This window comes from Aeromonas molluscorum (assembly GCF_051376105.1).
In the GTDB taxonomy this organism is placed as follows: domain Bacteria; phylum Pseudomonadota; class Gammaproteobacteria; order Enterobacterales; family Aeromonadaceae; genus Aeromonas; species Aeromonas molluscorum.
Genome location: NZ_JBPQCY010000001.1, coordinates 1,813,853 through 1,869,501, shown reverse-complemented (window position 1 = coordinate 1,869,501; position 55,649 = coordinate 1,813,853). Strand labels below are relative to the sequence as shown.

Below are 55,649 nucleotides of genomic sequence, written 5' to 3'. Positions count from 1 at the left end.
CGCACACATCGAGGATGGTGCAATTGACGTTGGCGTAGAAGTTCTCCCCCAGATGGATGTTGACGCCATAGTCGCAGAAAAACGGCGGGTTGATGGCACACGCCTGCCCCCGGCTGCCGAGCAGTTCCCGCAGCAGCGCATCCTGTGCCGGTTTCTCCTGCCAGCTGGTGTTGAAGCTGTGATAGAGGAAACGGCAGCGCTCGCGCGCCGCCTTGAGCTCGGGATCCCCCGCATCATAGGGCTGACCCGCCACCATCTTTTGCCACTCGGGCCCATGCGCGGGTTGCCGAGCCTCTGTGGTCGCCACTGTCGTTGTCTCTGTCATCATCTATTCCACCAGCCAGATCAGGGACTCATAGGGGCGCAGCAGGCAGGATTGCGGCTGAGTCGGGCTATCAGGGTAGTTGCCAAGCAGCAGGCGACCTTCATCGGCTTGCATTCCAGTGGGCAGGGCAAAGTCGACGGCCTCGCCGTAGAAGTTGCTCACTATCAACAAGGTCTGTCCCTGCCATTGGCGGCGATAGGCCCAGATCCGTTGATGGCCTGGTAACTGCTCCTGGTAGTCCCCCTGGGTGAAGATGGGATGTGCCTTGCGAAGTCGTACCAGATCCCGGTAGTGCCAGAAGACGGAGTCAGCATCGGCCAGCGCGGCTTCGGCGTTGATCGCGGTGTAGTTGGCGGCGGGCTTGAGCCAGGGCGTGCCTTTGGTAAAACCGGCGTTGGGGGCGGTACTCCACTGCATGGGGGTACGGGAGTTGTCTCGCGACTTGGCACCCAGAATGGCGAGAATTTCAGCTTCAGGTACGCCTTCGGCACGCTTGATGGCGAAGATATTGTGGCTCTCCACATCCTGGTAGTCATGGATGCTGTCATAACCGGGGTTGGTCATGCCGATCTCCTCCCCCTGATAGATGTAGGGGGTACCCTGCAGCCCGTGCAATGTGCTGGCCAGCATCTTGGCTGCCACCACCCGGTACTCGCCCTCATCCCCGAAGCGGGAGACGATGCGCGGCTGATCGTGGTTGCACCAGAACAGCGCCGACCAGCCCTTGCCGTGCATGCCGCTCTGCCAGTGGTTGAAGATGCGCTTCAGTTCGAGGAAGTCGAACGGCGCTTTCGTCCACTTGTCGCCATTGGGGTAATCCACCTTCAGATGGTGGAAGTTGAATACCATGGAGAGTTCGGATCCATCCAGCGCGCCGTAGCGCTGGCAGTGCTCCAGGGAGGTCGAAGACATCTCGCCCACCGTCATGGCGCCGACCGGGGCGAATACGTCGCGGCTCACGTCCTGCAGGAATTCGTGGATGCGCGGCCCGTCGGTGTAGAAGCGGCGGCCATCGCCAATCTCGTCGTTCGGGAAGCGCTGATCCTTGGAGATGAGATTGATGACGTCGAGGCGAAAACCATCGACCCCCTTCTGCGCCCAGAAGTGGATGACCTTCTTCACCTCGGCGCGCACGGCCGGGTTCTCCCAATTGAGATCCGCCTGCTCGCGGGCAAACAGGTGCAGATAGTACTGGTTTGTGGCCGCATCCAGCTCCCAGGCGCTGCCGCCAAACTTGGACTGCCAGTTGTTGGGCACGCCGCCATCCACCGGATCCTGCCAGATGTAGTAGTCGCGGTAGGGGCTGTTTTTATCCCCCAGCGCCGATTTGAACCAGACATGTTCGGTGGAGGTGTGGTTCACCACTATGTCCATCACGATGCGAATGTCGCGCGCGTGGGCGGCGGCCAGCAGCGCCTCGAAATCACTCATGGTGCCGTAGGCCGGGTCAATATTCAGGTAGTCGGCGATGTCATAGCCGTTGTCCACCTGGGGGGAAACATAGACAGGGGTCAGCCAGAGGGCGTCGACGTCGAGGATTTTGAGATAGTCGAGGCGGGCCATGATCCCCTTGAGATCGCCGGTGCCACGGGCACCCGAGTCCTGAAAGCTTTTGGGGTAGATCTGGTAAATCACGGCACTCTGCCACCAGGGAGTCTGTTTCATGGTCGTATCGCTCATCTTGTTGAAACGGGGTTATGGGTAGAACTGGGCCAATAAAAAGGGCGGAGCCTGGGCTCCGCCGTGGTACTTGTCGGTCAGGCAGCGCTCAGTTCCAGCTTGCCAGCCGCCTGCTGGCGTTTGTAGACCAGCATGGTCAGCGCCAGGGGAACCACGATGGCTACCAGCATGGCGATGGAGTAGATGCCCCAGAACTCTGGTTTGATGGTGAGGATACCTGGCAGGCCACCCACCCCGATGCCGTTTGACATGACATGGGCGAAGCCACAGATGAGGGCCGCACAGCTTGAGCCCACCATGGCGCACAGCATGGGGAACTTGTACTTGAGGTTGATGCCGTACATGGCTGGCTCGGTCACTCCCAGATAAGCCGAGATGGCGGCGGGCACCGAGATTTCCCGCTCGTTCTCCTTGCGGCTGATCAGGATGATGCCCACCACTGCGGATGCCTGGGCGATATTGGACAGCGCGATCAGCGGCCAGATGGGGGTACCACCAATGTCCTTCATCAACTGCAGGTCCACGGCATTGGTGGTGTGATGGATGCCGGTGATGACCAGAGGCGCGTAGAAGAAACCGAAGATGGCAGAGCCAATGGGGGCGAAATCGCCGGTCATGGCGGCTCTGGCGGCATAACCCACGCCTTCACCTATCCAGCGGCCAAAGGGGCCTATCAGGGTGTGAGCCAGGATGACGGTCACTATGAGAGCAACAAACGGCACTATGACCATGTAGAGATAGGCCGGGATGATGCGTCTGAGATTGGTCTCGAGCCAGGCCAGTACCACACCAGCGAGGATGGAGGGAATAACCTGGGCCTGGTAGCCCACCTTCTGGATGGTAAAGATCCCGAAGTCCCATACATCGGGTGTCGCGCCGCCGATGCCATAGGCATTCATCAACTGCGGCGATACCAGGGTGATCCCCAATACTATCCCGAGGATCTCTGAGCCCCCCATCTTTTTCACGGTAGACCAGCAGACGCCGACCGGCAGGAAGTGGAAGATGGCCTCGCCAATTAACCAAAGGAAGGAGTGAACCCCTGCCCAGAATTGGCTGATTTCGACGAGGGTATGGGTACCATCATCGAACATCTTGATGTCGCCGATGACGTTACGGAAACCCAGGATCAGACCGCCGGTGATGATGGCGGGCAGCAGGGGCACGAAGATCTCCGCCATATGGGAGATGGCGCGTTCCAGCGGATTCATGTTGTGGCGGGCGGCCTGCTTGGCGGCATCCTTGCTGCCGCCGCTGACCCCGATCTCCTCGGTGAGCGCCTTGTACCACTGGTCCACCTCGTTGCCGATGACCACCTGGAACTGGCCAGCGTTGGTGAAGCACCCCTTGACGGCGGGGATGGTTTCGATGGCCTTGATATCCGCCTTGGCCGGATCGGCCAGCACGAATCTCAATCGGGTCAGACAATGACTGACAGTGGTGATGTTCTCTTTGCCGCCAATCCGTTCGATCAGCTGCGCCAGATGCTGTGTGTTGACTTTTGACATGAGCCTTCCCTCTGTGACTCGATGAATAATGGTCGTTTTTTTGCTGGCTAGCCAATGACCGCCTGCTTATTGGTATCGTTCCCAACCAGCATGAAGCCAGTCGTGCTCTTCGGCAATGGGAACGTTCCCAATTCGTGGCAATGGTCACAAAAAGCGCAAAACGCCGAGGTTCAGGAGGAAAGATAGACTACAGGGGCTGACAGGGGGCTATGGTGGCCTTCGGCGCCTTGGCCTCTTCTATCTGGCCGAGCAACTGCCTGGCGGCCAGGATACCGGCATCTTTGTAGCCAAAATCCAGACTGAGGGCGTTGGCAAACAGGAAGGTGAGCATGGGATTGCTGCCCAGGCCGCTGACCAGAACATCGGTGCGTCCCTGTTCTTGCAGGTACTTGGCTGCGCCTATGGCCAGGGTGTCACTGGCGCAGACCAGGGCCTGGGTCGCCGGGGTGAGCAAGTTGGCGGCGAGTCGGTAGCCGCTTTGCAAGCTGAGATCGCCAAGGGCGGCATTAGGGCTGCGCCCTTGCTCCTTGCAGTAATCGAGATAAGCCTGATGGCGGCGCAGACCCGTGGTGAGATCCGTGCGATCGACTCCCAGATAGGCCACTTCATCAATGCCGCGCTCCTTGAGGTGCGCCAGCACGGCCCGCACCGCCCCCTCGTCATCGTAACAAACGGAGGAGAACCCGGGGCGTTCCCGCGCCATCAGCACCAGCTTGTCGGTCAGCGGCGCCATGGTGTCATAGTCGAGATCGTTGAAGGCAAACAGGATAATGCCGTCTACCCCGCGCCGGGACAGCACCGCCAGATGTTCGCTCACCTTGGCCGGGGAGAACTTGCTCTCCATCAGCACCGCGTCGTAGCCGCAGGCATAGAAGGTTTCAAGCATGCCGCGCACTGCTTGGTTCTCCGAGCTGGAATCGAGTCGGGATACCACTATGCCTATCACTCGTTGGCTCTGACTGCGCATGGCGCGCGCCGATTTGCTCGGCACGAAGCTGTGCTGGGCTATCACCGCCTCGACCCTGGCCCGGGTCTCGGGGTTGACCTTGGGATCCTGATTGAGCACCCGGGAGACGGTCGATTTACCGACCCCACTGAGGCTGGCTATATCTAGGATGGTCAGTTTCTTTTCCATGTGAGATCCGTGGCAGGGGAGCAGGGCAGACGACAAAGTGCAGACATTGTTGTGATTAAGGCCTGTGAATACAAGTCCATGGCGCTAGAATGGCTGCTCCGCCCATGAGGGCGCCCTCTGTTGCGCAGGACGAGCACCATGGATTTGATCACCAGTCTCAACTTCTCACTCTCCATCACTGGCCCCATTTGCGTGGTGCTGATCCTTGGGATAGTGCTCAAGCGCTTCGGCCTCTTGCCGGACAGCTTCGTTGAGTCCGCCTCCCGTCTGGTGTTCCAAGTCACCCTGCCTGCCCTGCTGTTCCTCAGTATGGTGCGCACCGACTTTTCAACCATGCCAAGCCCCTGGCTCATCCTCTACGGTTTGCTCGGTACCTTGGCCGGTTTCCTGGTGCTGGAAGTATTGGCCTCCCGCTTCATTCCCGAGCAACGTCAGCGCGGCATCTTCGTACAGGGCAGCTTTCGCGGCAACATGGGTATCATGGGGCTGGCCTATGTGCAGAACGCCTACGGCCCACAGGGGATAGGCGCCGCTGCCCTGCTGGTGGGCTCGGTGACAGTGCTCTACAACATCCTGGCGGTGATCACCCTCACCCGCAGTCTGGGGGGAGGGAAAGGGATCAAGCCCATCTTGAGGGGGATAGTCAGAAACCCCCTCATCATCGCCATACTGGCTGCCTTGCCGTTCGGCCTGCTTGGCATAGAGCTCCCGCAGCTGGTGATCACCACGGGCAGCTATTTTGCCAACATGACACTGCCGCTGGCCCTGCTTTGTACCGGCGCCAGCCTCAACCTCAATGCCCTGCGCGGCGGCGCCATGCTGACCGGCTGGGCCACCGTCAACCGTCTGTTCTGTATTCCCGTGCTGTTGGTGCTGGGGGCCTGGGCGCTAGGCTTCAGCACCCAGGCCCTCGGCATCCTCTTCCTGATCAGCTCCACCCCGACCGCAGCCGCCAGCTACGTGATGACCCGCGCCATGGGGGGCGACAGCGCCTTGGCGGCCAACATCATCGCGACCACCACCCTGGGTTCGCTGGTCACCACCAGCTTGGGGGCGGCCCTGATGAACTATCTGGGGTTGATGGGATAGCCAAACACTCGGCGTACTGTTGTCAGCATCGCCACCCCCCCGACTCGCTGCTGAGCACTAGCCTGAGTGTCGATGACCGGCGCCGGGTCTGTGGGTAAGCCGGGCAATGGAGGCTAATGCAGTGCTTGACCTTGCCCTGGCTGACAACGTTAGGCTGAAGAAACACCCACAAGAGGAGGCTCAACATGACTATCGAACTGACCCTATCCGGCATGTCCTGCGGTGGCTGCGCCGCCAGCTTGCAAAAAGCCCTGCTGGCCCAGCCGGCGGTGGCCTCAGCGAAGGTAGATTTCGCCAGCAAGCAAGCCGTCATCGAGAGCGAACTGAGCAAAGCGGAGCTGATCGCCCTGATTGAGGCACAAGGATTTGGTGCGAGTTAAATTATCTAAATAGAGGTATTAAACAGGTTAAAATTCTGTATCCAGCTGTTTTTTGGTGAGAGCCATCACAAACGACGGCAACAGAAAGCGCAAACTTGCTGCACTTTTTTCATCCAGAAGGATTTGCAGCATGACCCTCCCTCTTCGCAAGACCCTGCTCGCCGCCGTCGTTGGCCTGACGCTATCCCCCCTGGCTATGGCCTTGCCCCATATAGAAATCCTGGCGACCGGTGGCACCATAGCCGGTGCCGGGCAGTCCGCCACTCAATCCAACTATGAAGCGGGCAAGGTGGCCATCGAGACCCTGATCGCTGCAGTTCCCGAGATGCAGAAGGTGGCCGAGGTGCAGGGGGAGCAGGTGGTCAAGATAGGCTCCCAGGACATGAACGACGAGGTATGGCTCACGCTCGCCAAGCGGGTCAACGAGCTGCTGGCCAAGGATGAGGTGGATGGGATCGTCATCACCCACGGCACCGACACCATGGAAGAGACCGCCTATTTCCTCAATCTGACCGTCAAGAGCGACAAGCCGGTGGTGCTGGTAGGCGCCATGCGCCCCTCCACCGCCATGAGTGCCGACGGCCCGCTCAACCTCTACAACGCCGTGGTCACCGCCTCCGATCCCAGCTCCAAGGGGCGTGGCGTCATGGTCGCCATGAACGATACCGTGCTGGACGCCCGCGACGTCACCAAGACCAACACCACCGGGGTGCAAACCTTCGCCGCCCCCAACTTCGGCCCGCTAGGCTACATCCACAACGGCAAGATCGATTACCAGCGCAGCCCGGCCCGTCTGCATACCAGCAAGACCCCGTTCGACGTGAGCAAGCTCGACAAGTTGCCGCAGGTAGGCATCGTCTACGGCTATGCCAACGCCACCGACCTGCCCGCCAAGGCCATGGTGGATGCCAGGTTCGACGGCATCGTCAGCGCCGGGGTGGGCAACGGCAACCTCTATCACAGCCTGTTCGACACCCTGGCCAAGGCGAGCAAGGACGGCATCCGGGTGGTGCGCTCCGCCCGCGTGCCGACCGGCGCCACCACCCTGGATGCCGAGATCGATGACGCCAAGTACGGCTTTGTGGCCGCCGGCACCCTGAACCCGCAGAAGGCGCGCATCCTCTTGATGCTCTCCCTGACCCAGAGCAAGGATCCGGCCCAGATCCAGCGCTGGTTCCAGCAGTTCTGATCCCGGGGCTCAACCCGCTAACATACACCCATGAAAAAAGGGCAGGATCGGATCCTGCCCTTTCTTATGGCGTCATCTCCACATAGAGCACGCCTTCAGCTCACCATCAGCCATCCGCAGAACCCCAGGTACACCAACCCCACCCAGGCCAGTCTGCCCGCCGCCATCCGCTCCCGGCTGAAGCCCCACCACAGCAGTACCACCGCCAGCAGGGTCACCAGGGAGGAGACCATCATGGTGCTGTCCAGCAACCAGGGGGTAAATATCAGGCAGAATGCCTTGGGGATGGTGCCCTGGATCATCATGGCACCGGAGATGTTGGCCAGCGCCAGCCGATGCTTGCCCTGCTTCACCCAGATCAGCACGTTCATCAGCTCGGGCATCTCGGTCGCCACCGGGCTCAGCAGCAGGGCCGCCAGCACGGGGGAGAGGCCGAACAGCTCGCCCATGCTCTCCAGCTGATGGACGAACAGCTGCGCCGCCAGCGCCACCACCACCAGGGCTCCCAGGGTCTGCAGCAACACCTTGCCAAGCGCTGGGATCCCGGCCTCTGGATCCAGCTTGAGGGGCTCTGGCAAGTCGGCTGCCTGGCTGTCGGTCTGTCTCAGTTCGCGGCGCACATAGAGCAGATACATCAGCACGAACAGCGGGGCCAGCCAGGCCTTGCCGGTGAAGGCCACCATGCCGAGGGCCACCGCCACCAGGAAGATAGCGACAAACCAGGCCTGATCCCGGCCTATCTTGCGCTGCACCTCGCCAGCGATGACCCTTTGTTCAGGGCTCCTGTAGAGCCACAGGGTCATGCCGACGGCGGCGTAGCCTATGGTGGAGAGCACCAGCGGACCGCCGAGGGCGGCACCAATCCCTATCTGCTGCTGAACGGGGGCATCCTCCATCAGCAGGGCGGTCAGGGTGACTATGCATTCGGGCAAGGCAGTGCCGAGGGCCGCCAGCAGCGAGCCGGTGGCGCTCTGGGAGAACCTGAAGTGATGGCCGGTCCACTCGATACCGTTGACGAAATATTCGCAGGCAAGGTAGATGGTGATGGCAGAGAGCAAAAATAACAGCAGGGTGATCAACATGATAGGCAACCGCCAGGCGAGCAGGACAACCGATGGACCCGATACGGCTCGCCCGGCTGGCTTGCGTATCGAGGCCAAAGGTCTTGCAGAGCGATAGATGCTATCGCCGCCCATGCCATGGATCTGAAGATCCAAGAATGTTGACATGAGCCCTGCCCGGATCACGGGCGGGTTGCTACTCCCCAATGACAGTGCGGTCTTTTTACCAAGTTGGCCGCCGCCTCACAAGGCAACGTGATGATCATCCGCTGGATCAGTTGTAAGGGAATGTGACGCCACTTCGGCCAGCCATCCATGGTTTTCCGTCCGGATCCTTGATCTTTCCCCGTCATCTACGCCTTGGCACAGCCCTTGCTATGACCTGACTACTGTCCACAACGATTTGGCAAGGGTGAACGATGAAACGGTGGATCCAACATTTTTACCAACTGAACCGCCTCAACTGGCTCATGGTCTGGTTGCTACTCTGCTGCAGCATTATCTTGCTGTTTCCGACTTGGCTGATGAAAGGGGCCGTGAGTACCTGGGCCGAGCTGCACGCCGCCTGGCTCGGGGTCGGTATGCTGATCGCCATCTCCTACTTCTGCAGCCAGGGCATGCTGATCCTGTGGGAGTGGGCCTGCGGTGAATGGTTGTCCCGCAAGCAGAAAGATCAGCTTTCCCAGATGATCGCCTTCCTCGACTTCAACGAGAAGGCGGTACTGCGCGAGTTCGTGCTGCAGCGTAAAAGCGTCATAAACCTGCCGATCACCGAGCCCGCCGTCAAAAATCTGATAGACGCAGGCGTGCTCACCTACGCCTACGGCAAGCCGGTGCGGGAGAAGGATGACGAGAACCAGATCCGGGCGCTGATGATAGCCCTGCCTGCCCGCCCCCTGCTCACCTACAAGGTGCTGGGTCTCTCCCGTGGCAAGATGAGCGACGAACAGGTGGAGCAGATCATGAACGCCAGACCCAAGTTCGCCCAAAAAAGCCTGCAGCGCTGAGTCCTGCATGTTCACCCATAAAAAAGGCGCCATATCGGCGCCTTTTGCTATTTCCCCAGCGACGGCTGTCTATTGGGTTCGTGCCTTGAGGTAGCCTGCATAGTCCGGGATCTGCACACTGAACGCCTGGTGCATGTGGGGGCTGTCCATGATGAAGTCGGCGGTTGCCTCATTGGTCGCCATCGGAATGTTCCAGACGGCGGCCAGGCGCAGCAGCGCCTTGACGTCCGGATCATGGGGCACTGCGTTGAGAGGATCCCAGAAGAAGATGAGCACATCTATCTTGCCTTCGGCAATCAGGGCACCGAGTTGCTGATCGCCGCCCATGGGGCCGGAAAAGAGGCAAGTAATAGGCAACTGGGCCGACTTGCTGAGCAGGCTGCCCGTGGTGCCAGTCGCATAGAGGTGATGCAGCTTGAGCTCTTCCTTGCGACGGCCAACCCAGTTGAGCAGTGCCGTCTTCATATTGTCATGTGCCACCAGGGCGACCCGTTTATGGGGGGCCATTTCCCGTGCAATCTGTTCCATCTTGGTATCCGAGGGTGAGAAGTTGAGACGCTTATCCTAATCGAAAGCGTCGCCCCCTGCCTATCGGGGCGCCATAACTGTGATCCGGGTGAAGCATGGCCGGTGCGGACCATGAAAAACCCGCCTAAGCGGGTCTGGATATCGTCGATTGGCATGAAGCGCTCGGCTAGTCAGGATCCTTGATGAAGCTGAGATTGTTGGTAATTTTCGAGACCAATGCGGCCGATGAGGTCTATTTGAGTTTCCAGCCAGTCCACATGCTCCTCTTCATCTTCGAGGATATCCTGGAACAGATCCCGACTGACATAGTCGTGCGTGGATTCGGCATAGCCGATAGCAGCCTTCAAGTCCGGGATGGCATCCATCTCCAGAGAGAGATCGCAGCGCAGCATCTCTTCGACTGTCTCGCCGATACGCAGCTTGCCCAGCTCCTGCAAGTTGGGCAGGCCCTCCAGAAACAAGACGCGCTTGATCAGTTCGTCCGCATGCTTCATCTCGTCGATGGATTCGTGATACTCCTTGTGCCCCAAGGCCTTGAGGCCCCAGTCATCATAGATACGGGCATGCAGGAAATATTGGTTGATGGCAACCAGCTCGTTGGCTAGCACCTTGTTCAAATGCGCGATAATTTTGGCATCACCTTTCATCGTCAATTCTCCTTGCTGGATCCATCAAGCTTAGACTAGGAAGATGACAACAACAGGACAAGCGGGCAGATACCCGCTGAGGAAGGGGGCGGCGAGGCCAGGGAAACTCAGGCTACCTGGTAGTAGCTGGGGACCTTGTCGAGTTCGGCCTTGATGATCGCTTTCGCCATGGGCAAGCACTTGCCGCACTGGCTGGCCAGACCCAGCTCTTTCCTGAGTTGACGAAGATCTTTACCTGCCTGTACCGCCTGACGTATCTGGGTATCGGTAATGCCACGGCACAAACAAACGTACATATTTACACCTCACCTTGGAATAAACTGAAATCTAAATGAGAGTGGTTTGCAGTGCAAATAACAATTGGGAATAAGCCGGGCCACTTGCCACTCCTCAGCCCCTTGAGGACAATGTCCCATCACTTTGGAGGTTCCATGTTCAAGACCCTGTTCAAGTCACTGTTTGGTGGCGCAGCGCCCGCCGCACCTGAGGTTACCCCGACTGAATATGCCGGCTATCTCATCTATCCAGAACCCATGGCCGAAGGGGGGCAATATCGACTGGCGGGGCGTATTACCAAGGAAGTGGCTGGCGAGCTGTGCACTCACCGATTTATTCGCTCCGATCTGTTCGCCAGCCCGGCCGATGCCGAACGCTTCATGGTGCAAAAGGCCCAGACCTTCATCAATCAGACCGGGGAGCAGATGTTCGGCCCCAGACCGGGTCAGGACGCATGATCGCATTGCGCCAGGCCCTGCGCAGGGCTGGGGAGCGGCGTCTGGTCTGGTTGGAGGGCGCTGAAACCGAGACGCTGGCTGCCGCCCAGACATGGTTGTCCGGCGATATCTTCTGGCTCGGCGAGGGGCCGCCGCAATATGCCCCCCTGCCTGCGGCCAAGGCGCTGCAACGGCTCGGTCAGGAGTGCGATACCCTGGTGTTCAATAGTTTCAGCGGCTTTCACCCCGATGCGTTCGGCGCCCTGGCAGGTACCCTTCGCGCAGGGGGCTTGCTGATCCTGCTCACCCCGCCACGGGCTGAGTGGCCCGGTTTCGCGGATCCAGACAGGCTACGCCTGGTCGCCACACCGGACGACCTGCCACGTGCGGGTCAGGGCTTTATTGCCCGGCTGGCGCGCCTGCTGCATCAAGATCCCGCCCTGGATCTCGCGCTGCCGACACTCTCTTCCCCTTGGCATCCCATCCAGACTGATCGCCCCATGACGGCGGGTCAGACTCACGCCATCACGGCCATTCGTCAGGTGCTGCATGGCCACCGGCGACGGCCGTTGGTGATCAGTGCCGATCGTGGGCGAGGCAAGAGTTCGGCTTTAGGATTGGCTGCTGCGGTCTTGTTACGCGAGCAGCCAGGACTGCGCATTGCCGTTACGGCGCCTGCCAAGGCGACTGTCTCCAGCCTGTTCGAACATGGGAGGCTCGCCCTGGGCGAGGCGTCAGACAGGATAGCGTTCTATTCCCCCCAGCAGCTGGTGCAAGAAGAGATAGCCTGCGATCTGCTGTTGGTCGACGAGGCCGCCGCCATTCCAACGCCGCTGCTCGAGATCATGCTGGCGCGCCATAGTCGCATCGCTTTTGCCACCACAGAGCATGGCTATGAGGGGACGGGGCGTGGTTTTCACCTGCGCTTCAAGGCCCATCTTGACCAGCGGGCTCCCGGCTGGCAGGAGCTGCATCTGGACGAACCTGTGCGCTGGCGCGCCGGTTGCCCGCTGGAGGCCCTGGTGTTTCGCCTGCTGGGGCTGGATGCCGAGGTCAGGACGCCACCCCCTGTGCTTGCCCCGGTGCGGCGCCAGATAACCCAGCAGGCATTGGCCAGCGACGAGGCTCTGCTCAATCAGGTATTCGGGCTGCTGGTGCTGGCTCACTACCAGACTACGCCCAGCGATCTGCGCATCTTGCTGGAGAGCCCGGACCTCGACATTCATCTGTTGGAGCAAGATAGCAGTCTGCTCGCAGTGGCACTGGTGGCGCGGGAGGGCCATATCCCGGCCGAGCTTGCCGAGGATATCTGGGCAGGGCGGCGGCGGCCCCGCGGCCATCTGTTGCCGCAGTCCCTGCTGGCCCATGGCGGCTTGCGGGAGGCAGGGGAGCGCAGCTATGGCCGGGTGCTGCGCATCGCCGTGCATCCCGAGCTGCACAGACGCGGGCTCGGCAGTTTGCTGCTTGACCAGTTAGTGACCCATTACCGGGACTCCGGGGTCGATTACCTCGGCGCCGCCTTCTCTGCCACGGCGGATCTGCTGCCTTTTTGGCGCCGGGCGGGCCTGCAGGCATTGCGCATCGGCCTGCAGAGAGATGCGGCCAGTGGCAGCCATGCCGCCCTGTTGCTGCGTGCCCTGCGCCCCGAGCGGGAGGCCGAACTTGCCCGTTGGCACGAGCGCTTTTGCCGCCAACTGCCGACGCTGCTGGCCGGTGAGCTGCGGGAGCTGGATCCCGAGCTGGTTTGGCAGTGCGTGGCCCCCGTTGAGGGGAAGGAGGGTGAGAAAGAGGAACCGACGGACAGATGGTCAGGGTGGGAGGCGTTTGATGAGGATGAGCTGACTTGTTTTGCCCATCACCACAAACCGTTCGAGCTGTGCCAACCCAGCCTGCAGCGCTGGCTGGCGGCCAACATGAACCGCCTGGATGGATTGAAACCTGCGGAGCGAGCCTTGCTCATCGCCAGCATTTGGCAATACGCACCTTGGGAGCTGCTGGCTCGTCGCCAGAGCCTCAGTGGCAAGCCTGAACTCATCAAAGCACTGCGTGGCTTGCTGGCGCGGCTGTTGTAGTACCCAGCCCGCCGGGATACAAATCCTGCCTCCAGAGACAAACAAGGCGCCCTGAGGCGCCTTGTTTGTATCAACGGTGACTCAGCGCGAGCTGGCCGCCGGGATGACCGGAACCCGACTGACAAACTTGCCCATGTAGGCGAAGGAGATGGTCGCAAGGATGCATATGAAGCTCAGCCACATGTATGGCAGGTAATCCAGCGTCGCTACCCCGAGCACCCCGGCCATGAAGATGCCGTTGTCACTCCAGGGCACCATGCCGCAGGTAAGGGTACCGCCGAACTCTGCATTGCGGGAGAGGTTCTTGCGCGCCAGTCCCAGCCGGTCATAGTTCTTGGCCATGATCTTGGGGGTCAGGATCAGTGATACATACATGGCAGAGCCAAAGACGTTGGCCAGAAAGGCGGTACCCAGGGTGTGAGTCGTCAGGCTGCCGACACTGTTGATGCGCTTCTCGAAGGCTCCTGCGATCACTTCGAGCAGACCGACCTTCTCCAACAGACCGCCAAACCCTAAGCCGAAGATGATGACGGCCACCGAGCCGAGCATGGATTCCATACCGCCGCGGCCCAGAATGTTGTCGATGAAACCGACCCCCGAGGTGATGGCGAACGGGCTGTAGGCCGAGTGCATCGCCTTGACCGGATCCATATCCTGAAAGACGATGGCCCAGATAAGACCCAGCAGGGCGCCAAAGCTGATCACCGGGAAGGCGGGCTTGCGGTTCGCCAGCAGGCCCAGCACCAGGATCACCGGCACCACGGCCAGGGGCGTGATATTGAACTGCTTGTCGAGGGCTTCCATCACCAGGTTGACCTGCTCCAGGCTGACATTGCCCGAGTACTGCATGCCGACCACAGTAAACAAGGCCGCCGTGATGACATAGGAGAGCAGGCTGATGGGCAACATGCCCTTGATGTGTTCTACCACGTCGACGTTGGACATGGTCGAGGCCAGTACCACAGAGTCGGAGAGGGGAGAGAGCTTGTCGCCGAAATAGACGCCGGAGAGTACGGCACCGGCCACCAGTGGGGCAGGCACCCCCAGACTGTGGCCAATGCCCATCATTGCAATACCGGCGGTGGCGGCCGATCCCCAGGAGGTACCGGTTGCCAGCGAGGTGAGTGAACAAATTATCAGGGTCGCCAGCAGGAAGATGGAGGGGTGTATTACCTTGAGGCCGAAGTAGATGATGCTGGGCACTATACCTCCCGCGATCCAGGTTCCGACCAGGGCGCCGACGGAAACCAGTATCAAGATGGCCCCCATCCCCTTGGCTACGCCATCGACGGCGGCCTGTTCCAGGGATTTGTAGTCATGGCCGAGCTTGATGCCGAGCCCCATGATGACGAACCAGGCGATAAACAGGGCCAGCTGGATCGGCAGATCGAGCAGGCTGGTAAACGAGAAGGCCAATGCCAGAAAGATGGCCAGGCAGGCCAGCACCTGAAACATGCTTGGCAGACGGGGATGTTGTTGGTTTTGCATAGATACTTCCTAAACTCTTGCTCGCCAAGGTGGGTGCCTCTCATCCTGTGAACTTGTCATGTCCCGAGGCGCCCACCCAAAATGAGGCGGCAATCTACCACAGAGTCCCCTCTTAAAATTCAAACTTACCGGGCATTTTTGAATTTTTGGTTGATGAATTTACACAAAATTTGATTTTGTACCGGTTTTTGTAGGTTGGTAAGCCCAGTGGACTGCTGCGATCCGAGGGAAGGAAAAGATAGTCATTGCACTGGGGTGTATATCAAATGATAATTATTACTATTCATTGTGCATGGAGATGGCGATGAGCTGGATATACAGGGGCGCCCTTTTTCTGGCACTGGTATTAGTGGGGATATGGGGTCATGACAAGCAATACGGGCTCTGGAGCCTGGGGTTTGTACTGGCCGCCTGGATCTTGCTTGAGCCCAGACTCAGGCCTGTGCTCATTCTGCTGCCAGTGGCGGGTATGACGGGAGTGGCTGCCTTGTTGTGGCAGCACCCCTGGTACTAGCTGCAGGTCAGTCGCGGCTGGCTGAGCTCTGCACTCGTACCAGAGCGTGGGCCAAGGAGAGTCGGACCTCCTGTTCCATGGCGTCACGTTTCTCCTGGCTGAGAAAATAGATCATATCCACGTCATGGCGTATGTAGTGGGCGGGGAGTTGATTGAGGGCGAGGCAGCACAGGTCGGCAAGCTCGTCTTCACTCAGGCGCCTGGCCAGATCTTGCTGGACGATGGCCTTGTTGACCAACTGCTCGTAGAAATTGTGGATCTCGGTGCTGAGTTTCATGGGCCCGTCTCCTTGGTGGTGTCAGGGCAAGGATAGCTAGTCGAAACCAAATACAAAAGGCCCGTGATTTTCATCACGGGCCTTTTGTCGAATAGATGGTGCGAAGAGAGGGACTCGAACCCTCACATCCGTGGGACACTAACACCTGAAGCTAGCGCGTCTACCAATTCCGCCACCTTCGCACACTGTTTTTCCCAACCTGTTTTACATGGAGTTGGCCATGCACTGTCTGTTTTTACATGTCAGAATCATGGTGCGAAGAGAGGGACTCGAACCCTCACACCCGAAGGGCACTAACACCTGAAGCTAGCGCGTCTACCAATTCCGCCACCTTCGCACATTGTGTTACCAGTTTTGATTTACATGCTGTCTGGAGAAGCATGGTGCGAAGAGAGGGACTCGAACCCTCACATCCGTGGGACACTAACACCTGAAGCTAGCGCGTCTACCAATTCCGCCACCTTCGCACATTGGGTCATCAATCTTGTTTTACATGCCATTGATGAAGCATGCTGCAGTATGGTGCGAAGAGAGGGACTCGAACCCTCACATCCGTGGGACACTAACACCTGAAGCTAGCGCGTCTACCAATTCCGCCACCTTCGCATCACTGCGGACGGGGATTCTATAGAGTTTTGGGGGAGCGTCAACAGCCGCAATGGACTTTTTTCGCCCTTGGCAGAGAAAACCCAGCCAAGGGGACAAAACTTCAGCAATTGTCGGATGACACCGGCTTAGCGAGCGAGGGCATCCCGATACATTTGCACATACTGCTCGACCGAATCTGGCCAGTCGAAGCGGGTTTGCATGGCACGGCGCTGTATCAGTGCGAAACGGTCGGGATCTTGCAGAAAATAGAGCAGGCTGCGACGCATGGCATCGAGCAGACCATGAGCGGTGGGATCCATAAAGCAGAAACCGGTAGCCTCATCATCGCCCTGGTCCCAGTCCACAACTGTGTCCTTGAGGCCGCCGACTGCCCGCACCAGAGGCAGTGTGCCATAGGCCAGGCTGTACATCTGGTTAAGGCCGCAGGGTTCAAACAGGGACGGCATCAGGAAGATATCGGCGCCCGCCTCTACCAGGTGGGCCAGCCTGTCGTCGTAGGTATTGATAAAGGCAAATCTGTCTGGATGTCGCTGGGCGATGGCCTGAAGCTGCGCAGCCAGAGAGGGATCCCCTGAACCGACGATCACGACTTGCACCCGGTGGCGCAGGAAGTCCTCAAGGGCGGGGATAAGCAGGTGAACGCCTTTTTGCTCCGTCAGTCGGCACACCATGCCGTAGATGGGGTCGCTCACCACCGGCAGACCGGCATCTTGTTGCAACTGGGCACGACAGCGAGCCTTGCCGCTCAGATCCTGAGCATCATAGTTGGCCGGCAGGTGGGGGTCTGTGGCCGGATCCCAATCCTGATAATCGCAGCCGTTGAGGATGCCGCACAGATCCGCTGCACGCTGCTGGAAGGCCGATGCCATGCCATGAGCGCCCAGATGGGTCAGCAGTTCGTTGGCATAGTTGGGACTGACCGCATTGATCTTGTCGGCGTAGAGCACACCACACTTGAGCAGGTTGATGTGGCCATAGTCATAGGCCCCCCGCTGTTCGTAATGACTTATCTCGGGCACGGCTGCAAATTGCACCCGATCGAATACCCCCTGGAAGGCGGCGTTGTGGATGCTGATGACGCTGCGGGTCTGGGCGAAGAAGGGGTTGCTGGCGTGTCTGGTCTTTAGCAACAGCGGCAGCAGGCCTGTGTGCCAGTCGTTGCAGTGGACTATGTCCGGGGCGAAGCCGAGCTGCTCTGTGGCATGGAGGGCGGCGGCGGCCAGAAAGGCGAACCGTTCACCATTGTCACCATAGGCCTGGTTATGTTCGGCGTAGAGTTCAGCCCGCTCGAAGTAGCGGGGACAATCGATGAGATAGACGGGGAAGCCGTCCAGCTCGAGTTGATGCAGACGATAACCAATGTCTTCCTGTCCGGCCGGGGTAGGCAGCCAGCGCGAGGCCAGCAACCTGGCTTCGTCACGGCGCTTGAGCCCCTTGTAGAAGGGCAATATGATGCGCACATCATGGCCCTGCTGGGCCAGATAGCGCGGTAGCGCACGTGCCACATCGGCCAGGCCGCCGGTCTTGACCAGCCCCTCGACCTCTGAGGCCACGAACAGAATTTTTAATGGGTTAATAGCCAACTCTCGCTCCCCTGGGTATCACGACAATACCCCCTTCAGATACGGTGAACCTTTCCCTGTCATGGGTCAGATTCTCACCGATCACGGTGCCGGGCGCAATTTCAACATTCTTGTCTATGATGGCGCGTCGAATTGAGCACCCCTCGCCTATCTTCACATCCCCAAGTAGCACGGACTCGCTGATGTGGCTGCAGGGGCCAATGTTGCAGCGAAAACCCAGGATGGAGCGCTGGATCTGGCTGCCCTGAATGAAGCACCCCCCGGAAATCAAGGAGTTGGCAATCTTGACCTTGCACTGCTCGGTATCGACGAAGGTGGCGGGCGGCAACGGTGGATAGTGGGTATGCAATGGCCACTTGCGATTGTAGAGGGAGAAGGGGGGATTGTCGGCAACCAGATCCATGTGGGTTTGCCAGTAGCCATCCAGAGTCCCGACATCGCGCCAATAGACATTCGGGCCCTCCCCCGGGATCACGTTGGTGCTGTAGTCATAGACATAGACGGGAGCACGGGGAAAAAGGTGAGGGATGATGTCTTTGCCAAAATCATGGCTGGAATGTTCATCGTCCCCATCCCGCTTGAGCTCACGATAGAGCGCTTCGGTCTCGAAGATGTAGTTACCCATGGAGACCAGAGCCTGGCTGGGATCTCCTGGTATGTGCTTGGGATGCTTGGGCTTTTCCTCAAAGCCTATCATGCGCCCCTCGTCGTCCACCTCGATCACCCCGAAGGCACTCGCCTCTTCAATCGGCATGCGCAGCGCAGCCACCGTCAGGGCCGCCGCTTTCTGCTTGTGGAAACTGACCATCTGGCTCACGTCCATCTTGTAGATATGATCCGAGCCAAAGATGCAGACATGTTCAGGGTCGGAGATCTCGATGAAGCGCAGGTTCTGGTAGATGGCATCGGCGGTACCGTCATACCAGCGCTTGCCCATCCGCATCTGGGCCGGGATGGGATCGATGAAGCGATCCGTGATGCCGACAATGTTCCAGCCCTTCTTCATGTGCAGATAGAGGGACTGGGACTTGAACTGGGTCAACACATAGATCCGCAGGAAGTCGGCGTTGACGAAGTTGTTGAGCACAAAGTCGATGAGCCGATAGCTGCCACCAAAGGGAACTGATGGTTTGCTGCGAGTGGTGGTCAGCGGTTGCAGACGGGTGCCTTCACCGCCCGCCAGTATCATAGTGAGTATGCCTGCCATGGTCTTTTTCTCTCCAGTGCTGCTGTGAAAAGGCTTTCAGGGTATCGCAAAAAAATACCCCCAAAGGGGGTTGTTAAACGTTTGCGGATACCATAACAGATTCCAAGCGAGACTCTAAACAAGATTTATGACAGTCGTTACAGGCTGCTGCGATAGACCCTGAACTTGGTATCGGCTGCGCGGATCTCGGTCCGCGTGAAGCTGGCTTCCAGTATAGGTTGATAACGGAGGAAGAGATTGGCCACTATGGTCAGAGTGCCATGATGGGCCAGATGGCGAGGCGCCTCTGCCAGGAAGGTCTCGGTGGCGGCGTAATGAGTCTTGAGTCCGGCGTGAAACGGCGGATTGGACACTATCCGATCGAAGCGGCCGGGCAGCGCCGAGTAGACGTCCGAGGCCAATACCTGTGCCGTGAGACCGTTGGCAGCCAACGTGCGGCGGCTCGATTCCAGAGCAAGGGCATTGATATCGACCATGGTGATGTCGAGATTGGGATTACGTTTGGCCAGTACTGAGCCGATGACGCCTGCGCCACAGCCAAAGTCGAGCAGCGTGCCGTTCATGGCCGGCAGATTGGCGAGCAGCATCTTGCTGCCGAGATCCAGCTCGCTGGCGCTGAACACACCGGGCAGTGCCTGTATGGTCAGCTGGGTGTCGCCTATCTGGCACTGGTACTGGCTGAACCACTCTTCGAGGGAGAAGGGGGCAACCGGTTCGCAGAGTTCGCCATGATAGAGGGAGCAGCGCCGTGCAGAGTCACGTTTGACCGGCTTGCCTGCATAGGGGGCGATCAGCTTGTCGGCACCATTGATGCCGCCATTGTTGTCACCGGCGAGGAAGATATCCGCCCCGGCGTGCAACAGAGGAGTCACCATGGCGAGCAGGAAACGAGCCTCGGCCTTGGCCTTGGGCAGCAGCAGCAGCAGGGCATCGAAGCGGGCCTCGCCCCCCAGCTCATGACCGAAATGGATACGCTCGCCGAGCGCCTCCTGCTGAGTCAGGAAATAGCTGTAATCCGTGGTAAAGACCATCAGTTCACGGGCGATCCCGGCCAGCTCACGGGGATAATCATCTTCCAGTGCACCGCACACCAGCAGGCTCTTGCCCTCGAACAGGGCTTGATTACGTTCCAGCATCTGGCTGACGGCACTCAGGGGATGACTCATGACACTCTCCGGGGGTTTTTGGCCCGCTAGTATACATGGCTGCTTTCGCCTTGACATTTATGCCGTGTTCCAGAAAGATGCCCGAACACTAATTTTTCCTCGGGGATGGCGTGATGCGGTTCAACGCGTTGAAACGAAAGCATAAAAAGAACCCAAAACTTGGGTTTGCTGGCGTGCGCGCGTAACCCTCTCACCGCCCTGAGATGTTTCAAACCCCGCTGCGCACTCCGTAGCGGGGTTTTTTGTTGATGTCGAGAGTCGACGGAGAAGGAGATTCCATGTTTCAAGGTTCGATCGTTGCGCTGATCACCCCCTTTCGTGATGGCCAACTGGATGAGGCGGCACTGCTGCGCCTGGTAGACTGGCACCTGGAGCAGGGTACTCACGGCATAGTGCCGGTGGGCACCACGGGGGAGAGTCCGACCCTGAGCCACGATGAGCACTGTCGGGTGGTCGAGCTGGTGGTCAAGCAGGTCGCTGGCCGGGTGCCGGTGATCGCCGGTGCCGGTTCCAACAACCCGGTGGAGGCCATCGAGTACACCCGTTTCGCCGAGCAGGCGGGAGCGGATGGCACCTTGCATGTGGCCGGTTACTACAACCGTCCGAATCAGGAAGGGCTCTACCATCACTTCAAGGCGGTCCACGATGCAACGACCAAGCCCATCATCGTCTATAACATTCCGCCCCGTGCCATCGTCGATGTGCAGCCAGCCACCCTGGCCCGGCTTGCCGAGTTGCCACGTATCGTCGGGGTCAAGGATGCCACTGGCGATCTGTCCCGCCCCCTGACTGAACGTCAGCTCATCAAGAAGCCGTTCGCCTGGCTCTCGGGTGAAGACGCTACCGCCGTGGCCTACAACATAGGCGGTGGTCAGGGTTGTATCTCGGTGACTGCCAATGTGGCCCCCAAGCTCTTGGCGCAGGTGCAGAACCTGACCTTGGCAGGTGACTGGCAGGCAGCTCGCGCGCTGCAGGACAGGTTGATCCCGCTGCACCAGGCCATGTTTGCCGAGCCTAGCCCGGCGGGGGCCAAGTATGCGGCCTCCCTGCTCGGCCTGTGCACCGAAGAGTGTCGCTTGCCCGTGATGCCGCTCGCCGAGGCAACCAAGCAGCGGATCCGCGATGCCATGCTGGCACTGGACCTGCTCTAACGGCGAAAAAATGGGCTCTGGATCGACCTTTTAATCGTTAATCGAGTCACTATGAATCCCGCTCTATATACTGCACGGGTTCAGTTGAGGATGATTGACATGCTGGAATGGGATCCGGAGCACTTCACCAGTTTTGAGCACCTTTGTGAGGTGACGCTGGCGACTATCAGGGAGAAGACGGAAGCCGATCAGATCTATCTGTGGTTGAATCGACCGCAACCGGAGCTGTTTGCCTTCCACCCCGAACGGGGACTGGTGACCCTGGATCCCCATCAGGCCAGCATGCTGGGGCTACCCCTGCCTTTCATCGAGCAGGCCCTTGCCAAGGGCCAACTGCTCATCGAACTCAAGAGTGATCCCGCTGGCTGGTGTGAGGCGGTAGAAGCTCCGCCTGCCCAGCTCAGAGCCTGTTTTCCACTCAAGCGCCAACAGGGGCTTGAGGGCTGCGTCTATCTCGAAACCCATCGTCGCCTGGACAGGCTCACCCCCCGCCAGAAGCAGATCATACAGCTGCTGATGCACTATTTAGCCGCCGAGCTGGAGAGCCGCATGCTGAGCAATCTGGTCAGCCGGGAGCGGGATGAGCGGCTGACGACTGAGGCATCCCTGGTTCAGAGCGAGGCACTCCAGCAATCTTTCCTGGATCTGTTGCAATCCCTGCATCAGGTCGGGGTGCAACTTTCAAGTTGTCGCACTGAATCGAATCTGCTGCACGATGCCGTGCTGCTGGCCCGGAGCCTGCTGCAATTCGACAGGGTTGCCGTCTTCCTGATCGATCCGGACTTCACCATCATGCAGGGCAGTTGGGGCACCAACGAAGCGGGAGAGATCACCGACGAGCGCCATTTCGTCAGCCCGATCCCGGAACACCCTGTGGTGCAGGAGGCATTGCGCCGCAAGGATTATGTGCTGGTGCTGGAAGATGCGCCCCTCTATTACGAGCAGCAGGAGGTGGGTCGCGGCTGGAACGCCATGGTCTCCTTGTGGGATGGGGATACCCCCATCGGCTGGATTGCCGCCGACAACCTGCTGCAACGCAAGCCCATCAAGACCTACCATGGGGAAATCTTCAAGCAGTTCGCCGCCATGCTCTCCCAGATGCTGATCCGCCAGCGCAATCATGCCGCCCTCGAGCAATTCAACCGGGATCTGGAGGTGCGGGTCGCGGCACGGACTCGCCAGCTGGCCGAGACCAATGAAGCGCTGGAGTCGGTGAACCGGGCGCTGGCTCAGGCCAACGAGCAGTTGGCGCTGCTCTCCATGGAAGACCCGCTCACCGGCATCGCCAACCGCCGGCAATGGGATCTGACTCTGGCCCGGGAGTGGGAGATGGCGCGTCGCCAGCATCGGCGGCTGGCCGTGCTCATGATAGATGTCGACGAGTTCAAGGCGTATAACGACCACTTTGGCCACGGCAAGGGGGACCTCTGCCTGCGCCAGGTGGCCCAGTTGCTGCAAGAGTGTGAGCGACGCCGTACCAATCTGGTCGCGCGCTACGGTGGTGAGGAGTTTGTGATCTTGCTCTGTAATCCCCAGCCCGGGGAGGCGGAGTTCCTCTGTCAGCGCATTCATCAGCAGTTGGCCAAACTCGCCATTCACCATCCCGCGTCCAGGGTGAAATCACAGCTTACGGTGAGCATCGGATTTAGCTACTGGGCCCCGGATCAGGGCGTGCAGTGGGAGCAGCTTATCGAGAGAGCGGATCAGGCGCTCTATCGTGCCAAGTCAGCTGGCCGTGCCTGCAGTCGGATCTTTGAACCGCAGTCGTTGCCCACGGAGCAAATTTCAACCGTCTAGGCCATGGCCTCCCGTCCGCGTGCTGTTAGAATGGCTCTCTTTTTCCGATGCAGAGCTGCCCATGATCCTCTCCCGTTTTCAAGGCCTGGTCTTCGACCTGGACGGTACCCTGGTTGACTCCATGCCGCTGCACCTTGCGGCCTGGGAGCATGCTTCCCGCGAGTTTGGTTTCAAGTTCGATGGAGACTGGTTTTATGAACTGGGCGGCATGCCGAGTCGCAAAATCGCCCTGCTGGTGGCCGAGCAGCAACAGATAGTCCTGGATCCTCTGGAGGTGACTCGCTGCAAGACGGCCCACTATGTGGCCAATCTGCACAAGGCGACCGTCTTCCCCGCCATGCTCGAGCTGGTGCAGGCCCATTATGGTCATCTGCCCATGGGGGTGGGGACGGGCTCGCCCCGCATCAATGCCGACGCCGTGTTGCGCAATACCGGCCTGGAGCGCTACTTTCCCGTGGTCGTGACCGCAGACGACGTCACCCAGCACAAGCCGCACCCTGATACTTTTCTGCTGGTTGCCGAGCGACTGGGTGTCGAACCTCGTGGCTGCCTGGTGTTCGAGGATACCGGTATCGGCCTGGCTGCCGGGCAGGCTGCCGGCATGCGGACGTGTCTGGTCAAGGGCGGTGTGCCGACTTTGCTGGCGGACTGATCCTCATCCGGCAGTTGATGGATTGTTTGCGACCATGAAGCTGCATGGGCGCTGAAGATCGCCACCCAGGGCATCAGGCGGGCAATCAATAGGTGTGGGCTCTGGCGGCATTCCGGCCAGCGGCTCGGGTAGTTTGGTGCCCAAAACATAACGAATTGGCTCCGCTTCGTTGATGGCGATGGGGGAGCTTTGAAGGGGGGAATTAGTTGTCCACTCCCCGGCGGGACAGGTAAAGAGGGGAGTGGACATCTGTCACGGGTTGACGCAAGTCGCGGTGTGACCGCCGCGTGGGCCCCGGTGACAGGGAAAGCCTGGCTTACTGTTCGCTGCTGCCACCCTGGTCGTTATTGTCATAACGGCCCGGGGCGCCATGGGGACGCGGTGCCATGGATACACGGGGTTTACGGGCACGCTGAATGTTGACCTGGGGACGACCCGAGTGCATGGCGATGGTGGAGATCTTGGCCTTGTAAACCAGCTGCTGGTTGCCATGAGCGTCGGTCAACAGCACGCTGTACTGGTCAAAGCCACTGATGGTGCCTTCCAGCTTGATGCCGCTCACCAGGAAGATGGCAACCTGACTGCGGTTTTTACGAAGCCAGTTAAGAGCTGAATCCTGCCCATTCCCGAGGGAGAAGGCTTGCTCAATGGTGGCGTAGCTGGGGGATTCGGTTGTCATAAATTATTGTCCCGCGGAAAAAAAGTGGCGTTTGATTGTGCTAAATGGCCACTGGCTTGTCAAAGTCATTCTGTTGCCGCCCCAACTATGGGGTGAGATAGGGGCTGGTAGCCCGGACGCCCTACTGCGATAATCGCGCTTTCATGGTCCGTGATGGACCCAGACAGAGATATTCATTTGCCATCAAGTTCCAAACTGAGCCCATATCGCACCGATCCAACGGCATGCGAAGAGTGCGATCTGCTCGCCCCCGCCACCGAGCTGGCGCTCGGCGAGGCTCAGCATTGTGTGCGATGCGGCCATATCTTGACCAGCCACCTGCCGGATCAGGGTCGGCGACCGCTCGCCTACGGTCTGGCTGCCATCATCATGTTCGTGCTCGCCAACAGCTTCACCTTCATGTCGTTCTCCGCCAAGGGGCTGGGCCAGGAGATGACCTTCCTGCAGTGCATCACTACCTTGGTCAATGAGGGGTATCTGTTCCTCGCCGCCGTGCTAAGCCTGACCCTGATAGGGTTGCCCCTCGTCTACATGGGCTCCATCATGCTGGTGCTGTGGCGCCTCGACAAACCGATGCACAGCAAGGCTCTCCGTTCGCTCGGCCGCTTGCTGTGCCGGATCAAGCCCTGGTTGATGGTGGATGTGTTCCTCATCGGCGTCCTCATCTCCCTGGTCAAGCTGATGGGCATGGCCGACATCAAGATGGGCCTCTCTTTCTGGGCCTTCGTGGGCTATACCCTGCTGCTGATCAAGACGATCTCCTCCCTGGATCGCATGTGGTTCTGGCAGCGGCTGTTTGGCCAGACAGAGGGGCGGGAGCTGGATCTGACCGCAGGAGCACGGGAGGCTGGTCTGGTCGTTTGCCATATTTGCGGCGCACTCGGCGAGCTGGGGCAGCATAGCTGTCGGCGCTGTGGCGCACATCTGCACAGCCGTAAACCCGGTGGACTGGGGCGCACCTGGGCCCTGCTGATCACCTCGGCCATCCTCTATGTCCCGGCCAACCTCTATCCCATCATGGATACCGTCTTTCTCGGCGATACCAGCCCCTCGACCATACTCGGCGGCGTCGTACTGCTGTGGGCGCTGGGCTCCTATCCCATCGCCGCCATCATCTTCATCGCCAGCGTGGTGATCCCCCTGGCCAAGATACTGGCCCTGTTCTGGCTCTGCTACCGGGTGCAGACCGGGGATGGCGCTTCGCCCCTTGGCAAGCTCAAGCTCTATCGCATGACGGAGTTTGTTGGTCGATGGTCCATGATTGACGTCTTCGTGGTGGCCATACTGGCTGGGCTCATCCGACTCGACAATCTGATGACCATCTACCCCGGCCCTGCTGCCGTTGCCTTTGCCGGCGTGGTGCTGATCACCATGGTGGCCGCCATGAGTTTCGATTCCCGTCTGATTTGGGATTTACAACAAGGAGAACGCGAACGTGAGTGAGCGTAAGACAGTGAAGAAAGCCAGCGCCGAGTTTTTCGGATCGGCGGCGGCGATCTGGATGGTGCCGCTGGTGGCCCTGTTGATCGGCGCCTGGATGCTGTTCCAGCACTGGTACTCCCAGGGCCCCAGCATAGAGCTGACCGTGCCCACGGCCGAAGGCATAGTGGCGGGCAAAACGGTGATCCGCTCGCGAGAGGTGGATGTTGGCCGGATAGAGGCGGTGGAGCTGAGTGAAGATTACAGCCACGCCGTGATCACGGCGCGTCTCTCCAACAATGCAGCCAACATGCTCAAGGGAGACACCCAGTTCTGGGTGGTCAAGCCGAGGATCGGTCGTGAAGGGGTCTCCGGCCTCGGCACTCTGCTCTCTGGAGCTTACATAGAACTTTCCCCGGGCAAGAAGGGCAAGGCGAAGGCGCGCTACGAGATCCTCGACATACCGCCGCTTGCCTCCCTCGATGCCAAAGGGCTCAGACTGACGCTCAACAGCGCTGAAACCCGCTCTCTCAGTGTGGGATCCCCCATTCAATACAAGGGCTACACCATAGGCCAGGTGGAGGAGGTGAAGTTCTTGCCCGAGAAGAGCGAGCTGGAATATCAGATTTTCATCAACGCCCCCTATGACGTGCTGATCACCAACAACTCTCGCTTCTGGATGACGCCAGGGTTCGAGGCGTCCCTGACCAGCGAAGGCATGAAGGTGAAGATGGACTCGCTCGAAGGTCTGATCGACGGCGGCATCACAGTCGGCCTGCCGGCGGGCTGGATGCCGGGTGACCAGGTCAAGAACAAGGATGCCTTCACCCTGTTCAAGGATCAGAACAGCGTGCTGGCCGGTAGTCTGGATCAGTTCATCGACTACGTCTTCCTGTTCGAAGACAGCCTGGCCGGGTTGCACCCGGGGGCGGCCGTGGAGTATCGCGGCGTACGAGTGGGGACTGTTGTGTCGTCGCCCTATCTCATCGATGACAAGGCGAGCCAGCTGTTCAAGAGCAAGGTGATCCCGGTGCTGGCGCGGATCGAGGTGCAGCGGATCTCCCATCGCTATGCCAGTGCCGAGCGTGAGCAATGGCGTAAGCTGTTCAGCAAGCAGTTCCAGGAAGGGCTCAGGGCCACGCTCAAGACTGCCAGCCTGCTTACGGGGGGCAAGGTGATCGATCTCAACTTCTATCCGGAGGCGCCTGCCTTCATGGCGCGCAAGATGTCCGGCTTCGAAGTGTTCCCGACCACCCAGGGCGGCCTGGATCAGATAGAGCGCAAGGTGAACCTCATCCTCGACAAGTTTGTCGACATGGACATAGCCACCACACTGGCGCAGGTCAACAGCAGTCTGGCCAACCTGGACAAGACGATGAAGAACGTCAGCTCCCTCAGCGCCAACCTCGACAAGCTGACCAGCCAGCGGGCGACCCAGCAGTTGCCGGCTTCTCTCAACGAGAGCCTGGTGCAGCTCAAGGAGACCCTGAGCAGCTATGATGGCGCCTCCCAGACCAACCAGGATCTGCGTCAATCGGTGCAGTCCCTCAATCAGTTGATGCGTGAGTTGCAGCCCCTGGTGCACTCTCTCAATGAGCAACCGAGCTCGCTGATCTTCGATCGCTCCAGACCCCAGGACCCTGAACCCAAGCGAGGTACCGAATGAAACGACTCAGCATGGCACTGGCCCTGACAGCGCTGCTGGCCGGGTGCAGCAGCGCCCCCAGCCTGCATTACTACTCCCTGGACGCCGATGGCACGCCTCAGGCGGCGCCTGTCACTCACCCGCAGCATCAGCTGGTGCTGCGTCCGGTCCAGATCTCGGATCAGCTCGACAATGTGAGCCTGGTCTATCAGCTGGAGGGCAAGGAGCTGCTCTTCACCGAGTACCAGCGCTGGGCCGGTTCCCTGGATGGCCAGCTCAACCAGCTGACCCTCAATGGCCTCTCGGCCCGTCTGCCGGGCTGGGTGGTACGTCAGGATGGTGCCCGTCAGGGCCCCGTGCTCACTATCAGCGTGCAGCGCTTCCAGGGCCGCTTCGATGGCCGGGCCGTACTGAGCGGGCGCTGGCGCCTGCTGGCCGAAGATGGTCGCGTCTTGCAAGACAACCCCTTCCACATGGAACGGGTTCTGCCTGCCGATGGCTATGGCACCTTGGTCGGGGAGCTGAGCATCGGGTGGCAACTGCTGCTTGATCAGATTGCGATCGAGCTGCGCAAGGGGTGAGCCGGATTGCAGAAATAAAAAACGGGAGGCAGTTGCCTCCCGTTTTTTATGCGGTGCCTGATGGTTATTGTGCGACCTCCGAGACTCCCTCTACCTTGACCTCTACCCGGCGATCCGGTGCCAGGCAGACAATCAGCTCACGTTTGGTGCCGCTGGCGCAGCTGCTGCCGGTGACTGGATTGCTCTCGCCCATGCCCTGCACTTGTACCTTGCTAGCGGGCAGGCCTTTGCCAATCAGGTAGTCGGCGACGGTGCGCGCCCTGTGCTCGGACAACTTCTGGTTGTAGCCATCGGCCCCGAGGCGGTCTGTGTAACCCATGACGGTAGCGGTGCCATCCTTGGGTCTGGCCGCTTCAATCTGGCTATAGAGCGTATCCAGCGCCTGGCTGGCCTGCGGCTTGAGGGTGGCCTTGTTGAAGTCAAACAGCACGTCCGAACTCAGGCTGAAGGATTGATCCACCATGGTGGGTTCCGGCATTGGCGGCGGTACCACGACGGGCTCGGGGGCCTCCTGCCCAAAGCGATAGAGCATACCGATTGAGAGCAGGCCGTTGTCGAGCTCGACCCCGGTGTGATCCAGGTCCATGTCGCCGAGGGGGGTGGTGTACTGGTATTCGAGGCGGGCTGCCCAGTTGCGATCGATGGCGTACTCGGCGCCCAGTGCGCCAACAAAGGCGGCGCCATCATCGTTGTCCAGCTCCCGGCTATCTGCCCAGGCGTAGGCGCCGCCGAGACGGCCATACAGGTCCAGGCTGTCGGCGACCGGGAAGCCAATTTTCATGGTCAACTGCACCATCTGGGCCGTCACCTTGTCATCGCCCTTCATGGTGGGATCAAGCTTGTCGGTGACATCGTATTTGTACTCGCCGAGCCAGTCGTAACCCAGCTCTACGCCGACATTCTGGTTGATCTGATAACCGGCGAAGGCGCCAGCTCCCAGGGCATCATTGCTCTCGTCGGTAATGTCGGCCGCATCCTTGATGGCGTCATTGTGATCGACTCCGTAGAAATTGGACCAACCCAGCTTGGCACCGGCATACCAGGTGTTGTCTTGTCCTGCAGCCTGGGCGTTAGCCACCAGCAATCCAGAAACAATCAATGTAATCAATGATTTATTCATATCGTGCCTCTGCAATTTCATATGAAGGAAGTTTGCCTCAGTGGCCTTCCCTTATGGGTCCGGCGGTCAGGGCCGTAGGACAGATTAAAGTTAGTCGCTTTTGAAAATGTCGCAACTGACTGAATTGACAATATTTGTTGAGGCACTGGTCTGGATGGCAAGGGTGCCATATGGCCAAAAAAATGGGGGCTTATTGACCCCCGTTTTGTACCAACAGTGATGGGCCAATGGCTTATCTTGGCAAGTACTCGTACTGGCTCTCGATGAAAGCGGCGGCCCGTTCACCCAGGGCGGCATGAACGACTCGGGTGGGATGGACCTGATCCCAGTACATCTTGCCCTCGCAGTCAGGGGCGGCCACCTTGCGGGCCATCGGGCTGGTGACCGCCTGCGCCAGCAGGGGGTTGCCCGCGATGGCGAGCCGCTCCTGCGGGCTGAATGCATTGAGGCGGGCATCCTCATTGGCGCTGCTGGCGGCAAAGGGCTTCCACACATAACCACCGCCATAGCAGGCGTGCTCGGTGTCGCTCAGCCCGAAGTTTTGCGGCTCACTGAGCATCTCGTCGAACTGTTTGTCGATCTCGAACAGGCGTACCAGACCGGTCGGGGCGAGCTGGCGAGCCAGATTCAACAGCAGGGCGTTGTGATACTGAGAGACATGGCTGGCGGCCTGGGTGACCTTTTGACTGCGGGCCGAGGGATTCTGGCCCAGATCCGGCAGGTTGAACAACAGCACCTGCTTGGCACCGTTGAGCACGATGCGGCTGGCGGCGTCACTGATGGCATCGCGAACCCGTTTGGCATCGGTCTCACTATTCCAGCCGTAGGCCAGGTAGTCGTTGGCGCCGACCCAGAGGATCACCAGATCGTCGGGCTGGAAGCTCTCCTTTTGCAGGAACTGGGTTATCTCGTAGTCCAGGTTGTTGATCACCTGATACTTGGGGTGCCAGGAGATCTTGTTATAGGCCACTGCGGTGGCGCCCCCTTCCGCTTCATTAGCGATTTTCAGGCCGGGAAATTGTGCGTTGAGGTGCTCCAGCCAAACCGGACCGTTGGAAAAGCGCCCCTCATAGTAGGGCGGGCTGGAGGGAAGATAACCACGCATCTTGCTATACATCTTGCCGGTGTCGGACAGGCTGTCACCAAAGACGACGATGCGGGAGAAGGCGGGACGTGGTTCGGCCGCCTGGGCTGTCCAGGCCAGCAGGCCCAGCAGGCAGATAAAACAGGTTCTCATCATGGGGTATCTCATCTCTTGGGAGCAGGTGTCCTGCGATAGCTGTAGGTGCTCGCCAATCCGCGAGTCATTTGAGAATGATAACCCTGCCGAATTTAATTCAACAATCATGGATTGGTCCGCAAGCGATTGCGCTCACACCCCGTTCCCCCAAATGGGGTGGCTTCACATCTGTTTCACGCCACTTTTGACATCATCTCCCCATCGCCGATATGGCAGCCTGTGAAAACTGAGGAAAGTGACATGAAAACATTGAACGCTCTTACCCTGTTGGCCCTGATCTCCGTCTCCACCGCCACCCTGGCCGCTTACACCGGGCCGGCAGAGCAGAATGCGGTCACTGTCATCCAGCTCAAGGATGTTGTCGATGACAGCTGGGCCACGGTCGAAGGCAAATTGATCAAGCACCTTGGCGGCGAGAACTACCTGTTCCGCGATGCCAGCGGCGAGGTGGAGGTCGAGATCGATGCGGACGTATGGCGTGGCCAGGAAGTCGGCCCGGATGATTTGGTGCGTCTGCGTGGCGAAGTGGATCACAGCTGGAACAAGACCGAGCTGGAAGTGGAGCAGTTGGAGAAAGTCGGTGCCACACCCCAGAGCAAGGGCGGCTTCATCGCCAAATAGCGCACGACGTTGGCGATAAGTTTGAGTCTGATATGAGAAGGGCGCTCCTGGAGCGCCCTCTTTTATGTCGTCATTCCGACGGGAGGTTGAAGATGCGAACGCCTTCAACCCGCCCGCTTGGGCACCGTTCGTTTGAACCCTTTCTCGGCCTGATCGACCTTGTAGAGGTAACGGCGCGCTTCCGCTTTGGGATGCTGCTCGGTCAGGACCTGATAGACAGCCTCGGGGGAGAGGCGGTTGATCATGCCGGGTGCGGCCTTGCGGTCGCGGGAGAAGGTATTGAGTACGCCACCGGCCCCCCCGTTATAGGCGGAGATCACGGCGTAGCGCCGCGAGCGGGGATCGGCGATGTCGACCAGATAGACGGTCTGCAGCAGGTGCAGGTAGGCGGTGCCCACATCTATGTTGTAGGCCGGATTAAACAAGTCATCCCGGGTCGGTTGACCGTTCTTGCCCTTGACCCTGACATAGACATCGCGCCCCGCTGTGGCCGGTATCACCTGCATCAGGCCATAGGCATTGGCATGGCTGACCGCATAGGGGTTGAAGCTGCTCTCCGTCTTGATCACCGCATAGATGAGGCTCTCGGCGACCCCGTATTTACGGGATGCATCGCGGATGATGCTGGCGTATTTGTAGCCGCGCTTGTCTTCGTGGTTCGCCACCATGGGGATGTCGACGTAGAAGATGTTGCGAATACCGAGGGTGCGCTTCTTCATGGCGGTGCTGAGCAGGTAATCGGCATAGCGCTCTGCTCGCCAGTCGAAGCGGATCGGCTGTCCCTGGTTATCCAGCACCTGGCCATAGAGGAAGGGCTCGCCACCGGGCAATATTTCCCTATCCGAATAGAGATCCACCTCGGCCGGATCGTCCGGGGTCAGCAGCGTCTCTATGATGGCGCGGCGCAGATGAGACTTGGGATCCAGCCCCGACACCGTCTCGATCATGATATGGCCACTGGAGAAGTCGATGTGGGCACGGCTCTTGTATTCATCCGTGTATTTGACGTAGTCAAACTTGCCCGCAAACAGCGCCTCTCGCCCCCATATCTCGTTCACGTTATGGGAGAGGGCGCTGATCATGTGCTCGAAGCCGCGCACATCCTTGCCGTTGACCAGGTTGTCATCCTGATCATCACTGGATTTAGGGGTAGAAGAGCAGGCACCGAGCAGCAGGATGGCGCACAACAACCAAAAAATTCGGCCCATAGGATCCTCGAAAAGGGCGGCCAGGCCGCCCGTCACTCACTGGCTGCGGGCTAGGAGAGGTGCCACCGTCGATGGGCACATGGCCTGGCTCCGCAGGTACATCTTACTGGCTGGGGGGCGTGTAACCTTCAATGTCGACTTCACCTGCTTCAAACAGGTAACTCACCATCTCTTTCTCCAGCAACTGGCGATGCTCGACGTTCATCATGTTGAGCTTCTTCTCGTTGATCAACATGATCTGTTTGCGCTGCCATTCGGTCCAGGCTTCCTGGCTGATGTTGTCGAAAATGCGTTTGCCAAGTTCACCAGGGTAGAGTTGGAAAGCCAGGCCGGGGGCCTCTTTCTTCAGGCGTTGGCAAAATACGGTACGGCTCATATTGACCTCTGTGGTTGCAAGTCGGGATAGCCCAGCAGGCGCGCGGTGGCGGCGGCCAGACCGACCTCGTCTGGATGGCACAAGTTATACCAGAGTCGGGTATCTGCTTCCATGAGCGAGGCGGGTGGCGCTTGCTCAAGTTCGATGAGCAGGGGCCGGATATCCAGATGAAAATGGCTGAAAGTATGGCGAAATCCGGCCAGCTCCCGATAGGGTTGCTCGGCCAATCCCAGGCGACTCAGGCAAGGGGCAACCGCCTCCAGGCTGTCGACTTGAGGGAAGCAGTAGAGACCACCCCATATGCCTTGGGGGGGGCGCTGCTCGAGCAACAGTCGATTGCCCTGACGGATCATCAGCAGGATGCCGTTGCGGGCCGGGATGCTTTTCTTCGGCTTGCTGTTGGGGTACGCGGTGGGGTTGCCTTGCGACAGCCCCTGGCAGTCAGCTTGTACCGGGCAGCGTTCACAGGCCGGTTTGCTGCGGGTGCAAATGGTGGCGCCCATGTCCATCATGGCCTGGTTGTAATGGGCGACCCCCAGTTTGGGGGTGAGCCGGGTCGCGAGCTCCCACAGATCATTCTCCACCGGTTTCAGGCCGGGCCAGCCGGGCAGGGCGAGCCAGCGGGTGAGCACCCGCTTGACGTTGCCATCCAGGATGGCGTGAGGCTGACCGAGGGAGAGGGAGAGCACGGCGCCCGCGGTGGAGCGACCAATACCAGGCAGGGCCACCACCTCGTCGAAGTGCTCGGGGAACAACCCCTGGTGCAGATCACGGATCTGCTGGGCCGCTTTGTGCAGGTTGCGTGCCCGGGCGTAGTAACCCAGCCCTGTCCAGTGATGCAGCACCTCGTCGATGGGGGCATCGGCCAGGGCTATCACGTCCGGGAAACGCGCCATAAAGCGCTCATAGTAAGGGATCACAGTGGCGACCTGGGTCTGCTGCAGCATGATCTCCGAGACCCAGACCCGATAGGGGGTCTTGTCCTGCTGCCAGGGCAGGGTCTTGCGTCCATGGATCTGGTACCAGTCCAGGATACGGCTGGCGAAGCTTGATTGACTCACATTGCTCTCATCTTGTTGATTAAAAAGGGGAGCTCTCGGGCTCCCTCTCTTGTTATTGCCGTGTTTATCTAACGTAACCGTGCAGGCTTTGTACCGGCTGACGGGATTAGCCCGGCCAATCCTGCAATGCTTTCAGGCTGACGGATTGACCGGCGAGGCCGAGCACTATGTAGTTCTGAGCGATGGCTTGCAGCATGACGCCAGGTGCCACCTCGTTGCCTTCCCGTATCTCGCGGCCATTGATCACCACACTACGCTTGGCCGGATTGGAAGAGTAGAGGTGAGCGCCATAAGCGAGACGGGGGATCTGCTGACGCAGCGCCGGGGGGAGGGCCGCGATGGGAACGACCTGGGATGCCGCAGGCTGGGTCTGCATCGGGGCTGGCTCAGGCTCCAGGGGCACATTGTTGAGGGCGCTTTGCAGCAGGGCGGCGAGATCCTGGTTGCCGCGTTCCTGGCGCACCGGATCCTGGGTCGGTTTGGGCAGGATCACGGGTTCGGGCAGCGGCGGCGGCAGCGGGCGGGTAATCATCGCCTCGGGTTCGACTCGCATGAAGGGCGCCGTGACTATCTCCTTGACCTCGACCTGCTCTTCGATGGGGCGGTTATGGAGCAGATGCCAGCCGTAATTGGCCGCAGCCCCCATGGCGATGGCCAGCGGGGCCAGCAACCACCAGATCCAGGCTCGGTTTGGTTCTTCTTCCCGGCTGACCGGCAATCCCATGGCGGGAATATAGGGGGCATGCTGGGGGGCATCGGCCCGTCGCAGGGCCTTGAGCAGGGTCGACATCAGGCGATCACTCCAGGGAGGGGGCGGAGGGGGATATGGCTGGCCGCCAGGGTGGCGGTTGAACCAGGGGGGGCGACTCGCATCAGGAGGCATCCTCCAGCTTGGGCATGGGTTCACCGGCCATCACGTTCAGGTGCAACAGGGTGTTGCTGCCGGCAATACCATCGGGATTGAGCCCCTGCTCGCGCTGGAACTGCTGCAGCTTGGCTTTGAGCGCGCCATCGAAGCGCTTCACCTTGCGCTCGGGCTGCTGCAGGGCCCGGCTTAGGGCATTGTCGAGCCACTGCACCTGTTCGGCGCCAGCATTGTTGCCAATCAGGGTCACACCGCCCTTGGGCAGGCGCCACAGCAGGGTGTAGCTGCCGCCCCAGTTGTCCTCAAGCCATAGACGCTCTACCTGCCAACGCTGCTTGCCAATCAGCAAGGATGCCTTATCGGGCCCGAGCTGGGTGAGGGTCGCATAATAGAGACCGCCGTTCTCATCATTGAGGCTGATGAGCGCCGGGTATTGCAGGGCTTGTAGCTCGGCGAGGGAGGCCTCTCCATCCTGGCAGCGCAGCCCGGCCCGGGGGGCATTGTCACAGACTGCCTCCTCCAGACTGGTCTGATAGCCCCACACCTTGAACAGATTCTGCATGGCGACATCGGGCTCAATGGCCTGATTGATGGCGCGGGTCAGCTGTTCCTGCTGCTCGGCGCTATTGTCGACCTTGACCGGCACTTCCACCTTGATCACTGGCCGCTCGGGGAAGATGCCGACAAACTGCCAGCCCCACCAACCGAGTGTGACCAGCAGGGCTCCGGTCAGGGCCACGGTCAGCCCGGATTGCCAGCTACCCTCGTCGCGAATGCCGCTCACCTCATAGGCTGCCACACTGATGTCCTTGTGGCTCACCTTGTGGCTGGCCCGGGCAAAGGCGCCGATCAGGGCGCGGTCGCAGATAAGGTTGATAAGGCGGGGAATGCCGCCGGAGAGCCGGTGCAGGGTCGCGAGGGCCTTGGGGGTGAAGATGGGTTGCACGCAGCCCGCGACCTGGAGACGAAAGCGCACATAGGCATCGACGTCCATGGCCGAGAGCGGCAGCAGGTGATAGCGGGCCGTGATGCGCTGGGCCAGCTGACGAAGCAGAGGCTGGCGCAGCATCTGCTGCAGCTCGGGTTGACCTATCAACACGACCTGCAGCAGTTTTTTCTCGTCGGTTTCCAGGTTGGTCAGCAGGCGCAGCTGCTCCAGCACCCCGGGCAGCAAATGCTGGGCCTCATCGACCAGTACCACGCTGCGCTTGCCCGCCGCCAGATTGGCGAGCAGATGGTCGCGGATCAGATCAAACAGCGTCTTGAGACCGGCATCGGCCCCATAGGGCAACTGATACTCGTCACAGATGGCGGCCAGCAGATCCCGCTCGGTGAGCGAAGGATTGAGTATGTAGGCGATCTCGGTGTCGGCGGGCAATTGTTGCAGCAGGCAGCGGGACACAGTGGTCTTGCCGGTGCCCACTTCTCCGGTGAGCAACACAAAGCCTCCGCCATCTTGCAGGCCGTAGTTGAGATGGGCGAGCGCCTCCCCGTGCCGTTCACTCATATAGAGATATTTGGGATTGGGCGAGATGGAGAAGGGCGCTTCCGACAGACCGAAGAACTGTGTGTACATAAGGATCCATTCCATTGTTATGGCGGCAGGTTAAAGCCTCACCGGGGTTATGTCAAAGACCCGAAAACCCCGGCAAGCAGGGGCCATCGTGCCCGAGCGGCAAAGCCGATATAATCGGGGCAGCATCCATGAGGGAGAGAGTCGATTTGCAGATCTATCTGGTAGGGGGGGCGATCCGGGATCGTCTATTGGGATTGCCGCAAGGGGACAGGGATCATCTGGTGGTCGGGGCCACGGTCGAGCAGATGCTGGCGCAAGGTTACAGCCAGGTCGGTCGTGACTTTCCTGTGTTCCTTCATCCCAAGACCCATGAGGAGTACGCCCTGGCGCGCACCGAGCGCAAGCAGGGCCAGGGCTACACCGGCTTCGTCTGCCATGCGGCGCCCGATGTCACCCTGGAGCAGGATCTGTTGCGCCGGGACCTCACCGTCAATGCCATCGCCGAAGATGAGTCTGGCCAGCTCCATGACCCTTATGGTGGCGTGCAAGATCTCGAGCTGCGGCTGTTGCGCCATGTCTCTCCTGCCTTTAGCGAAGATCCCCTGCGCATCTTGCGGGTGGCCCGCTTCGCCGCCCGCTTCCATGCCCAGGGTTTCGTGGTGGCGCCAGAGACCCTGGGGCTGATGCGGGAGATGACCGATGCCGGCGAGCTGGCCCACTTGACCCCGGAGCGGGTCTGGAAGGAGTTGGAACGGGTGCTGATGGGGCCGACCCCGGCGGTCTTCTTCGAAGTATTGCGTGCATGTGGCGCTCTCAAAGCGCTCTTCCCCGAACTCGATGCCCTGTTTGGTGTGCCCGCGCCTGCCAAGTGGCACCCGGAGATTGATACCGGCATCCACACCCTCATGGTGCTGGAGCAGGCCTGCCAACGCTCTCCCGCTCTGGCGGTGCGCTTTGCCGCCTTGTGTCATGACTTTGGCAAGGGGTTGACCCCCAAAGCGTTCTGGCCAAGCCACCACGGTCATGGCCAGAAGGGGCTGCCACTCATTCGTGATTTCTGCGAGCGCTTCAAGGTGCCTGGCGATTGCCGGGACCTGGCGCTCTTGGTGAGCGATCTGCACACCCATATCCACATCGCCTTCGAGCTCAAGCCCGCCACCCTGCTCAAGGTGTTCGACAAGGCCGACGCCTGGCGCAGACCGGAGCGCTTTGCCCAGCTGCTCGATGCCTGTCGCGCCGATTTCCATGGTCGTACCGGCTTTGAGGAGCGGGTCTATGCCGAGCCGGATTATGTTGCGCAGGCACTCGCTGCGGCCCAGGCCGTGCCGGTCAAGGAGATAGTGGCGGCAGGATTCAAGGGAGAAGAGATCCGCGAGCAGCTCGCCAAGCGGCGACTCGATGCCATCAGTCGGGTCAGGGATGAGTGGACCTTCCTGGACGAGGCATGATGCTGCGGGTGTTTTGACGCATAGCCTTTGGGCGGGAGAGTGGCGATAAAAAAAGCCCGGGTCAGTGACCCGGGCTTTTTGCTGGCTGAATGGATTGCATCAGGAGAAGCAGGCTTCCAGCACATAGAAGATGATGATGGCCAATATGGCACCTGCGGGCAGGGTGATGACCCAGGAAACCACGATATTGCGCAGCACACCCAGGTTCAGGGCCGCGATACCGCGAGCCAGACCCACCCCCATGACGGCACCCACCAGTGTCTGGGTGGTGGAAATGGGCAGACCCGTTCCTGACGCGATGACCACGGTGGCAGCGGTTGCCAGCTGGGCGGCAAAACCACGGCTCGGGGTCAGGTGGGTGATACCGGTACCGACAGTCGCCATCACCTTCTCGCCCATGGTCGCCAGACCAATGACGATGCCAATACCACCGAGCGGCAATATCCACCAGGCGATAGAGGAGCTGCCGGTGATCTGACCGGCACTCTCGACCGTGGAAACCACGGCGGAGAGCGGACCTATGGCGTTGGCGACATCGTTGGAGCCATGAGCAAACGCCATGGCACAGGCGGTGATCACCATCAGGATGCCAAATACCTTCTCCACGTTGGCGAAGTGCATCTTGTTGTCATCGACCGGGTTGTAGTTCTGACCGCGAATGTAGAACCAACCCGCAATGGCCAAGGCGATGGAGATACCCACGGAGAGCAGAATGCCCTCGCTGTTGCTCAGATGCAGACCGACGTGGGACAGCCCCTTCTTTATGGTCACCAGACAGATCACCAGAGAAGTGAGGAACATGTAGAAGGGGACGTAGCGCTTGGCGTTGCCCAGCGGATCATCGGTGTTGAAGATGAGCTTCTGCACACTGATGAACATGAAGTAGGCGATGACCCCGGAGAGGGCAGGGGTCACTATCCAAGAACCGACGATGCCGCCGAACTTGCTCCACTGCACCGCTTCCGGACCCACGCTCACCACGGCAAAACCAACGATGGCGCCAATGATGGAGTGAGTGGTCGACACTGGCCAGCCGAAGTAGGAGGCCAGGATCAGCCAAAGACCTGCCGCCAGCAAGGAGGAGATCATGCCTAGCACCAGTATATCCGGGCTATCGGTGAAGGCATTGGTGTCTATGATGCCATTGCGTATGGTGGCAGTGACTTCACCACCGGCCAGATAGGCCCCGGCGAATTCGAAGATCATGGCGATGATGATGGCCTGACGAATGGTCAGGGATTTGGTGCCGACCGACGTGCCCATGGCATTGGCAACGTCATTGGCGCCAATACCCCAGGCCATCAAAAAGCCGAACAAGGCCGCCACGATCACCAGGGTGGTGCCGTAATTCGCGATAATGTCCATTAGTATTTTTTACCCAGTCAGTCGATTAGGAACGAGCTAGCATCAGTTCCAGACGGGCGCCTACACGCTCAGCCTGGTCCGCCAGATCACCTACCCATTCGAGGATCTTGTACAGGAAGATAACGTCGATCGGATTGTAGTTGTGCTCCACGGTCTGGAGTTTCTGCCGCAAACCAATCTGCATGGTGTCAGTATCGTCCTCGATCAAATCCAGCTGGTGGATCATCTCGGCAACCATTTCTACTTCACGTCCCTTGAAGCCGGTTTCGAGCAGCTCATCGAGTTCTCCGATGGCTTTCTCGGCTTGGGCGGTCGCATCGATACAACGTTTGAGATAGGCCATGACGTCGGCACGCATCTCGGTGGGGAATTCCATATGACGGCCCAACATGCGGCCGGAAATGTCCTTGGCACGATTGGCTATCTTGTCCTGTTGGGTCAAAAGCTCCAGCAAGTCGGTACGCGCAACCGGCAGAAACAGGCCGCGAGGCAGTTTCAGACGAATTTCACGCTTGAGGATGTCGGCTTCTTTTTCCAGTTGGGAGATCTGCTGACGAATACGTTCGGCATCACTCCAACGACCATCGGCGATGGCGTCAAAGAAGGGGATAAGTTGCTGAGAACACTCGTGAACTTTCACAATGTGCTTTTGCAGCGGTTTGATGGGCGACTTGGCAAAAAGCCCTAAAATAGTATTTACTGGCATGGTAAAAACCTGTGTCGGTGAAAAAACACTCGATACGATTCTATGAGGCGCGCATGGTAACCGAACTGCGCGACCAATAAAACAGCGAACTTCATCTTAACGTCACGCAGGCAGTATATCCGCGCCGCCTGGTGGCCGCCTCCCTAAACTCCCTTTTTGCCCGGAAAACCTATGCAAACCGAGATTGAAATCAAATTTCTCATCGATAGCGCCCCCCATGATGACTTGGCGCATAAGCTGAATATCTTTTTGAATTCACTCACTATTATCTCTCACTCCCAAGCCTTGCTCGGCAACACCTACTTTGATACCGCAGACTTGGCGCTGCGTCGTCTCGACATGGGGTTGCGCATCCGCCGAAGCGATGATTTCGCTGAACAAACCATCAAGTGTCGGGGCCAGGGAGTGGGTGGTTTGCATGCCAGACCTGAATATAATGCCCCTGTTACGGGGGACTCGCCGAATTTGGGCGATTTTCCTGCCACTATCTGGCCCCAGGGGGAGGATCTGGCCGCCTTGCAGGCTGCACTTTTCCCCCAGTTTCGAACCGATTTCCTGCGCCGCCACTGGCTGATCGCCTATGAGGGAGCAGAGATAGAGCTGGCCTGGGATCAGGGGGAGATAGCGGGCAAGGGGGGATGTGAGGCTATCGATGAGTTGGAGCTGGAGCTCAAGACGGGGTCGACGGCGGCCCTGCTCGCCTTGGCTGCGCTCCTGGGGGCCATTCCCGGCTTGAGACTGGGAGTGCAGTCCAAGGCCCAGCGCGGTTATCGATTGGCGGGGCTCGGCAAGGCCTTGGTGCCGCGCATCGTCCCTGCATTGGCGCAATGGGATGCCCTGTCGCTGCGCCAGCGAGTACAGGCTGGCCTCGAACATTGGCAGCATCATGAGCAGATCTGCGTGCTGCAGCAAGATATGAGCGGCTGGCCCGGTCTGATGGCGGGTCTGGCGCTGATAGCGCAGGGGCTGGATGCCGGACACGCACATCCCGAGTGGGCCCAGCGTCTGACCGATACCCGCACAGAGCTTTCGAAGCTGGATGAGGCAGGGCAAGCGACCTGGCTGTCTCGAGCAGATTATGTGCCGCTGCAGCTTGCCATCATTGCCTGGCTGCAATCCTGAACAGTCGCCCAGGTTCAGGGCATCTCAAACTTCTCTACTAGAGATGACAAAAAAGGAGTGGGGCCTTGGGCCCCGCTCCTTTTGTCTGTCTGGACGCGGCTTTAGCGAACCTGGGTATAGATCTTGGCGGTACTGGTCACGCTACTGCTTCCTTCGCACGTCTGATCGAGCAGGCTGCGCTTGCAAGGCTCGCCGTTGAGTTCGATGCAAAAATCGAAGCGGGTCTGGCTCTTGAGGGTTTGATGGCTCTTGTTGAATTCGGTCGGCTGCCATTGCCAGCGGGAGAGGGCCTCGATGGCGGCATCGGAGAAGCGCTCATCGGTGCGCGACACTATGCGCATCTGGGCGGCCTCACCACTCGGGGTGATCAGGTACTCCAGGGTGGCGCAGCCCATCTCGCCGGCGGCGACCGCCTCTTTGGGGTAGCGGGGCTCCACCTTGTGGCTGGGTTGCCAGTTAGCGGCGACGTCGCTGGCCGAACTGAGCGGCCTGGGACCGAAATCCAGAGATTGGGATTGCTGGCTACAGGCGCTGACCCCGAGTAGTGCGACGCTCAATACGATGATCTTGTTCATTTGCTTCCCTTCATGGGCCCTGGCGCCCTGTCCTGCCTATCATTCTGATTATTAATAAAATATCAAGCTGCGATTGAAAACCTTCTGCTGCCAGAAATGATAGGAAAACCGCCAAAAGGCGGTTTTTTCAACAGGAACTGACTCAATAATAGCCGGGTTCTTCCTTGCTGGGTCTGGTCTTGAAGCGGCGGTGCAGCCACATGTACTGCTCGGGGGCCCGACGTACCGCGGCCTCAATTTCCCGGTTGACCCGAGTGGCGTCCGCCAGCTCATCCCCACTAGGATAGTCCGCGAGGGGCGCGCCTATATTCAGTTCGTAGCCCTTGGCGGTACGAATGTTGTAGCAGGGCAGCGTGACGCTGTTTTTGACCCGCGCCAGAGTGGCGGTGCCAGTGATGGTGGCGGCTTTTTCTACCGCGAAGTAGGGGACGAAGACGCTGGCATGGTTGCCGTAATCGTGGTCCGGTGCGTACCAGAGAGCATCGCCATTGCGCAGCGCCTTGATCATGCCCTTCACGTCGGTGCGATCGACCAGGTACTTGTTTGAAGCGCAGCGACCATGATACTGGGCATATTCCAGCACCGGATTGGTATTGGGGCGGTAGACGCCGACGCCGGGCCTGACCAGGCCGAAACAGCGCGCATTTAGTTCAAGCGTGAGGAAGTGGCAGGAGAGCAGCAACATGCCCTGTCCCTGGGCCACGGCGTTGTGCACATGCTCCTCCCCCTTGATGGTCATCAGCTTGCGCATGCGCCAATCGGGCCAGAACCAGGCCATACCCACCTCGAAGATGGCGCAACCTACGCTGGCGAAGTTCTCCTTGAGCAGCACCTCACGCTCGTCCCGGCTCAGTTCCGGCAGGGCCAGCTCCAGGTTGCGACGGGCAATTTTCACCCGGGATTTGAGCAGACGGCGGGCGAGGGCGCCCAGGCCACGACCCAGCCACATCTGGGTACGCCAAGGCAGCAAGACCAGCAGCCAGAGCAGGACAAGACCTAACCAGCTACCCCAATAGCGGGGGTGAAATAGATGAGGGGTGAGGCGGGGAGCATTATCTTGGGCCATGAAGATTCTCGTGTTCGCAAACTCAGTCGGGGGATTCTAGCCGAAAAACACGGCCGCTGGCGAATGGCGTGGCCAATGGCTTTGTTAACACGGCGCCAGAGACTGTGATAAAATCCTCTGCTGATTTTTCCGGTTTTGAGAGTCGATACAGATGAAGATCACCCTGCCCGATTTTGAAAAAGCCCGCGTACTGGTTGTCGGCGATGTCATGCTGGATCGCTACTGGCATGGCCCCACCGGGCGTATCTCGCCGGAAGCGCCGGTCCCCGTGGTCAAGGTAGAGCACATCGAGGAGCGCCCGGGTGGCGCGGCCAACGTGGCGCTCAACTCGGCTGCCCTCGGTGCCCACGCCGTGCTGCTGGGCCTGACCGGGCAGGATGAGGCCGCCGATGCGTTGGCGAGCCAGATGGCTGGCGTCAAAGTTGCCTGCGACTTCGTGCGCCTTGGTGACTATCCCACCATCACCAAGCTGCGGGTATTGTCACGCAACCAGCAACTGCTGCGCCTCGATTTCGAGGAAGCCTTCCACGATGTCGACTCCACGCTGTTGATGGGCAAGGTTGAGCAGGCTCTGCCTCATACCGATGTGATGATCCTCTCCGATTATGGCAAGGGGGCTCTCAACGACGTGCCGGGCATGATAGCTCGCGCCCGTGCCGCCGGTATTCCCGTGCTGGTCGACCCCAAGGGCACCGAGTTCGAGAAGTACCGTGGCGCCACCCTGCTGACCCCCAACATGTCCGAATTCGAGGCGGTGGTGGGCAAGGTAAAGAATGAACAGGAACTGGTCAGTCGTGGACTGGAGCTGGTCAAGCGCTTCGAACTGGACGCCTTGCTGGTGACCCGTTCCGAGAATGGCATGACCCTGATCCGCGCAGGTCAGGACGAGCTGCATCTGCCCGCCCAGGCCCATGAGGTCTATGACGTGACTGGGGCCGGTGACACCGTCATCTCGACCCTGGCCACCGCCCTGGCCGCAGGCAAGACCCTGGACGAGGCGTGTGCTCTGGCCAACACTGCCGCGGGCATAGTGGTCGGCAAGCTGGGCACCTCCACTGTCAGCCCGGTCGAGCTCGCCAATGCGCTCTACAACGAGCACGAGACCGGCTTTGGGGTGCTCTCCGAGCAACAGCTCAAGATCGCGGTCGATGCCGCTCGTCGTCGTGGCGAGAAGGTGGTGATGACCAACGGTTGCTTCGATATCCTGCACGCCGGCCATGTATCCTATCTTGCCAACGCCGGTAAACTGGGGGACAGATTGATCGTTGCGGTCAATACCGATGACTCGGTCCGTCGCCTCAAGGGGCCGGGTCGCCCGGTCAATTCGACCGACCGTCGCATGGCCGTGCTGGCCGCACTGGGCGCCGTGGATTGGGTGGTGCCCTTTGGCGAGGACACCCCCCAGCGCCTGATCGCCGAGATCCTGCCGGATCTGTTGGTCAAAGGTGGCGACTACAAGCCCGAAGAGATTGCCGGTTATGACGAGGTGACCGCCAACGGTGGCGAGGTGCGAGTCCTCAACTTCGAAGATGGCTGCTCGACCAGCGACATCATCAAGACCATCCGCGAACGTGGATAAGTGATGGCTAGACCATAAAGAACCGGCCAAGGCCGGTTTTTTTATGGTCGGTTAGGCTGCGGCAGCCGGGTCGGGATGACAAACAACAGCCATGAAAAAGGCGACCCCGGGGTCGCCTTTTTCATTCGAGCTGTGTCGCTTAATAGGTGCGGCTGCTGCTCTTGGGGGCATCGGCCGGGGCAACTTTCAGGCCCTGGTTGACGTCCACTATGTCTTTTTGCTCCAGCACGCCCGCCGCCTGCTTGAGGGAGAGGATGCTGAGGATGTAGTTGTAGCGCGCCTCGGAGAGTTTCTGCTTGGCGTCATACAGCTTGCGGGTAGAGTCGAGCACGTCGACGATGGTACGGGTGCCCACTTCGTAACCGGCTTCGGTCGCCTTCAGGGCGCTCTCGGCTGAGATCACGGACTGGCTGTAGGCTCGTACCGAGCCGATGCTGGCGTTCACGTTGTTATAAGAGGAACGCACGCTGCTCTGTACGGAGCGGAAGCTGCGCTCGAGCTGCTCGCTGGCGGCAACGTAGTTGTACTGAGCTTGTTTGACCTGGGAGGTGGTGGCACCGCCGGTATAGAGCGGCAGCTTGAAGGTCAGCCCTATGTTGGCCTGGTTATCGTTACCGTCCGAGTTCATGGTCTCGTCTTTGTAATCGTAATAACCGGTGTTCAGACCGGCGCCCAGGTCCAGGGTCGGCTCATGACCCGTCTTGGCCAGATCGATCTGTTCCTTGGCGATGTCTTTGCCGATGCGGGCGCTGTGCAGCTCCAGGTTCTTGTCCAGAGCCAGCTCCAGCCACTTGTCGGAGCCAAAGCCAGTTTTTTGCGGCGTGAAGCGTTCGGTGTTGAGCACGTCCAGATTGCGGTGATCGACACCGGTCAGCTCACGCAGGGTCTCGTAACTGTTATCCAGACTGTTCTCGGCGCTGATCTCGTCGGCCAGAGCCTGATCGCGAGAGGCCTCGGCTTCATGCACGTCGGTGATGGCGGTCAGTCCCACTTCGAAACGCTGCTGGGTCTGCTCGAGCTGACGTTCGACTGCGGCCTTGTTGGCACGCACGAACTCCAGGGTGTCCTGGGCCTTGAGCACATTAAAATAGGCCTGGGAGGTGCGCAGCATCAGGCGCTGATATTCCAGGTTGTAGCTGACGTCGGACTGGGTGGCGCTCTTCTCGGTCAGGTCCAGGTTGACCCAGTTGCTGCGACGATAGATGGACTGATCCAGAGAGAGGCTACCGGTGGCGTTGCCATTGGTCTGGGTATCATTTTTGTTGGCCAGGTAGTTGAGTCCGGCACCCAGGTTGATCTGGGGCAGCAAGGAGGCGCGAGACTCATTGATTTTCTCGAAGGCCTGATCACGGCGGGCCTTGGACTCCAGCAGCTGGGTATCCTTCTGTTGCGCCTGGGTATAGATGTCGAGCAAGTTCTCAGCTTGGGCACTGGCGCTGAGGCCGAGCAGGACCATGACTGACAGGAGTGTTCTGTTCATAGATTCTCTTAACCTTATGTATTAACTCGAAGCTGCCACTGGATGTAGGAAAGATATTGTCACCAACCAAACTGGATTTCAGCTTAATCGAGTCACTATCTGCAAAATTTCACGGAAGCCGTCCGGTTCTGACCTGAAGAAAAGGAACAAAAACAGCGGGGTTTTTCTCCCGCGAACGCCTAGCCAAATGCCCTGTGACTGCTAAAATCCATCGCTCATCGATATCAAGGGTGAGTGAATGAATGTTCATTCATGAACTCGGATTTTATGGTCTAACCGGGCCAAGTCAAGCCGACGGGAGTAGCTGATGTCGCAGCAAGCCTTGCCAGATAACGGCCATTATGGCATTGAGGATGTAAAAATCATTGAAAAATCAGTTTGTTATAACGGATTTTTCAAAGTGAATGTCTATCGTTTGCAGCACAGGTTATTTGCCGGAGGCTGGAATGAGCCCATAGTGCGCGAGCTGTTCGAGCGGGGGCATGCCGCCGCTTTGCTGCCCTATGATCCGGTGCGAGACGAGATAGTACTGGTCGAGCAGTTCCGTATCGGTGCCATCGAGACCAGTCCCACCCCCTGGCTGCTGGAGCTGGTGGCCGGCATCATAGACGAAGGGGAGACCGCCGAAGTCGTGGTGCGCCGGGAGGCGGTGGAAGAGGCGGGCATCGATGTGGGTCGCTGTGAGCATGCCATCAGCTATCTGGTGAGCCCCGGGGGCAGCACGGAGCGTATCGAGGTGTTCGTGGGCGAGGTCGATGCCAGCCAGGCCCAGGGTCTGCACGGTTTGGCCGAGGAGGGTGAAGACATCCGGGTGCACAGGGTGAGCCGCGAGCAGGCCTATGCCTGGTTGAAAGAGGGGCGCATCGACAATGCCGCTTCCGTCATCGCTTTGCAGTGGCTGGCACTCAACCATGGCGAGCTCCGTGCGCGCTGGTTGGCGGAGCGCTGAGGTGAGTCTTGCTCACGCCAGGCGTTATGTGCCTGACCTCATGTCCCTGCAGCGCACCTGCGAGGTCAACTACATGGCGCTGATGAAGCTGCTGCCAGCGGGAGGAGAGGTCGGTGCCCTGCGGCGCTATCAGGTGGGTAACGGCCTGCAGTTTCAGCTCAGTCTGGTTGGTGAGAGCCGTTTCACTACGCAAGTGGTGCTCAGTCAGCACAACCCGGAATTGCCCGACTATTTGCAGGCTCGCATAGAGATTCGTTTGTATCATGATGTGCGAATGGCGGAAGTGTGTGCGGCGCAACAGATTTCCAGACTGCAACCACGTTATGATTACCCCAATACAAAAATGCACCAACGGGATGAAAAAGAGCAGGTAAATCTGTTCCTCGCCGATTGGCTCAAGTTTTGTCTCAGGCACGGTACCAGTCTGATTAACATCTTCTAGTTGAACCAATAAAAAGAAGCGTGATTTTGGAAACAGAGCTACCTCAGGCGCCCGACGGCAGTGTGCGCCTGTTACAAATAACCGATACCCATCTGTTCGCCAGCGGTGAAGGCAGCCTGCTGGCCGTGCGGACCGCCGACAGCCTGGCGGCCGTGCTTGAACGGGTGCAGGCCAACGGGCATCCGTTCGATCTCATCCTGGCGACCGGGGATCTCTCCCAGGATCACAGTCCGGAATCCTATCAACGCTTTGCCTCCATGATGGCGCCCCTGTCGCGCCCCATCTATTGGCTGCCCGGCAACCACGACGACGGCCCCCTGATGACCGAGTACCTGCATGCGGCCGGGATCAGCGAGAAGAAGCAGCTGGTGGGCGAGCACTGGCAGATCATACTGCTCGACACCCAGGTTCGCGGCAAACCCCATGGGGTGCTTGGGGATCACCAGTTGGCGGCCCTGGATCTGGCTCTGCGCCAGCACCCGGATCGCCATGCCCTCATCGCCTTGCATCATCAGGCGGTGCCCGTGGGTTGCGCCTGGCTGGATCAGCACAACCTCAAGAATGCCGATGACCTCTTCGCCGTGCTGGCTCGTCATCCGCAGCAAAAAACCATCTTGTTTGGTCATGTTCATCAGGAGTTTGACGAGGTACATCAGGGAGTGCGTCTCATCGCCAGCCCCTCCACCTGCATCCAGTTCAAACCGCTCTGTGAGGGTTTCACTCTGGATGAGTCTGGCCCGGGCTGGCGCTACCTGACCCTGCATCCCGATGGCCGTATCGCCAGCCAGGTGTGGCGTCTGCCTCTGGGGCAGTTCGTCCCCGACCCCGATGCCACCGGTTATTGAGGGAGTGATATGAGCTCGGTTCTGCTCTATTTGCATGGCTTCAACTCTTCACCCGGTTCGGCCAAGGCTCGTCAGATGGCTGATTGGCTCGCCGAGTACAGACCCGACATCGAGGTGCTGATCCCGGCTCAGCCCAATACCCCGGCGGCGGCCTGGGCGGCCATAGCGCAGTCCATAGAAGCCGCGCAGGCCCGCCATGGCGATGGGCTCAGACTCGGCGCCGTGGGCAGTTCCCTGGGCGGTTTTATGGCGACCCGGGTGAGCGAACGTTATGGCTGCCGCGCCGCCCTGATCAACCCGGCGGTGCGCCCCTATGAGCTGCTGCAAGATTTTCTAGGACCGCAGACCAATCCGTATACCCATGAGCGTTATGAACTGCTGCCCCGGCACATGGACGAGCTCAGGGCGCTGGCGGTGCCGGTGACGGCACCGGAGCGACTCTGGGTGCTGCAACAGCAGGAGGATGAGGTGCTCGACTATCGCAAGGCGCTGAGTGAGTACTCCTTTGCCCGGCTCTCCCTCGAGTGCGGCGGCGATCACAGCTTCGTCGGCTTCGAGCGTTATCCGGCCCAGATCGTGCATTTTCTGGGGCTCTGAATCATGGCTGCTGGCATCAGTCCCGAGTTGAATCCCCAGGAGGCCGTTGCCCCGGACTCGCGACCCGGCCCAGACCAGCCTCGGCTGGCTGCTTTTTTGGAACAGGTGCTGGCCACGGCCCAGGCCGGACTGACCTACTCCAAGGATCCCTTTGACATAGGGCGCTTTCATGCCCTGCGCGATGCCACCGCCGCCCTTATCGCCGAGCAGAGCACCCTGGATCCTGTGCGGATCGCCGATTGGATTGCCCTGGATAGCGGTTATCCGACCCCCAAACTGGATGTGCGCGCCCTGATCCTCAACGAGCAGGGGCAGCTGCTGTTGGTGCGCGAGCGCAGCGATGGTTGCTGGACCCTGCCCGGTGGCTGGTGCGATATCGGTGACTCACCGGCGGGGGCCGTGGTGCGCGAAGTGGTCGAGGAGACGGGATTGATCTGCCGCGCCGTGCAGCTGCTGGCGCTATTTGACAAGCTCAGGCACCCCCATCCGCCGCAACTGCCCCATGCCCACAAAGCCTTCTTCCTGTGCGAGGTGACCGGCGGTCAGCTGCTCACCGAGACGGATGAAACCCAAGACGCCGCCTATTTCCCTCTGGAAGCCTTGCCCGAGCTGTCGCGCCATAGGGTGGTGGCGTCGCAACTGCGTACCCTGCATACCCATGTGCAGCAAGGACGACCAGATACCCTGTTCGACTGATCCCATCAGGGCGAGGTCCAGCGGCAAGGAGGCTGCATGATCAAGCGCATTGGCAATACCCCCATCGAAGAGAAACACAGGGCCAGCTGCCATTGCGGAGCTGTGGTGCTGGAACTCGCCTTGTCGGACGGCGTGGTGGATCCGCGCCGCTGTGACTGCTCTCTGTGTCGGCGGCGCGGCGCCATCGTCGCCTCAGTACCGCTGGCGGGCATCCGCATCCTGCAGGGAGAGGCGGTGCTGCGTTGCTACCGATTCAACACCCATACCGCGCAGCACTACTTCTGCAGTGTCTGCGGCATCTATACCCATCACCAGCGCCGCTCCAACCCGGCCGAGTATGGTTACAACCTCGCCTGTCTCGAGGGAGTCAATCCGTTTGAACTGGGCGAGGTGCCGTTGCGCGATGGCGTCAATCACCCGGCTGACCGATCAGGGAGCCATCTGCCCCTATAGCACTGAAAATGACTGTGTTAACCTTGGCGAGTCTGCTCTGCATGCAGACCATGGCCGATTGCCTCGGCCCTTCTTTGCCAATAGGGAGCACGCCAGCGATGACCCCCTCAGCACTGCCCGATCTGATCCTGGGCGCTTCGCTCTATTTTCCGCCCCTGTTCAAGGCGGTGTTGCTCGGCCTGCTCGGCTGGTTGCCTCTGCATCGCCTGGTGCGTGACTGGCTCTATGGCGGCGATGTCTGGCACCCGATGCTGATGGATCTCTCCCTCTTCGTACTCGCCGTGTGCGGCGCTCTCTGGATCTTGCTACATGGCTAAATCACCGCTGGCGACTCTCAAATATCTGTCCACCCTGCTGGTCTGCGCTTTGGCGCTAGGGGCGGCCTGGTGGTTGTGGAACTACTACATGCAGGGCCCCTGGACCCGGGATGGCAAGGTGCGGGCCGAGCTGGTGAGCGTCACCCCCGAGGTATCAGGCAAGCTGCTCGACATCCGGGTGCAGGACAACCAGCTGGTGAAGCGGGGAGATCTGCTGTTTCGCATCGATCCTGAACCCTATCGCATCGCCGAGCGCAATGCCGTTGCCGCCCTGGGCAAGGCCGAGTCCGACTTTGCCAAGGCCAGCCATGAGGCGAGCCGCAGGCGCAATCTGGCCCGCAATGTCATCTCGGCGGAGGCGGTGGACGAAGCCGAGCTGACTCAACAGGCGATGCAGGCGGCCTTTGAGGTGGCCAAGGCCAATCTGGCGCAGGCGCAGTGGTCCCTGGCCAAAACGGATATCCATGCCAGCACGGATGGTTACATCACCAACTTGCAGACCCGGGTTGGCAACTATGCCAGCGCGGGGATCCCGCTGGTGGCGCTGATCGATACCCACTCCTTCTATGTGCTCGGCTATTTCGAGGAGACCAAGCTGCGCCATATTCGTATCGGCAGGCGGGCCGAGATAGTGCTCTACAGCTCGGACAGGCCCTTGACCGGCACCGTGGAAAGCATAGGGCGCGCCATCCATGATCAGAGCCTGGAGTCAGGCTCCGGGTTGCTGGTGGATGTCAAACCCAATGTGCCCTGGGTGCGCCTCGCCCAGCGGGTGCCGGTGCGCATTCGACTCGACAAGGTGCCCGCGGATGTCACTCTGATAGCCGGCACCACCGCCTCCATCGCCATCCATGACTGATACGCCCTTGCCAGCAACCTGGTTGGCTTTGATCGCAGGGCTTGGCTCTGATGGCGACGACGATCGAGGGCTGCGGTGATGAAGCTGGCACTGCCCCGCTGGCACCAAAGCCCCTGGGGCAAGGCGAGCGCGGAACAATGGCGCTATGCCCTGCGCAATGGCCTTGCCATGTGTCTGGCACTCTGGCTCGCGTTCGTGCTGCAACTCGACTCACCTTACTGGGCCATGACCTCGGCCGCCGTGGTGAGCTTCCCCACCGTGGGGGGCGTCATCAGCAAGAGCCTGGGAAGGGTGCTGGGCAGTCTGATGGGAGCCGTGGCCGCCATCTTGATCGCCAGTTATGGCCTGGCCGATCCCTGGCTGTTCAGCCTGCTGATTGCACTCTGGATAGGGCTGTGCACCTATGTCTCCAACCACTATCAGAACAATGTCTCTTACGGCTTTGCCCTGGCTGGCTACACGGCGGCCATCATTGCGTTCTCCTGCGTCAACGTCGATGACCCTCTCTACATCTTCGACATAGCCCAGGCGCGGGTGAGCGAGGTGATCACCGGCATCCTCTGCGGCGCCTTCATGATGATGCTGCTGCCGAGTACCGGCGATGGCGAGACCCTGCTCGGCTCCCTGCGCCAGAGTCAGGCCCGCCTGCTCGAACATGCCCAGCTGCTCTGGCAGGGGCAGAGCAATGCCGAGATCCGCCACGCCCACCAGGGCATCATCAGCCAGATCCTCACCATGAATGTGCTGCGTATCCAGGCGGTATGGAGCCATCACAGATTCAGACGCCACAACCGGCTGTTCAACTACCTGCTTCACCGCCAATTGCGCATGACCAGCCTCATCTCCGGGGTGCGTCGCCTGCTGCACAACTGGCCTGCGCCGCCTGCCGGACTGGACGCCTTGCTCGCCGAGCTGCTCGGGGCTTTGGCCGCTCCCGACTGTGACAAGCTGCGCATCGCCCGCCTGCTGGCGCCCCTGGCCGGGAGCGAGGATTATCGCACTCAGGTTTTCTGGCAGCGGCTGCGCCACTTCTGCTGGTGCTATCTGGAGGCGCAGCGCTGGCTGGATCGCTTGGCGCAGGCCAAGCAGAGAGGGCAGGACGAACCGGCACACTGGCCCGCCCCTCCCAGATTGGCACCGCTCGCCATGCACACCGACAGCTATGAGGCGGCCTATAACGGCGCGCGCACTTTCCTCTGTGTGCTGCTTGGCTGCATCTTCTGGTTCCAGACCCAGTGGGATGCAGGCAGTTCGGCGCTGACCTTGCTATCGATCAGTTGCGTGCTCTATTCCGCGGTTCCGGCGCCGCTCAAGAGCGTGACGACCATGTTGCAGGCCATAGTGCTGCTCAGTCTGGTCTGCTTCGGAGTCAAGTTCGGCTTGATGATCCGGTTGGAGGCGCTCTGGCCCTTCATCCTGCTACTGCTGCCGACGCTGGTCACCATGCAGCTCATCAAGTTGCAGCGGCCAGCCAGCGCCGCGCTCTGGGGGCAATTGATCGTGATGCTTGGCTCCTTTCTCGCCATCTCGAATCCCCCTCGCTATGACTACCTCGGTTATATCAACGGCAGTCTGGCCCTGATGCTGGGGGTGATGGCGGCCGGGCTGGCGTTTCAGATCCTGCGGCCGAGTTCCGATAGCCGCAAGAGCCGCCGCCTGATGCGTCGTCTGCGCCGGGATTTTATGGATCAGCTGCGCACCGGGCCGCGCCTGGGTGAGCACGAATTCGAATCGCGCATCTATCACGCCATCAGCCAGCTCAGTCTGAGCCAGGATCAGCACTCCCGGCTCTGGGTATTGCGTTGGGGGGTGGTGTTGCTCAACTGCAGCCACATCGTCTGGCAATTGCGGGAGTGGCGCGGGCTCAATCCCGCCCTCTATCCGGTGCGAGATCGCTGCATTCGCAGTCTGAAGGGGATATTGACCGAGGGAGGGGTGCAGCAGGAGCGGCTTGGCCACACCCTGAGCGAGCTGGCACGCCTGGATGCGCTGCTTGCCCGCCATCCGGACAGGGAGTCCCGCGCGCTGGCCGGTCTCATCTGGCGGTTGTCCAGCTCGCTCTCCCAACTGCAACAGGCGCTGCCCAGCGACTGAGCCGGTTCTTGGTCGGACTCTGTTCCCTTGCCAACCAGCAACGGGGACGGCCGAGTGATGAAGCCCGGCCTTGGCGGTCATTTCCCTCGCCCCGGTCACTCTTTGCCGTCGTCTAATTTGTCCAAGGCCCTCTCAACGAGTAAGATTCTCCCCAAACGTCAATTCGCAAGGCCCTCCATGTCCACTCAATACAATGCCGATGCCATTGAGGTCCTCAATGGCCTTGAACCGGTGCGTCGTCGTCCCGGCATGTACACAGACACCACCCGGCCCAATCACCTCGGCCAGGAGGTCATAGACAACAGCGTCGATGAGGCGCTGGCGGGCCATGCCCGTACCCTGGAGGTGACCCTGTTTGAAGACCAGTCCCTGGAGGTGATCGATGACGGCCGTGGCATGCCGGTCGATATCCATCCGGAGGAGGGGGTATCCGGGGTGGAGCTGATCCTCTGCAAGCTGCACGCGGGCGGCAAGTTCTCCAACAAGAACTACCAGTTCTCCGGCGGTCTGCACGGGGTGGGCATCTCTGTGGTGAACGCCCTCTCCGATCGGGTCGAGGTGACGGTGCGCCGCGATGGCCAGGTCTATGACATCGCCTTCGAGCGCGGCGACAAGGTGTCTGATCTGACCATCACCGGTACCTGCGGGCGTCGCAACACCGGTACCCGGGTGCGCTTCTGGCCCCAGGCGAGCTATTTCGACTCCCCCCGCTTCTCGGTCACCAAGCTGGAACACCTGCTCAAGGCCAAGGCCGTGCTCTGCCCCGGTCTCACCATCAAGTTCCTCGACAAGAACACCGGTATCCGGCTTGAGTGGTGCTACGAAGATGGTCTCAAGGATTATCTGATCGATGCGGTCAAGCAGTTCACCTGCCTGCCGGAGCTGCCCTTCGTCGGCGCCTTCAGTACGGATCAATCCGCGGTGGACTGGGCGCTGTGCTGGCTGCCGGAAGGGGGTGAGTGCCTCGCCGAATCCTATGTGAACCTGATCCCGACCCCGCAGGGCGGTACCCACGTCAACGGCCTGCGCCAGGGCCTGCTCGACGCCATGCGCGAGTTCTGCGAGTTCCGCAACTTGCTGCCGCGGGGGGTCAAGCTGACCCCGGAAGATATCTGGGATCGCTGCGCCTACATCCTCTCCATCAAGATGCAGGATCCCCAGTTCGCCGGTCAGACCAAGGAGCGGCTCTCGTCGCGCCAGAGCTCGGCCTTCGTCTCCGGGATAGTCAAAGATGCGTTCAGCTTGTACCTGAACAGCAACACCGAGCTGGCGGAGCAGATCGCCGAGATCTGCATCTCCAGCGCCCAGCGCCGCCTGCGTGCCGCCAAGACGGTGGTGCGCAAGAAGATAACGCAAGGCCCGGCCCTGCCCGGCAAGCTGACCGACTGCAACTGCGCCGACCCCATGCGGGGGGAGCTGTTCCTGGTGGAGGGGGACTCCGCGGGCGGCAGCGCCAAGCAGGCGCGGGACCGTGAATTCCAGGCCATCATGCCCCTGCGCGGCAAGATCCTGAACACCTGGGAAGTGGAGGCCGGCCAGGTGCTCGCCTCGCAAGAAGTGCACGACATCTCGGTGGCCATCGGCCTGGATCCGGATTCCGAGGATCTCTCCGGCCTGCGCTACGGCAAGGTGTGCATCCTCGCGGATGCGGACTCGGACGGTCTGCACATCGCCACCCTGCTCTGCGCCCTCTTTGTTAAGCATTTCAGGACGCTGGTCAACAAGGGGCACGTCTATGTGGCCATGCCGCCGCTCTACCGGATCGACATCGGCAAAGAGGTGTTCTATGCCCTCGATGAGGACGAGAAGAACGGCGTCTTGCAGCGGGTCGAGGCCGAGAAGAAGAAGGGCAAGGTGATGGTGACCCGATTCAAGGGCCTGGGTGAGATGAACCCGAAGCAGCTGCGGGAAACCACCATGGATCCCAACACCCGTCGCCTGGTGCAGCTCACCATGGGCGAGCTGGAGGAGGGGGACGAGACCCTGCAACTGATGGACATGCTGCTGGCCAAGAAGCGCGCCCCGGATCGTCGCGAGTGGCTGGAAGAGAAGGGCAACCTGGCCATCATCTAAGGGGTTTGATGGCTGGCAGCCAACCAGGCTCGCCATCCTCCAAGCCAGCAGTCCGTTGCCATTGGCTGATCCCATCATCGGATCAGCGAGCATATCAGCCGGAGTCGCTCATGGGCGGCTCCCGAACCGAAAGAGAAGAATCACATGAGTGATGCTATCGAGCTCAGTCTGGATGGGGTAGAGCGCCAGCCGATGCGCGCCTTTACCGAACAGGCTTACTTGAACTACTCCATGTACGTCATCATGGACAGGGCCTTGCCCCACATCGGCGATGGCCTCAAACCCGTGCAGCGGCGCATCATCTACGCCATGAGCGAGCTGGGTCTGTCGGCCCTCTCCAAGCACAAGAAATCCGCCCGTACCGTGGGTGACGTGCTGGGTAAATACCACCCCCACGGCGACAGCGCCTGTTATGAAGCCATGGTGCTGATGGCCCAGCCCTTCTCCTACCGCTACCCGCTGGTGGACGGTCAGGGCAACTGGGGGGCGCCGGACGATCCCAAATCCTTCGCCGCCATGCGTTATACCGAGGCGCGCCTGTCGCGCTTCTCCGAGCTGCTGCTCTCCGAGCTCGGCCAGGGCACAGTGGAGTGGACGCCGAACTTCGACGGCACCATGAAAGAACCGGTGGTGCTGCCCGCCCGCCTGCCGCACATACTGCTCAACGGCATCACAGGCATCGCCGTGGGGATGGCGACCGACATTCCGCCCCACAACGCGCGGGAAGTGGCCTACGCCTGTGCCGAACTGCTCGACAACCCCAATGCCGGGCTGGATGCCTTGATGGCGCACATTCAGGGGCCCGACTACCCGACCAGCGCCGAGATCATCACCCCGCGCGATGACATCCGCAAAATCTACGAGACCGGCAAGG

54 protein-coding genes, 4 tRNA genes and 1 riboswitch (2 of these 59 running past the window's edge) are annotated in these 55,649 nt (G+C 60.0%); of the genes, 28 read left to right on the top strand and 30 right to left on the bottom strand.

Annotation, left to right across the window (positions count from 1 at the left end; translation table 11 throughout):
* From ACSMDR_RS09185 to treR, 4 genes are all read right to left on the bottom strand, one after another.
* Positions 1-325, bottom strand: partial view of a sugar O-acetyltransferase gene (locus ACSMDR_RS09185; RefSeq protein WP_436468236.1) — the 5' portion only. Its footprint begins 299 nt before the window's first position; 325 of the gene's 624 nt are visible here — the first part of the coding sequence; its start codon is at positions 323-325; the stop codon falls past the left edge of the window.
* A 3-nt stretch (positions 326-328) separates the two neighbouring features.
* Positions 329-1,990 carry an alpha,alpha-phosphotrehalase gene (gene treC, locus ACSMDR_RS09180; RefSeq protein WP_436467992.1) on the bottom strand — a complete coding sequence of 554 codons (1,662 nt, stop codon included), beginning with the start codon at positions 1,988-1,990 and terminating at the stop codon, positions 329-331.
* Positions 1,991-2,082: 92 nt separating this feature from the next.
* The gene (gene treB, locus ACSMDR_RS09175; RefSeq protein ID WP_436467991.1) at positions 2,083-3,513 is read right to left on the bottom strand and encodes a PTS trehalose transporter subunit IIBC; all 1,431 of its coding nucleotides are present in this window, start codon (positions 3,511-3,513) and stop codon (positions 2,083-2,085) included.
* A 187-nt stretch (positions 3,514-3,700) separates the two neighbouring features.
* Positions 3,701-4,648 (bottom strand): trehalose operon repressor TreR, encoded by a 948-nt coding sequence (treR, locus tag ACSMDR_RS09170; RefSeq protein ID WP_436467990.1) that lies wholly within the window; start codon positions 4,646-4,648, stop codon positions 3,701-3,703.
* A 138-nt stretch (positions 4,649-4,786) separates the two neighbouring features.
* Between treR and ACSMDR_RS09165 the strand changes: the two genes are divergently transcribed.
* The 3 genes from ACSMDR_RS09165 (at position 4,787) to ansB (ending at position 7,306) form a co-directional block, all read left to right on the top strand.
* Entirely contained in the window at positions 4,787-5,737 is a 951-nt protein-coding gene (locus tag ACSMDR_RS09165; RefSeq protein WP_436467989.1) for an AEC family transporter, read from the top strand.
* Positions 5,738-5,922: 185 nt separating this feature from the next.
* Positions 5,923-6,117, top strand: a complete 195-nt coding sequence (locus ACSMDR_RS09160) for a heavy-metal-associated domain-containing protein (RefSeq protein ID WP_436467988.1) — start codon at positions 5,923-5,925, stop codon at positions 6,115-6,117.
* A gap of 130 nt (positions 6,118-6,247) precedes the next feature.
* A complete protein-coding gene (gene ansB, locus ACSMDR_RS09155) occupies positions 6,248-7,306 on the top strand; it encodes an L-asparaginase 2 (protein ID WP_436467987.1) in 1,059 nt (352 codons plus the stop codon).
* A gap of 95 nt (positions 7,307-7,401) precedes the next feature.
* On the opposite strand, the gene ACSMDR_RS09150 is transcribed toward ansB, so the two are convergent.
* On the bottom strand, positions 7,402-8,388 hold the full coding sequence (locus tag ACSMDR_RS09150; RefSeq protein ID WP_436467986.1) for a sodium:calcium antiporter: 987 nt from the start codon (positions 8,386-8,388) through the stop codon (positions 7,402-7,404).
* Positions 8,389-8,476: 88 nt separating this feature from the next.
* Positions 8,477-8,584: riboswitch (yybP-ykoY riboswitch) on the bottom strand.
* Positions 8,585-8,786: 202 nt separating this feature from the next.
* Between ACSMDR_RS09150 and ACSMDR_RS09145 the strand changes: the two genes are divergently transcribed.
* Positions 8,787-9,374, top strand: a complete 588-nt coding sequence (locus tag ACSMDR_RS09145) for a superinfection exclusion B family protein (RefSeq protein ID WP_005895000.1) — start codon at positions 8,787-8,789, stop codon at positions 9,372-9,374.
* 69 nt (positions 9,375-9,443) lie between these two features.
* On the opposite strand, the gene ACSMDR_RS09140 is transcribed toward ACSMDR_RS09145, so the two are convergent.
* The 3 genes from ACSMDR_RS09140 to ACSMDR_RS09130 all read right to left on the bottom strand — a co-directional run bounded on the left by ACSMDR_RS09140 (position 9,444) and on the right by ACSMDR_RS09130 (position 10,845).
* Positions 9,444-9,902 carry a methylglyoxal synthase gene (locus ACSMDR_RS09140; protein ID WP_005895003.1) on the bottom strand — a complete coding sequence of 153 codons (459 nt, stop codon included), beginning with the start codon at positions 9,900-9,902 and terminating at the stop codon, positions 9,444-9,446.
* A 170-nt stretch (positions 9,903-10,072) separates the two neighbouring features.
* Positions 10,073-10,549 carry a bacterioferritin gene (gene bfr, locus ACSMDR_RS09135; RefSeq protein ID WP_005895007.1) on the bottom strand — a complete coding sequence of 159 codons (477 nt, stop codon included), beginning with the start codon at positions 10,547-10,549 and terminating at the stop codon, positions 10,073-10,075.
* A 107-nt stretch (positions 10,550-10,656) separates the two neighbouring features.
* Positions 10,657-10,845 (bottom strand): bacterioferritin-associated ferredoxin, encoded by a 189-nt coding sequence (locus ACSMDR_RS09130; RefSeq protein WP_005895010.1) that lies wholly within the window; start codon positions 10,843-10,845, stop codon positions 10,657-10,659.
* A gap of 135 nt (positions 10,846-10,980) precedes the next feature.
* On the opposite strand from ACSMDR_RS09130, the gene ACSMDR_RS09125 reads away from it, so the two are divergent.
* On the top strand, positions 10,981-11,283 hold the full coding sequence (locus ACSMDR_RS09125; protein ID WP_040318932.1) for an HlyU family transcriptional regulator: 303 nt from the start codon (positions 10,981-10,983) through the stop codon (positions 11,281-11,283).
* Positions 11,280-13,334 carry a tRNA(Met) cytidine acetyltransferase TmcA gene (locus tag ACSMDR_RS09120; protein WP_436467985.1) on the top strand — a complete coding sequence of 685 codons (2,055 nt, stop codon included), beginning with the start codon at positions 11,280-11,282 and terminating at the stop codon, positions 13,332-13,334. Before ACSMDR_RS09125 ends, ACSMDR_RS09120 begins: the two co-directional genes overlap by 4 nt.
* A gap of 81 nt (positions 13,335-13,415) precedes the next feature.
* Here the strand turns inward: ACSMDR_RS09120 and nhaC are convergent, their stop codons facing one another.
* Entirely contained in the window at positions 13,416-14,822 is a 1,407-nt protein-coding gene (nhaC, locus tag ACSMDR_RS09115; protein ID WP_436467984.1) for a Na+/H+ antiporter NhaC, read from the bottom strand.
* Positions 14,823-15,126: 304 nt separating this feature from the next.
* Here nhaC and ACSMDR_RS09110 point away from each other — a divergent pair, with 304 nt between their 5' ends.
* On the top strand, positions 15,127-15,336 hold the full coding sequence (locus tag ACSMDR_RS09110; protein ID WP_436467983.1) for a hypothetical protein: 210 nt from the start codon (positions 15,127-15,129) through the stop codon (positions 15,334-15,336).
* Between the two features lie 7 nt (positions 15,337-15,343).
* Here ACSMDR_RS09110 and ACSMDR_RS09105 read toward each other — a convergent pair whose 3' ends face one another.
* The 8 genes from ACSMDR_RS09105 to rsmC all read right to left on the bottom strand — a co-directional run bounded on the left by ACSMDR_RS09105 (position 15,344) and on the right by rsmC (position 20,178).
* Positions 15,344-15,613, bottom strand: a complete 270-nt coding sequence (locus ACSMDR_RS09105) for a late competence development ComFB family protein (RefSeq protein ID WP_436467982.1) — start codon at positions 15,611-15,613, stop codon at positions 15,344-15,346.
* Positions 15,614-15,709: 96 nt separating this feature from the next.
* Positions 15,710-15,795 (bottom strand) — tRNA-Leu (locus ACSMDR_RS09100).
* A 69-nt stretch (positions 15,796-15,864) separates the two neighbouring features.
* Positions 15,865-15,950: transfer RNA gene (locus tag ACSMDR_RS09095), tRNA-Leu, on the bottom strand.
* Between the two features lie 44 nt (positions 15,951-15,994).
* Positions 15,995-16,080, bottom strand: a tRNA-Leu gene (locus ACSMDR_RS09090).
* A gap of 53 nt (positions 16,081-16,133) precedes the next feature.
* Positions 16,134-16,219 (bottom strand) — tRNA-Leu (locus ACSMDR_RS09085).
* Between the two features lie 128 nt (positions 16,220-16,347).
* The gene (gene glgA / locus ACSMDR_RS09080) at positions 16,348-17,805 is read right to left on the bottom strand and encodes a glycogen synthase GlgA (protein ID WP_436467981.1); all 1,458 of its coding nucleotides are present in this window, start codon (positions 17,803-17,805) and stop codon (positions 16,348-16,350) included.
* Complete coding sequence (gene glgC / locus ACSMDR_RS09075) at positions 17,795-19,012, bottom strand: glucose-1-phosphate adenylyltransferase (RefSeq protein ID WP_005895031.1); 1,218 nt, start codon at positions 19,010-19,012, stop codon at positions 17,795-17,797. The genes glgA and glgC overlap by 11 nt, the downstream gene beginning before the upstream one ends.
* A 137-nt stretch (positions 19,013-19,149) precedes the next feature.
* Complete coding sequence (gene rsmC, locus ACSMDR_RS09070) at positions 19,150-20,178, bottom strand: 16S rRNA (guanine(1207)-N(2))-methyltransferase RsmC (protein WP_436467980.1); 1,029 nt, start codon at positions 20,176-20,178, stop codon at positions 19,150-19,152.
* A 278-nt stretch (positions 20,179-20,456) separates the two neighbouring features.
* Here rsmC and dapA point away from each other — a divergent pair, with 278 nt between their 5' ends.
* The 3 genes from dapA (at position 20,457) to ACSMDR_RS09055 (ending at position 23,778) form a co-directional block, all read left to right on the top strand.
* On the top strand, positions 20,457-21,329 hold the full coding sequence (gene dapA, locus ACSMDR_RS09065; RefSeq protein ID WP_005895036.1) for a 4-hydroxy-tetrahydrodipicolinate synthase: 873 nt from the start codon (positions 20,457-20,459) through the stop codon (positions 21,327-21,329).
* A gap of 99 nt (positions 21,330-21,428) precedes the next feature.
* Positions 21,429-23,126: a GGDEF domain-containing protein gene (locus ACSMDR_RS09060; RefSeq protein WP_436467979.1), complete on the top strand. Its 1,698-nt coding sequence runs from the start codon at positions 21,429-21,431 to the stop codon at positions 23,124-23,126.
* 61 nt (positions 23,127-23,187) lie between these two features.
* Positions 23,188-23,778: an HAD family hydrolase gene (locus ACSMDR_RS09055; RefSeq protein ID WP_005895042.1), complete on the top strand. Its 591-nt coding sequence runs from the start codon at positions 23,188-23,190 to the stop codon at positions 23,776-23,778.
* A gap of 316 nt (positions 23,779-24,094) precedes the next feature.
* Here the strand turns inward: ACSMDR_RS09055 and hfq are convergent, their stop codons facing one another.
* Complete coding sequence (gene hfq, locus ACSMDR_RS09050; RefSeq protein WP_005895045.1) at positions 24,095-24,457, bottom strand: RNA chaperone Hfq; 363 nt, start codon at positions 24,455-24,457, stop codon at positions 24,095-24,097.
* Positions 24,458-24,634: 177 nt separating this feature from the next.
* On the opposite strand from hfq, the gene ACSMDR_RS09045 reads away from it, so the two are divergent.
* Genes ACSMDR_RS09045 through ACSMDR_RS09035 form a run of 3 tightly spaced genes read left to right on the top strand, consistent with a single transcriptional unit; the run spans position 24,635 to position 28,102 of the window.
* The gene (locus tag ACSMDR_RS09045; RefSeq protein WP_005895048.1) at positions 24,635-25,900 is read left to right on the top strand and encodes a paraquat-inducible protein A; all 1,266 of its coding nucleotides are present in this window, start codon (positions 24,635-24,637) and stop codon (positions 25,898-25,900) included.
* Positions 25,893-27,542: an intermembrane transport protein PqiB gene (gene pqiB / locus ACSMDR_RS09040; protein WP_005895050.1), complete on the top strand. Its 1,650-nt coding sequence runs from the start codon at positions 25,893-25,895 to the stop codon at positions 27,540-27,542. Before ACSMDR_RS09045 ends, pqiB begins: the two co-directional genes overlap by 8 nt.
* The gene (locus ACSMDR_RS09035) at positions 27,539-28,102 is read left to right on the top strand and encodes a PqiC family protein (RefSeq protein WP_436467978.1); all 564 of its coding nucleotides are present in this window, start codon (positions 27,539-27,541) and stop codon (positions 28,100-28,102) included. The genes pqiB and ACSMDR_RS09035 overlap by 4 nt, the downstream gene beginning before the upstream one ends.
* 64 nt (positions 28,103-28,166) lie before the next feature.
* Here the strand turns inward: ACSMDR_RS09035 and ompA are convergent, their stop codons facing one another.
* Both ompA and ACSMDR_RS09025 read right to left on the bottom strand, forming a co-directional pair.
* Positions 28,167-29,222: a porin OmpA gene (gene ompA, locus ACSMDR_RS09030; protein ID WP_436467977.1), complete on the bottom strand. Its 1,056-nt coding sequence runs from the start codon at positions 29,220-29,222 to the stop codon at positions 28,167-28,169.
* Between the two features lie 232 nt (positions 29,223-29,454).
* Complete coding sequence (locus ACSMDR_RS09025) at positions 29,455-30,459, bottom strand: SGNH/GDSL hydrolase family protein (RefSeq protein ID WP_040318940.1); 1,005 nt, start codon at positions 30,457-30,459, stop codon at positions 29,455-29,457.
* A 243-nt stretch (positions 30,460-30,702) separates the two neighbouring features.
* Here ACSMDR_RS09025 and ACSMDR_RS09020 point away from each other — a divergent pair, with 243 nt between their 5' ends.
* On the top strand, positions 30,703-31,083 hold the full coding sequence (locus ACSMDR_RS09020; RefSeq protein WP_436467976.1) for a YgiW/YdeI family stress tolerance OB fold protein: 381 nt from the start codon (positions 30,703-30,705) through the stop codon (positions 31,081-31,083).
* Between the two features lie 104 nt (positions 31,084-31,187).
* On the opposite strand, the gene mltC is transcribed toward ACSMDR_RS09020, so the two are convergent.
* The 5 genes from mltC to ACSMDR_RS08995 form a co-directional block, all read right to left on the bottom strand.
* Positions 31,188-32,291, bottom strand: a complete 1,104-nt coding sequence (mltC, locus tag ACSMDR_RS09015; protein WP_005895064.1) for a membrane-bound lytic murein transglycosylase MltC — start codon at positions 32,289-32,291, stop codon at positions 31,188-31,190.
* 103 nt (positions 32,292-32,394) lie between these two features.
* Positions 32,395-32,667 carry an oxidative damage protection protein gene (locus tag ACSMDR_RS09010; protein WP_005895067.1) on the bottom strand — a complete coding sequence of 91 codons (273 nt, stop codon included), beginning with the start codon at positions 32,665-32,667 and terminating at the stop codon, positions 32,395-32,397.
* Positions 32,664-33,728: an A/G-specific adenine glycosylase gene (mutY, locus tag ACSMDR_RS09005; protein WP_005895070.1), complete on the bottom strand. Its 1,065-nt coding sequence runs from the start codon at positions 33,726-33,728 to the stop codon at positions 32,664-32,666. Before mutY ends, ACSMDR_RS09010 begins: the two co-directional genes overlap by 4 nt.
* A gap of 106 nt (positions 33,729-33,834) precedes the next feature.
* On the bottom strand, positions 33,835-34,518 hold the full coding sequence (gene exeB, locus ACSMDR_RS09000) for a GspB family T2SS assembly factor variant ExeB (RefSeq protein WP_436467975.1): 684 nt from the start codon (positions 34,516-34,518) through the stop codon (positions 33,835-33,837).
* An 82-nt stretch (positions 34,519-34,600) separates the two neighbouring features.
* On the bottom strand, positions 34,601-36,169 hold the full coding sequence (locus tag ACSMDR_RS08995; RefSeq protein ID WP_436467974.1) for an ExeA family protein: 1,569 nt from the start codon (positions 36,167-36,169) through the stop codon (positions 34,601-34,603).
* Between the two features lie 146 nt (positions 36,170-36,315).
* Between ACSMDR_RS08995 and ACSMDR_RS08990 the strand changes: the two genes are divergently transcribed.
* Complete coding sequence (locus tag ACSMDR_RS08990) at positions 36,316-37,557, top strand: multifunctional CCA addition/repair protein (protein WP_436467973.1); 1,242 nt, start codon at positions 36,316-36,318, stop codon at positions 37,555-37,557.
* Between the two features lie 99 nt (positions 37,558-37,656).
* Here ACSMDR_RS08990 and ACSMDR_RS08985 read toward each other — a convergent pair whose 3' ends face one another.
* On the bottom strand, positions 37,657-38,922 hold the full coding sequence (locus ACSMDR_RS08985; RefSeq protein WP_005894261.1) for an inorganic phosphate transporter: 1,266 nt from the start codon (positions 38,920-38,922) through the stop codon (positions 37,657-37,659).
* A 25-nt stretch (positions 38,923-38,947) separates the two neighbouring features.
* On the bottom strand, positions 38,948-39,628 hold the full coding sequence (locus ACSMDR_RS08980; RefSeq protein ID WP_005894260.1) for a TIGR00153 family protein: 681 nt from the start codon (positions 39,626-39,628) through the stop codon (positions 38,948-38,950).
* Between the two features lie 171 nt (positions 39,629-39,799).
* Between ACSMDR_RS08980 and ACSMDR_RS08975 the strand changes: the two genes are divergently transcribed.
* On the top strand, positions 39,800-40,750 hold the full coding sequence (locus ACSMDR_RS08975) for a CYTH domain-containing protein (protein WP_436467972.1): 951 nt from the start codon (positions 39,800-39,802) through the stop codon (positions 40,748-40,750).
* Between the two features lie 101 nt (positions 40,751-40,851).
* Here ACSMDR_RS08975 and ACSMDR_RS08970 read toward each other — a convergent pair whose 3' ends face one another.
* Complete coding sequence (locus tag ACSMDR_RS08970) at positions 40,852-41,325, bottom strand: energy transducer TonB (RefSeq protein ID WP_436467971.1); 474 nt, start codon at positions 41,323-41,325, stop codon at positions 40,852-40,854.
* 142 nt (positions 41,326-41,467) lie between these two features.
* Complete coding sequence (lpxL, locus tag ACSMDR_RS08965) at positions 41,468-42,391, bottom strand: LpxL/LpxP family Kdo(2)-lipid IV(A) lauroyl/palmitoleoyl acyltransferase (protein WP_436467970.1); 924 nt, start codon at positions 42,389-42,391, stop codon at positions 41,468-41,470.
* Between the two features lie 151 nt (positions 42,392-42,542).
* Here lpxL and hldE point away from each other — a divergent pair, with 151 nt between their 5' ends.
* A complete protein-coding gene (hldE, locus tag ACSMDR_RS08960) occupies positions 42,543-43,970 on the top strand; it encodes a bifunctional D-glycero-beta-D-manno-heptose-7-phosphate kinase/D-glycero-beta-D-manno-heptose 1-phosphate adenylyltransferase HldE (protein WP_005894257.1) in 1,428 nt (475 codons plus the stop codon).
* Between the two features lie 139 nt (positions 43,971-44,109).
* On the opposite strand, the gene tolC is transcribed toward hldE, so the two are convergent.
* The gene (gene tolC, locus ACSMDR_RS08955) at positions 44,110-45,450 is read right to left on the bottom strand and encodes an outer membrane channel protein TolC (protein WP_005894256.1); all 1,341 of its coding nucleotides are present in this window, start codon (positions 45,448-45,450) and stop codon (positions 44,110-44,112) included.
* A gap of 307 nt (positions 45,451-45,757) precedes the next feature.
* On the opposite strand from tolC, the gene nudF reads away from it, so the two are divergent.
* The 11 genes from nudF to parC form a co-directional block, all read left to right on the top strand.
* Positions 45,758-46,399: an ADP-ribose diphosphatase gene (gene nudF / locus ACSMDR_RS08950; protein ID WP_436467969.1), complete on the top strand. Its 642-nt coding sequence runs from the start codon at positions 45,758-45,760 to the stop codon at positions 46,397-46,399.
* The gene (locus ACSMDR_RS08945) at positions 46,362-46,841 is read left to right on the top strand and encodes a DUF1249 domain-containing protein (protein ID WP_051106565.1); all 480 of its coding nucleotides are present in this window, start codon (positions 46,362-46,364) and stop codon (positions 46,839-46,841) included. The genes nudF and ACSMDR_RS08945 overlap by 38 nt, the downstream gene beginning before the upstream one ends.
* Positions 46,842-46,867: 26 nt before the next feature.
* Complete coding sequence (gene cpdA / locus ACSMDR_RS08940) at positions 46,868-47,686, top strand: 3',5'-cyclic-AMP phosphodiesterase (RefSeq protein WP_436467968.1); 819 nt, start codon at positions 46,868-46,870, stop codon at positions 47,684-47,686.
* Between the two features lie 9 nt (positions 47,687-47,695).
* Positions 47,696-48,283: a YqiA/YcfP family alpha/beta fold hydrolase gene (locus ACSMDR_RS08935; RefSeq protein WP_436467967.1), complete on the top strand. Its 588-nt coding sequence runs from the start codon at positions 47,696-47,698 to the stop codon at positions 48,281-48,283.
* A gap of 84 nt (positions 48,284-48,367) precedes the next feature.
* Entirely contained in the window at positions 48,368-48,979 is a 612-nt protein-coding gene (locus ACSMDR_RS08930; RefSeq protein WP_436468235.1) for an NUDIX hydrolase, read from the top strand.
* 36 nt (positions 48,980-49,015) lie between these two features.
* Complete coding sequence (locus tag ACSMDR_RS08925; protein WP_436467966.1) at positions 49,016-49,432, top strand: GFA family protein; 417 nt, start codon at positions 49,016-49,018, stop codon at positions 49,430-49,432.
* A 98-nt stretch (positions 49,433-49,530) separates the two neighbouring features.
* Positions 49,531-49,749: a DUF1656 domain-containing protein gene (locus ACSMDR_RS08920; RefSeq protein ID WP_005894245.1), complete on the top strand. Its 219-nt coding sequence runs from the start codon at positions 49,531-49,533 to the stop codon at positions 49,747-49,749.
* Positions 49,742-50,608, top strand: coding sequence for an efflux RND transporter periplasmic adaptor subunit (locus tag ACSMDR_RS08915; protein WP_436467965.1), 867 nt, complete (start codon positions 49,742-49,744; stop codon positions 50,606-50,608). Before ACSMDR_RS08920 ends, ACSMDR_RS08915 begins: the two co-directional genes overlap by 8 nt.
* A 78-nt stretch (positions 50,609-50,686) precedes the next feature.
* Positions 50,687-52,702 carry an FUSC family protein gene (locus ACSMDR_RS08910; protein WP_436467964.1) on the top strand — a complete coding sequence of 672 codons (2,016 nt, stop codon included), beginning with the start codon at positions 50,687-50,689 and terminating at the stop codon, positions 52,700-52,702.
* Positions 52,703-52,879: 177 nt separating this feature from the next.
* Positions 52,880-54,775, top strand: coding sequence for a DNA topoisomerase IV subunit B (gene parE / locus ACSMDR_RS08905; RefSeq protein WP_436467963.1), 1,896 nt, complete (start codon positions 52,880-52,882; stop codon positions 54,773-54,775).
* Between the two features lie 144 nt (positions 54,776-54,919).
* Positions 54,920-55,649: the start of a DNA topoisomerase IV subunit A gene (gene parC / locus ACSMDR_RS08900; RefSeq protein ID WP_436467962.1), read on the top strand. 1,562 nt of this gene lie beyond the right edge of the window; the window shows 730 of its 2,292 coding nt (coding positions 1-730); the start codon lies at positions 54,920-54,922; its stop codon lies off the right edge, out of view.

Bases quoted from the DNA above. Each gene is read 5' to 3' on its own strand.
- treC (WP_436467992.1), bottom strand. From the start codon at position 1,990: ATGAAACAGACTCCCTGGTGGCAGAGTGCCGTGATTTACCAGATCTAC.
- treB (WP_436467991.1), bottom strand. From the start codon at position 3,513: ATGTCAAAAGTCAACACACAGCATCTGGCGCAGCTGATCGAACGGATT.
- treR (WP_436467990.1), bottom strand. From the start codon at position 4,648: ATGGAAAAGAAACTGACCATCCTAGATATAGCCAGCCTCAGTGGGGTC.
- ACSMDR_RS09165 (WP_436467989.1), top strand. From the start codon at position 4,787: ATGGATTTGATCACCAGTCTCAACTTCTCACTCTCCATCACTGGCCCC.
- ACSMDR_RS09160 (WP_436467988.1), top strand. From the start codon at position 5,923: ATGACTATCGAACTGACCCTATCCGGCATGTCCTGCGGTGGCTGCGCC.
- ansB (WP_436467987.1), top strand. From the start codon at position 6,248: ATGACCCTCCCTCTTCGCAAGACCCTGCTCGCCGCCGTCGTTGGCCTG.
- ACSMDR_RS09150 (WP_436467986.1), bottom strand. From the start codon at position 8,388: ATGTTGATCACCCTGCTGTTATTTTTGCTCTCTGCCATCACCATCTAC.
- ACSMDR_RS09145 (WP_005895000.1), top strand. From the start codon at position 8,787: ATGAAACGGTGGATCCAACATTTTTACCAACTGAACCGCCTCAACTGG.
- ACSMDR_RS09140 (WP_005895003.1), bottom strand. From the start codon at position 9,902: ATGGAACAGATTGCACGGGAAATGGCCCCCCATAAACGGGTCGCCCTG.
- bfr (WP_005895007.1), bottom strand. From the start codon at position 10,549: ATGAAAGGTGATGCCAAAATTATCGCGCATTTGAACAAGGTGCTAGCC.
- ACSMDR_RS09130 (WP_005895010.1), bottom strand. From the start codon at position 10,845: ATGTACGTTTGTTTGTGCCGTGGCATTACCGATACCCAGATACGTCAG.
- ACSMDR_RS09125 (WP_040318932.1), top strand. From the start codon at position 10,981: ATGTTCAAGACCCTGTTCAAGTCACTGTTTGGTGGCGCAGCGCCCGCC.
- ACSMDR_RS09120 (WP_436467985.1), top strand. From the start codon at position 11,280: ATGATCGCATTGCGCCAGGCCCTGCGCAGGGCTGGGGAGCGGCGTCTG.
- nhaC (WP_436467984.1), bottom strand. From the start codon at position 14,822: ATGCAAAACCAACAACATCCCCGTCTGCCAAGCATGTTTCAGGTGCTG.
- ACSMDR_RS09110 (WP_436467983.1), top strand. From the start codon at position 15,127: ATGAGCTGGATATACAGGGGCGCCCTTTTTCTGGCACTGGTATTAGTG.
- ACSMDR_RS09105 (WP_436467982.1), bottom strand. From the start codon at position 15,613: ATGAAACTCAGCACCGAGATCCACAATTTCTACGAGCAGTTGGTCAAC.
- glgC (WP_005895031.1), bottom strand. From the start codon at position 19,012: ATGGCAGGCATACTCACTATGATACTGGCGGGCGGTGAAGGCACCCGT.
- rsmC (WP_436467980.1), bottom strand. From the start codon at position 20,178: ATGAGTCATCCCCTGAGTGCCGTCAGCCAGATGCTGGAACGTAATCAA.
- dapA (WP_005895036.1), top strand. From the start codon at position 20,457: ATGTTTCAAGGTTCGATCGTTGCGCTGATCACCCCCTTTCGTGATGGC.
- ACSMDR_RS09060 (WP_436467979.1), top strand. From the start codon at position 21,429: ATGCTGGAATGGGATCCGGAGCACTTCACCAGTTTTGAGCACCTTTGT.
- ACSMDR_RS09055 (WP_005895042.1), top strand. From the start codon at position 23,188: ATGATCCTCTCCCGTTTTCAAGGCCTGGTCTTCGACCTGGACGGTACC.
- hfq (WP_005895045.1), bottom strand. From the start codon at position 24,457: ATGACAACCGAATCCCCCAGCTACGCCACCATTGAGCAAGCCTTCTCC.
- ACSMDR_RS09035 (WP_436467978.1), top strand. From the start codon at position 27,539: ATGAAACGACTCAGCATGGCACTGGCCCTGACAGCGCTGCTGGCCGGG.
- ompA (WP_436467977.1), bottom strand. From the start codon at position 29,222: ATGAATAAATCATTGATTACATTGATTGTTTCTGGATTGCTGGTGGCT.
- ACSMDR_RS09025 (WP_040318940.1), bottom strand. From the start codon at position 30,459: ATGAGAACCTGTTTTATCTGCCTGCTGGGCCTGCTGGCCTGGACAGCC.
- ACSMDR_RS09020 (WP_436467976.1), top strand. From the start codon at position 30,703: ATGAAAACATTGAACGCTCTTACCCTGTTGGCCCTGATCTCCGTCTCC.
- mltC (WP_005895064.1), bottom strand. From the start codon at position 32,291: ATGGGCCGAATTTTTTGGTTGTTGTGCGCCATCCTGCTGCTCGGTGCC.
- ACSMDR_RS09010 (WP_005895067.1), bottom strand. From the start codon at position 32,667: ATGAGCCGTACCGTATTTTGCCAACGCCTGAAGAAAGAGGCCCCCGGC.
- exeB (WP_436467975.1), bottom strand. From the start codon at position 34,518: ATGTCGACCCTGCTCAAGGCCCTGCGACGGGCCGATGCCCCCCAGCAT.
- ACSMDR_RS08995 (WP_436467974.1), bottom strand. From the start codon at position 36,169: ATGTACACACAGTTCTTCGGTCTGTCGGAAGCGCCCTTCTCCATCTCG.
- ACSMDR_RS08985 (WP_005894261.1), bottom strand. From the start codon at position 38,922: ATGGACATTATCGCGAATTACGGCACCACCCTGGTGATCGTGGCGGCC.
- ACSMDR_RS08980 (WP_005894260.1), bottom strand. From the start codon at position 39,628: ATGCCAGTAAATACTATTTTAGGGCTTTTTGCCAAGTCGCCCATCAAA.
- ACSMDR_RS08975 (WP_436467972.1), top strand. From the start codon at position 39,800: ATGCAAACCGAGATTGAAATCAAATTTCTCATCGATAGCGCCCCCCAT.
- ACSMDR_RS08970 (WP_436467971.1), bottom strand. From the start codon at position 41,325: ATGAACAAGATCATCGTATTGAGCGTCGCACTACTCGGGGTCAGCGCC.
- lpxL (WP_436467970.1), bottom strand. From the start codon at position 42,391: ATGGCCCAAGATAATGCTCCCCGCCTCACCCCTCATCTATTTCACCCC.
- hldE (WP_005894257.1), top strand. From the start codon at position 42,543: ATGAAGATCACCCTGCCCGATTTTGAAAAAGCCCGCGTACTGGTTGTC.
- tolC (WP_005894256.1), bottom strand. From the start codon at position 45,450: ATGAACAGAACACTCCTGTCAGTCATGGTCCTGCTCGGCCTCAGCGCC.
- nudF (WP_436467969.1), top strand. From the start codon at position 45,758: ATGTCGCAGCAAGCCTTGCCAGATAACGGCCATTATGGCATTGAGGAT.
- ACSMDR_RS08945 (WP_051106565.1), top strand. From the start codon at position 46,362: ATGGCGAGCTCCGTGCGCGCTGGTTGGCGGAGCGCTGAGGTGAGTCTT.
- ACSMDR_RS08935 (WP_436467967.1), top strand. From the start codon at position 47,696: ATGAGCTCGGTTCTGCTCTATTTGCATGGCTTCAACTCTTCACCCGGT.
- ACSMDR_RS08925 (WP_436467966.1), top strand. From the start codon at position 49,016: ATGATCAAGCGCATTGGCAATACCCCCATCGAAGAGAAACACAGGGCC.
- ACSMDR_RS08920 (WP_005894245.1), top strand. From the start codon at position 49,531: ATGACCCCCTCAGCACTGCCCGATCTGATCCTGGGCGCTTCGCTCTAT.
- ACSMDR_RS08915 (WP_436467965.1), top strand. From the start codon at position 49,742: ATGGCTAAATCACCGCTGGCGACTCTCAAATATCTGTCCACCCTGCTG.
- ACSMDR_RS08910 (WP_436467964.1), top strand. From the start codon at position 50,687: ATGAAGCTGGCACTGCCCCGCTGGCACCAAAGCCCCTGGGGCAAGGCG.
- parE (WP_436467963.1), top strand. From the start codon at position 52,880: ATGTCCACTCAATACAATGCCGATGCCATTGAGGTCCTCAATGGCCTT.